The following is a 57,671-nucleotide window of genomic DNA, read 5'->3' as shown; positions in this document are numbered from 1 at the left end:
GTGGAGTAATTCGGACGAGATATATCAATCATCATTCTGAATGATGCGACAGGCTGTTCATCGGCTCCGCTTTTCACGCGTTCGTCCCGAAGCAGATACGGAACCACACCGGTAAGCCCGGCGGCGGCTTTCTCGGCGTTACTGAATCCTGCGACCGGTTTGCCGTCGATTATCAGGTTGCCTCGGCCGCCAGAGCGCGGTTCTCTCATCGGTATCACCCAATTTGAAATCCTCATCAAGGGTAAGAATCGAGATTTCCATATTCCTTTTCCAATGCGCGCGTTCGCTCGGGCACAACTCCAGGGCTATATCGTCAACAGTTTGCCAGCAACCTTATGCAATGAGGTCAGGCAATGTCTCTGCCAGATAACGATCTTCAGGCAGCTTGCGCCATTTGCGCTCTTTGGGCCCAAGGAAATTCCTTCACGGGGAGATGGATCAGGGCGGATATCGCGCCAACACCTACGCCAACCCACCATACGATGGTGTAGTCGTTATAGATGTCGTACATGGACCCTCCGAGCCAAACACCCAGAAAACCACCCAGTTGATGGGAGAAAAAGACCAGGCCGTAAAGCGTGCCCATGTACTTCAAGCCGTAGATATGTGCCACCAGGCCGGATGTCAGCGGAACGGTCGCCAGCCACAATGAGCCCATGGCAACCGAGAATAGAACGACTGTCTCCGGTGTAATGGGCGTGATAATGAACGCGGCTGACACTAGCGTACGCAACAGGTAAATCAGGGCCAGCAGGTACTTTCGAGAAAAGCGATGCCCAAGCCAACCTGCCAACAATGTGCCCCCGATATTGAAAAAGCCGATGATAGCGATCGAGATGGCACCAAGCCCGGACGCAGAAGTCACTCCGAGTACGTACAACAGGCTATCTGGTGAGATAGGGCCGCACATCTCGGTAATAAACGCCGGGAAATGGGCGGTGATGAAAGCAAGCTGATAGCCGCAGGAAAAAAAGCCGATAAAGATGAACCAGAAAGTGGGGTCTTTCAGGGCCCGCTTGAGCACAAGGCCCATGGACTCATCACTGGCTGTAGTCTGGATTCGCTCGGGCGCACGCATCATTTGAAGCGCGAACATAGACACCAGAATGATGCCGGCAAACACCATAAACACCGATTGCCATGGCATCTTGCTGAGCAACATCTGTGCAACGGGTGGCCCTACGATCTGGCCAGCAGAACCTGCCGCGGTGGCAATCCCCAGCGCCATCGACCGGTGTTTCTCAGGCGCCGCACGACCAACCACCGCGAGAATGACACCGAACCCCGTTCCGGCAATCCCAAAACCTACAAGCACTTCGAGAAGTTGATGCTGTCCCGGCGTGACTGCGAATGCGGACAGTACCAGCCCCAGCGCATAAACGAGTCCCCCGGCAAAGATCGCCTTTCTGTCGCCAAATCGCTCTGCCAGTGCGCCAAAAATGGGTTGCCCGATACCCCAGAACAGGTTCTGGATAGCAATCGCCAGAGAAAAAGATTCCCGTGGCCAGGCAAACTCTAGAGCGATGGGTAACTGAAAGAGACCAAAGGAAGCCCTTACCGCAAAGCTCACCAGAATAATGATACAGCCGGCAATAAGGACGGGACTAATCAGGGAGTCTTGCGCTTTGCTGGTTGTTGCTGTCTGCATTGAGAGCCTTTTCGCGAGACCGTGGCGACCGATAGTATCAGGGAATGAAAGACCGCGTTTGATCGCAGGTTGCTCATACTAGCACTAGATCTTTCCGGCATCGTAATGCTGACCGTAGAAAAGTTCCTCCAAAACTTTGGTTTGAAAATAAGTGAATGTTCATTTATTTTTGGACTACAGTACTGATGCGTTGAGCAAGCGAATGCGGCAAAGAGACGAGTCGAAACGAATAGCCTTCCTGGAGGCTACCGTGAGGGAAGTAGCAGATCACGGTTTTTCAGCAACCTCGGTTGGCAAGATAGCCAAGGCTGCGGGTTTGTCACCAGCCACGCTGTACATCTATTACGAAGATAAAGAACAGCTTTTATTGGCGACATTTTATTACGTCAGCGATCAGGTCATTGATGCGGCGCTGGACAGTTTTTCTCGCGGGAAAGATCTGCGTGAAGGACTGCGACGCCAGTGGCACACACTGTTCCGGATCGGCCTTGAGCGTCCGGAGCTATTCCGCTACCACGAGACGTTCACGCATTCTGCCTGGATGACTCCCGAGATCCTGGCACGAAACGAAAGCCGAGCCGCAAATCTTTTGAATGCAGTTGATCAGGGAAAGCAATCCGGGCTGATCAAACCGGTACCTTTTCCACTTCTCGAAACGTTTATGTTCCGCCCGATTTACCACCTCGTACAACGATGCCTGCAAGGGTCGTTCGAAGGTACCGATGAGCATATCGAATTAGCGTTTGATATGGCTTGGGATGCGGTTGCCGATCGTCGGAATACCTGATTTTTTTCTGGAGAGTGACGCGTTATGAAATTCAAGATGGTCAGTACCGCCATGCCCTTGAGAGGCCTACAAGCGCTTGCAATGCTTTCGAGCCTCCTGGTGATGGGATGTTCGGCGGAGGCGCCCCCTCTGACACAGCAAACCGTCTACCCGGTAAAGCTCATGACGCTGGAGCAGGCGCAGTCAGGCACGCTCAATCAGTATCCGGGCAGAGTCTCGGCGTCTGACCATTCAGAACTCTCTTTCAGAGTGGGAGGAGAGCTGAAAGAGCTGGCCGTTAAAGCAGGCGACACTGTGGAAAAAGGGGAGGTCGTTGCCCGCCTGGACGATCGGGACGCAAGAACCCGCCTGGAAAACGCCCGGTCAAACTTCAATCTGGCAAAGGCCACCTTCGAGCGAATGCGAATATCGTTGGAGCGCCAGGCCATCAGTCAGGCCCGTTTCGATGAGGCCGAGGCCGAGTACCTCTCTGCCAGAGCGCAACTGGCCAGCGCGGAGGACCAACTTTCCTATACCGTTCTCAAAGCGCCATTTGGTGGCGTCATTTCGCGGGTGCCGGTGGATGTCTTTCAGGTTGTATCAGCGCAGCAGGCCATTGCCGAACTGCAACGGCCCGGCTCTATCGACGTCTCGTTCCAGATGCCTGAACAACAGGTCCGCCGCCTTCAGCCACAGAGATCCAGGAACGTTCGCGCCAATGGCAACACTATCGCCTGGGTACAGTTTCCCGAGCTTCCCGATAAACGCTACGCCGCGAGCTACAAAGAGCATGACAGCAATGCCTCTCAGGGGTCGCTCAGTTATGAGGTTACCGTAACGCTCCCTGAACCCGAGGACATCACAGTGCTTTCGGGGATGAGCGCGACCGTTCTGCTTGATTACGGCACATTGGCTGGAGAGAGCGCCCCGTCGTGGCTGATACCAACCGCGGCGCTTGTAACACCTGACGCAGAACCCGGCACTAGCGTGGTTTGGCGATACGTGGCTGCTGCCGATGGTGAGAATGGCGATAACACGGGCAGCGTCGAGCCGGTGGATGTCGAGCCGGGTAAGAAAATGAACGATGGCGTGCTTGTTCGGGGAGAACTCAGCCCGGGCGACAGAATCGTGGTTGCCGGCGCTCACCGGATGAAGAGGGATCGTTCGGTCCGTCCGTGGGAAAAAGAGGGCGGGCTCTGAGATGGTCGATTATTTTCTTGATCGGAAGTCCATCAGCTGGATGGTCACGCTGTTGCTTGGGGTTGGGGGCATTTTCGCGTTTCTGGGGCTTGGCCAGCTTGAATTCCCGGAGTTCACGTTACGTTCCGCTTTGGTGACCACCCAATATCCCGGAGCAACGCCTCTTGAAGTCGAGGAGGAGGTTACGCTGCCTCTGGAAAAAGCGATCCAGCAGATGCCGGGCATCGATGACATTACTTCGGTCAACTCGGACGGCTTGTCGCAGATTACTGTCCAGCTCAAGAAGACGGTCAGAGAAGGGGAGTTAGACCAGTATTGGGATATCCTTCGGCGAAAAATTAATGATGCTCAGCCTGGCCTGCCACCAGGAGTGAACACGTCCATCGTGAACGATGACTTTGGCGATGTCTTCGGCCTGCTGCTCACGTTGCGTGGCGACGGCTACTCGCTGACAGATCTTGGTGACCATGCGGATCTCATTCAGCGAGAACTGCGATTACTGGAGGGCGTCGCAAAAGTCAGTATCGGTGGCCGTGTCGACGAGCAGATGATCGTGTCCCTGGACCGTGACCGTATGCGTGCTCTTGGCATCTCGCCAGACTATCTGGCAAACCTTCTGAATGCGCAGAATACGGTGGGCAACGCGGGCCACCTGCGCAGTGAGGGACTGTCGTTATCAGTACAGCCAACCGGTCAGCTTGATTCCGTTCAGGCACTTGAGCAGCTGGCAGTCGGAAGCGCTGATTCGGGTATTATCCGGCTCAGCGATCTGGCCGAAGTTCGCAGGGTGACCAATGACTCACCCGCCTTGCTCTACCACTCTGACGGATTGCCTGCATTGACCATCGGGGTGTCGTTTGCAGAGGGCACCAACGTTGTTGATGTAGGTGAGCGTCTCAACGAGGCTCTTGAACGCCTTGAAACACAGCAACCCGTCGGCATGACACTGACCACAGTGTATAACCAGCCCGAAGTGGTCGAGGAGGCAGTATCCGCTTTCCTCATGAATCTGGCCCAGGCGGTGGGCATTGTCATCATCGTGCTTTTGCTGTTCATGGGGCTGCGAAGTGGCCTGCTCATGGGGCTGATACTCCTGATTACCATCATGGGTACATTCGTGTTTATGGCAATACACGGTATTCAGCTCCAGAAGATTTCATTGGGTGCGCTGATCATTGCGCTGGGGATGCTGGTCGATAATGCCATCGTCGTCACCGAGGGCATGATGATTGGCCTTTCCAAGGGCAAGTCCAAAAGGCAGGCAGCCAAAGAAGTAGTCTCGCAGAATCGGTTCCCGCTTCTCGGCGCTACCGTGATTGCCATAACGGCGTTTGCTCCTATCGGCCTTTCACCAGACACTACCGGTGAATTCATCGGCTCCCTGTTCTGGGTTCTGTGCTACTCGCTTTTCCTGAGCTGGCTGACGGCACTGACACTCACCCCGTTTTTCTTTGACAGGTTCTATCCCGACAAGCTCGAGAATGCCGGGCAGTCATCCGATAACGACCCATACAAGGGCATTGTCTTTGTCGTCTTCCGCCGCCTGCTGACCTACGCGATTCATTATCGCTTCGTGACATTAACACTTGCCGTCGCGCTCCTGGCAGGGGTTCTTTCGTTCTCGGGGCAGGTTAAGAATGCTTTCTTCCCGAATTCCAGCACGCCACTCTTTTTTGTTGATTTGTGGTTGCCCGAGGGCACCGACATCTTGCATACCGAAGAGACCGTGAAGCGGCTGGAATCGCTCGTGAATAATATGGACCAGGTTGTCCAGGTGACCAGTGTCACCGGCGGCGGGGCCCAACGTTTTACGTTGACGTATTCACCGGAGCAGCGATACGCCAGTTTTGGCCAGTTGATCGTAGAGACCCGGGACAAGGCGTCGAGAGAGGCCCGTATGGAGGAAGTCATAGAGCAACTGCGTACTGACTTCCCGAACGTGCATTACAAAGTGCAGGCTTTGCAGGTGGGGCCTTCAGCCAAAGCCAGTCTGGAAGCTCGTATCTTTGGAGAAGATCCCGAAGAACTCCGGAAAATCGGTGCGCGCGTGCAGACAATTTTTGAAAATGAACCTCTGGCCGACAGCGTGCGCTTGTCCTGGGGTAATCGGGAAGCCGTGATCGTACCGGAGTTCCTCGAAGAACAGGCCCGGCGCCTTGGCGTATCTCGCGAATCACTGCACCAGGCGTTGTTGCTGAATAATCAGGGGCAGCAGGTTGGAGTGTACCGTGAGGGGAGCGACCTCATTCCGATCATTATGCGGTCAAGAGAGGAGCAGCGTTTTGATATCGAAAACCTTACCTCGATCAATATCTGGAGTGAAGAGCAGGGCCGCTATGTCAGCGCAGGCAACGTTATCAATGCCATCAATACGGAACTGCGGGACCCGCTGATAAAGCGCAGAAACAGGGAGCGGATGTTGGCGGTTTATGCCGAACCCATGCCTTTATCAGGGGAGACAGCGGCGAGTGTGCTGAAGAGGATCCGCCCGCAGGTCGACGCGCTGGAGCTTCCCAACGGCTACTCGATTGAGTGGGGTGGAGAGTACGAGACCTCAACCGAAGCAAAGACTTCGCTTTTCTCCTCGCTGCCTCTTGGACTGCTCGGCATGTTCATTATCTCGATGCTGTTGTTCGGCAGCTTCCGACAGGCTCTCGCGATCTGGATAATTGTTCCTCTCATGATGATTGGAATCATTGGTGGACTGGTATTGCTCGGCGCACCCTTTACGTTCATGGCGCTGCTCGGGACTCTGAGTCTGATCGGCATGGTACTCAAGAATGCCATTGTGCTGGTTGAAGAAATCAACATTCAGGTAGAGCAGCAGGATGATGCGTTCACTGCGGTGGTTGAGGCCGCGGTAAGCCGGGTACGGCCTGTGCTTATGGCGGCCGTAACCACCATGTTAGGGATGATTCCTCTGTTCAGCGATGCCTTCTTCGCGAGCATGGCGGTGGTTATCGTGTTCGGTTTGGGTGTTGCAACCATATTGACGTTAGTGGTGCTGCCAGTGGTGTACTGCGCGTTAATGAGAATTTCTTATCATCAATAACGCACCCGCTGTGTGTCAGTCGTCTTTTTTTCCTCCGGACAAGCGATCCGGAGGAAAAAAACCGCCGGCAATCATTGCATTCATCAGCTCGCCTACTTTTTCACGCAGGTCATCCGAGATATCAAGACACGATTTTATCGCAAGACCGCGGCCAGCAACGCACCACCGGCGAACCAGATCGCCATCGTTTGAGGCGCGATCGCCCGTCATTTTGACTCGATATTCCTCGTCTCCGCGTTTGAACGTCCAGAGGTCAAATGGGATGTCCTGCAACTGATAGAACAGCCCGTTGTGGTTCTCAAGGTCATCAGGATGAATGGGGCGACCATGACGCGACAGGTAATCAGGAGATGCGCAAAGCAGGCGCGGCACATCGCAAATTTTGAAGCCATACAGGTTGGTGTCACTGGGCGCGCCGTAGCGAAGCGCCATGTCGACCGAATCCCGGTAATACCGGAACCATGATCGACGAAATGAACCCAAGGAACGGTTCGCGCCAGTGAGGAATTCCAAAGTGCTGACCTATAAATTAACCACCAATATCCACGCACCTATACCCGCAAGAGTGAGGCCACCGAAGATCTCCGCACGATGACCAAGCAGGGTGCCAATCGTTCTTCCCAGCAGTACGCCAATCGTTACCATGACCGTGGTCGCTGCTCCTATCAAGCCAGCAGCAATCCAGATGTTCACATTAATGAACGCAAGGCCAACACCCACAGCGAGGGCATCGATACTAGTGCCGATCGCGGTCAGGCACACTTTTAGTGGAGAGTGACGAGTAGGTTTTTCGGCACCTTCAGAGCCGGGTTTCAAGCCTTCGTGGATCATGTGCGCGCCTAAACCCACGAGCAGGAAGAACGCTATCCAATGGGCCCAAGCTTCAACGTAACTGGAAGCCGTTCGGCCAATCAGCCAGCCTATAAGTGGCGTGATTGCTTCGATTGTTCCGAAAATCAGGCCCATACGCAGGGCATCAAAGAATCGCGGATTTCTGAGGGTCGCTCCTTTACCAATCGCGGCGGCAAAGGCATCAGTAGACATGGCAAATGCGAGTAACAGAAGGGCTACAGGGTTCATCACTTCACTCCGGTCGGGCTTGTTGAGTCCACGATATAGCCACACGCCCGACCAAAGGCATGAGTATATCGATGGTCTCGCCAACCGAAGTGGTGTCCGCACCATGGCATGTGGCCAAGTATGTTGATGCGAACTCTTCCGAGGAACGGAAGCAGGCTACTCCCCAAAGAGAGCTAAATCTTACCAGCGTCCGCTTCCCATCACAACTGCTCATAAACACCATTTAACATAATATACATTATGCGCAGTGGCGGGTTGTCAGGAACGCTATACTTTCGAAAACCAGAGGTGGAGAATCCCCATCTTATTCTGGCCAATCCATACTTCCAAAAAGAGCTCCTAACAACGTGCGCCACTTTATTGTTCTCGTAATCGTGCTTCTGACGGGATGTGCCTCTACCGAAAACGTACCACCAACAGGCACCGATTTCGCGCTGGATGAATGTCCGCCGTTTTGGAATTGTGTTTCCACATCGTCCACCACAAATTATCACGCCATCGAACCTATTCAACTCGCAGAGCCGTTGGGCGAATCAACTTGGGCTGCCATTAAAGCAGAAGCTCTCAAGTTACCAGGTGCTTCATTAAACGAGGCTCGATACGGTTATTTGAATATCACCTGCTACAGCGATGGCCTGGGTTTCCCGGATTACCTGGAACTGTTGATCGATGCCGATAAGCAGCGGTTGAGCGTGCGATCGCAGTCCTGGCTCGGGCTTTACGATATGGGCGTGAACCGGCAAAGGGTTGAACGATTGCGCCGTGAGCTTGTTGAGCGTGGGATTGCGGTCGATTAACCGCAAGTGAGGTGCTGGCGAGCACAGGCGTAGGTACCCGCAGTCAAAATTGCTCGTGCGGAGAGACTACGCTAAAAGCCCTCCGGACGGGCGTCTTTTAGATGTCCAATATTTAGGTGTATTGGACATTTATAGAATCTATTCATAAAAAAGCTCCAATGGCTTTAATCGATAGTATCTCGCTTCGATATCATCCGTTTGTTCAGCGTATGGCTGCGTCATCACATCCTGCAATTCTCGAAGCAACGTGTAGTCTCCCGCAGCCGCCTGCTGATACCAGGGCCGCCGAACGGTCTCGGTTTTAGATACGTACAGACTTAGCGACCTTGAGGTTGGTACGCCAAGCGCGTGCATGTGCTCTTGGGCCAGGAACTCTCTAACGCTTGAGCGCAGAACGGCCCGGCCATCGCCGCCTCGGCAATAGGGTGTGCGCCCTCCCCCTTTGAGCTGCATTTCCCAGCGCTGCCCGTTGGTGACTGCCTCCAAGACGGAAATGGCGCGACCGTCGCCATAACCATTCCCGGTCTGAAACGGGCAATTCCGGTAAAATTCATTGCCGTAGATCGACAGCGCGTAGCCACAGGCCCATCCGACATTACGCAGTGGCTCCTGAACCTGTGAAAGATCCCCTGAGAACATCCGTATAAATTCGTCCGACTGCGCCAGACTGTCCACTAACCCAAGTTCTTGAAAAAGCTCTTTGCCGTGAGCGAAGCTGCAGAATCGCGTCTTCAGTCCTAGAATTTGATTTAAATATATTTTCTAACTGTCTTTTATTGTTGCGTAATTTTCTGAATAATGGAGTTTAAAGCTTCCGACTTCCTATTGCTTCCACACGAATTCAACCAGGTTCCAGATGCGATCATTTTCAGGCCACCCGCTTTTCGATACTGCCGAAAATCTGGAAGATCAGGGGGATTTCCATCGTCACCCTTCTATACCCGAGTTTTTTAAATCCCTGAGAGTGTCCGAGGAATTGGTGCGTGCAGACTATGAAATCACCCGCCAATTCCTGCTGAAATATTCGGATGTGTCAGGCACCTTCGTTCGCTTCCGCTCCGAGGTGCAGCGCTTCCTGAATTATCTTTGGGTTACTTCAAAACGTAGCTTGGCACAAACCGATTCCGACGTGGTGACGGCGTACTTCAAAGCCCTGACCATGCCGCCAAAAAGCTGGATCAGCACGGGAATCTACTCCGCGTTCCAGGATCGCCAGGGGCTACGGTTACCCAACTCGCAGTGGCGTCCTTTTGCGGTGCGTTCCAACCAGACAACGTCTGGCGAAGTCGCAAAATACGCAATTACGCAGGCCTCGCTTAATGCCAGCAAGACGGCCCTGCAAACCTTTTTCAAGTATCTGCTGATACAAGACTATATCCATAAAAACCCGATGATCGGCATGAGAAAGCGCGATCAGAAGGTGCAGACCATCAACGACGTGGATAACGAAACCGATGTGCGAAGGCTGTCGGATATGCAGTGGGCCTATCTGCTGGAATCACTGTTATTAGCAGCCGATGAGAATAAAAAATACGAACGCCATTTGTTCGTGGTGGTCACCATGAAATCTTTATTTTTACGGGTAAGCGAGCTGGCACCTAGGCAAAGACAAAATGGCTCCATACGAACGCCGGTATTTGGCGACTTCAAGCGCAAGTTCGTTCAAGGCGAAGAATACTGGGCTTACTATGTGTTCAGTAAGGGTGATAAAGACCGGACCATCACCCTGCCCGATGAATATCTGCCATTCTTACAGCGCTGGCGAGAACACCTTGGTTGTTTGACCGCGATGCCTGTTCAGGGCGACAGCCACCCTATTCTACCCTCCGCCAAAGGCGGCGCTTTGAGCAAGCGCCAGATTCAGCGAGTGTATGAGCAAGCGATTATGTTAGCGGTGGAAAGATTGGATGCCGAAGGCCGCACCGAAGAAGCGCGTCAGCTCGAAAGCATTCGCACCGAAACCCATTATCTCCGCCATACAGGCGCCAGCCAGGCTATCGAGGCGGGTGCCGACATTCGGCATATCAGCGAAGAGCTTGGGCACGCCAGCGCCGCCTTCACCGAATCGGTTTACGTCAATTCGGATCAGGCGATGCGGCGTTTTGCAGGGCGTAAACGGCGGGTTTAGCGTAGATTGGGCGTGTTATATGACATTTTAACCAAAATTTACGTCGTCACTCCGGCAACGGAATGAACTCTTCCTCATCTCCGACTACTTTCGGGAAGTTCTGAGCTTTCCAGTTCGCCTTTGCTTGCTCGATGCGCTCCTTGCTCGTCGAAACAAAGTTCCATTCGATATATCGACGGCCTACATTTTCGCCACCAACAATCGCAATGCGGGAATCGCGCTTTGCCATTAGCTCGGTGCCTTTTTCATCTGTGAATACGGCCATGGAGTACTCGTGAATGTTTACGTCTTTAACGGCTATTTCCCCTTCAGCCACGTAAACAGCGCGCTCTTCAGCATCCGGCACCACAATGCTCTGGCCTGGTAGCTCCCCACGGAATCCCGGTGCAGTATCTCGCCCTCAAAAAGGTAAGTTACCGTTGCGAGATTGATGTGCGGGTGAGGCCGAACATTAATCCCTTCGCCAGCCGGAAACTCCACCGGACCCATGTGATCGAAGAAAATCCACGGCCCGACCATGCGGCGTTTAATCGTGGGCAGCACGCGGCGCACCTTGAAGCCTCCAAGATCCTTTTCCCGGGTTTCAATCAACAGATCAATATTCTGGCACCCCTCCGGCCTTTCACACTCTTGGTCAAATACTTCTTTTCTTTGCGTGCTCATTCATTTCCCCCTGTGACGGCATTTGATTCTGGAGTGATTATGCCCAGCGTTTGGTTAACCGAATCGCGAATTTCCCTGTAACGATCTGGATTGTGTGCGAGAACATCAAGGTTATCCTCCGGGAACAGCTCCAACTTCTTTCTGCTAGCATGCTCATCGTTGCCCAGAGAGGGAAACAAACGCTCTAAGCAGCGTAACATAACCTCTGGCGACACCGAGGCACCAGGCGAAGCACCAAGCAGCGTTGAGTAAGTTCTATCCGTGGAAACAATGATTTCTGTCCCCATTTGCAAAGCACCGTCTTTAATAATCTGAACCCGCTGGCCTGCTTCGACGGGGGCCCAGTCGAATTTGTCACCGAGCCCGGGCGCAAATTTCTCCAGCTCAGCGAACATACTTTTCTTGCCTTTGAAGCTCTCGGAAACCAGATATTTTACTAGCGGGAAATGCTCAAGAGTGACGTTCAAGAGCCCGGGAATATCGTGCAGCCTGAGAGACGTGAGGTAATCGAAGAAGCCTCGGCCTTTCTCTAGCACGGGTTTAAAGGAAGCAAACGGACCAAACAAGAGGTAGTGTTGGTTATCTACCATGCGTAAATCCAGATGCGGTACCGACATGGGCGGCGCCCCCACCTCAGCCTTGCCGTACGTTTTAGCGCGATATTGCTCGGCTTGTTCTGCGGTAATGGGTGCTTGCAAGAACCGACCACCTACCGGGAAACCAGTGAACCGGCTCCGGAACGGCATCAAGCTTTTCTTGAGAATCGGGAAGGCGCCGCCGCCCGCTCCCACGAACAGCACATCCGCCTTATGTTGAATTGGCCCCGCGTCATTCTGCGCTTCTATTAACCATTGCCCAGCCGGGCTTCTATGCACCCGCCTTACATGGGTGCCAAACTCAATTTGAACGCCCAACTCACGTACCGCGTAGGCCGCCATTTGTTCGGTCAAAGCACCGAAGTTAACGTCAGTGCCGGTTTCGATGGCCGTCGCGGCCATTTTCTCATCCCGTGAGCGCCCTTCCATAGTGAAAGGAATCCAGCTTTTAATTTCATCGAAGTCTTCAGAGTACTTCATGTGCTCGAAGAAATGATGGGCCGACATCTCTTTAAAGCGCAGCCTCAACATATTGATCGACGGTTCTGAAACAATGGTGCAGTGCTTGGTGGGATTGATGAAGGAGGTTGGGTCTTCGATTGCTCCTTTGCGAACGAGGTAAGCCCAGAACTGTTTGGCGACGTTGAACTGAGCATGAATCTTTAGTGCTTTCTCAACCGAAATAACCTCTTCATCGACCGGCGTGTAATTCAGCTCGCAGTTAGCTTCATGCCCGGTCCCCGCGTTGTTGAAGGCCCACGAATTGCCTGCTCCGGGGCCGTCTAGCCTTTCAAGAATAGTCACTTCGAGACTGGGAACCATCTCTTTTGCCAGCACCGCAAGGGTGGTCCCCATAATGCCGGCACCGATGATGATCAGGTTCATAAATTCCACTCGCTACAGGTGAGTTTACACGACTGTTTTTTTCAGCCCTCTCCCTCAAAAGTAGCACGGAACCTGTCGCCCTGCCGGCGCACAAACCTGCACCAGCAGAAGCGTGAACTTATTGCGATCGACGACGCTCCGCATCACGCCGGGCGTCTTCCAGGAACGAATCCACAGTCTCTCCGGGTAGCAACAACTGTTTCTCGATCATCTGATCGCGCCATTCTGACTCCTCGAAAATGCAGCGGTATTCGCTCGGGAACTGGGCGTAAAGCTGCTTGAAATGATCACGAGCTTTTGCTTTGTTGGGTGACTTTCTGCGGGATTCCAGCACCGCCATGTTATACAGCGCTCCTGCGCGAACCTGATCAGACAATGATTGATCCTTATAGATCGTATCCAATCGCTCAATCACCTCTTTTATACCCGTTAACCGGTGTTCTTTGATGATCTTGATTGCAGGTTCCATAATCCGGTCTTCGCCATGCTGACAGGGCGAATTCGCATGATCTTGCTGGTATTGATCGACAGCCCGCTCCACATCATGCTTATACTTCTGATCCTGTTTCTGCTCATAGACGTATCCAGTACCCACAGTGGTAGCGATGGTGCCCGGCATACACCCGGCGAGCATGAACGTACAAGCGGCGGCAAGCGCGGCTTTCAGGTGTGACAGAGGAATTCTCATTATTTCATTCCCGAGAAATTTTTAATTGAAATTACATTCTGTTACACCCGACATTATCGATATTCAAGTGCAAGTACCGTGCGCTCGGTAGAAAAACTTACAAATAATGAGGAGATTTACATGGCGAACACTCGCGCCTACGCGGCCCAATCCGCAGATTCCGGCTTGGCACCTTACACATTTGAGCGCCGCTCTCTTCGTGACGATGACATTGCTATCGAGATTGACTACTGCGGCGTGTGCCACAGCGATATTCACGTTGTTGAGAATGACTGGGGTGGTTCGCAATATCCCGTGGTACCGGGCCATGAAATAATTGGCCGCGTTACCGCAACAGGTTCCGCCGTCACCGCGTACAAACCCGGTGATCTGGTCGGCGTTGGCTGCATGGTGGATAGCTGCCGAACCTGTTCTGCTTGCGATTCCGGGCTTGAGCAGTATTGCGACGAAGGCATGACCGCAACCTACGGCGGCATTGACCGTCACGACGGTTCCGTCACAATGGGCGGCTATTCCGACAACATTATTGTGAGTGAACGGTTTGTGGTTAGGGTGCCGGAAAACCTCGACCCGGCCAGTGCGGCGCCGATATTGTGTGCCGGCATTACCACCTATTCCCCGCTCAAGCATTTCAACGTTGGCAAAGGCCACAAGGTGGGCGTTCTCGGTATGGGCGGGCTAGGCCACATGGGCGTTAAATTTGCCAAAGCGCTCGGCGCTGAAGTCACCCTATTTACCCGCTCCGAAAGCAAAGTCGCAGAGGCCAAAAAGCAAGGCGCCGATCGCGTGGTGGTTTCAACCGATCGCAATCAGATGAAAGCTGTATCGAATTCTTTCGACTTTCTGTTGGACACCATTCCGGTCGCTCATGACCTCAACCCATACCTGAAATGTTTGAAGCACGATGGTACCCACATTCTGGTTGGGCTCCTGTCTGCGATTGAACCCGCTGTGAACGCGGGACTGTTGTTGCTAAAACGCCGTGTGATTGCCGGATCGCTGATTGGTGGGATGCCGGAAACTCAGGAGGTTCTGGACTTTTGTGCAGAGCACAACATTACCTGCGACGTAGAAATGCTGGATATCCGGAACATTAACGATGCCTACGTACGCATGAAGAAAGGTGACGTTAAGTACCGCTTTGTGATCGATATGAAAAGCCTGAAACAGGGCTGAGACGAACCGCTAATAACGATTCCGGTGGCGCAAGGTTAGCATGAGGTCATTAATGATCGCATTTGACCTTGGACGCCACCCATGACTTACGCACGTATCGCCGGAACCGGTTCTTACTTGCCGGACAACGTTGTCACCAATCTCGACCTGGAAAAGAAGGTAGATACTTCCGACCAGTGGATTCGCGAACGTACCGGCATCGAGCAACGCTACATTGCCCTGCCCGGCCAAACGACCGTCGATTTGGCTGAGCAGGCTGCTTTGCGTGCGATTGAAGCAGCGGGTATTGATGTATCGGAAATCGATCTGATCGTCTTTTCCACCACTACCCCCGATAAAGTCTTTCCCAGCTGCGCCTGTATTCTTCAGGCACGACTGGGCATCAACGGCTGTCCGGCCTTCGACATTCAAGCGGTCTGTAGCGGGTTTGTGTATGCGTTGGCGACGGCAGAAAAATTTATACGGTCTGGTAGCAGCAAAAAAGCACTGGTGATTGGCGCCGAGGTGTTTTCCCGCATCCTGAACTGGGAAGACCGAACCACCTGCGTACTGTTCGGTGATGGCGCGGGTGCGGTGGTACTCGAAGCCAGTGAAGAAACGGGCATTCTATCGACCCACCTGCACGCCGATGGCCGCTACGAAACCTTGTTGCATGTGCCTTGTGGTGTTGCGAACGACTTCGACGCGGTGAAAGCCGGTCAGGCATTTGTCGAAATGAAAGGCAACGAGGTATTCAAGATGGCCGTGAACACACTCGGCAGGATTGTTGACGAAACTCTTGAGGCCAATCAAATGCAGAAGTCAGACGTCGACTGGCTGGTGCCGCATCAAGCCAACCTGCGAATTATTTCCGCCACGGCCAAAAAGCTGAACATGTCGATGGATCAGGTGGTGGTGACGGTTAATCGCCATGGCAACACGTCCGCCGCCTCGATCCCTCTGGCGCTGGATGAAGCCGTGCGTGATGGGCGCATCAAACGAGGAGAGGTTGTGCTTCTGGAGGCCTTTGGAGGCGGCTTTACGTGGGGTTCTGCACTACTTCGCTTTTAAACTTGATATACTAAATAGTAATTTGAATAGTCTCTTAAAGTCTTTTTAGTTCTTAGCAAGCTTTGTTAAATTGCTTTTCAGATTAATTTAATAGGTTCTGGGGAGCTTTTTATGAAAACCTTTTTAAAAGGCATCGCACTTGGCGCTGCCCTACTTTCCGCTCAGCCCGCTTTTTCCGCTGACCGAGAGCTTCTCAACACCTCGTACGACATAGCCCGCGAGCTGTTCGCCGCTTACAACGTCGAATTTCAGAAACACTGGAAAGAAAAGACAGGCGAAACCGTTGAGATCAAGCAATCTCATGCCGGTTCTTCCAAACAGGCTCAAGCCATTATTCAGGGCCTGAAAGCCGATGTTGCTACCTTTAACCAAGTCACGGACATCGACATCCTGCACACACGTGGGCGTTTGATCCCTGAAAACTGGGCGGAGCGCCTGCCGAACAACAGTTCGCCTTACTACTCCACCATGGCGTTTCTGGTGCGCAAAGGTAACCCGAAGAACATCGAAAACTGGGACGACCTGATTCGCGAAGACGTTTCGCTGGTAATGCCGAACCCGAAAACGTCGGGCAATGGCCGCTACACCTATCTTGCAGCCTTAGGTTTTGCTCAGGAGCAGTTCGGCGACGATCAAGACAAGATTGATGACTTCCTCGCGTCTTTGCTGGGCCAGGTCCGTGTCTTTGACAGCGGCGGCCGTGGCGCCACCACCACGTTCGTTGAGCGTGGTATCGGTGACGCATTGCTGACCTTCGAATCCGAAGTGTTGAACATTGCGGATCGTCTGGAAGGCGAATACGAAGTCGTCACCCCGAAAGTCAGCTTTCTGGCGGAATTCCCGGTCACCTGGATTGACGATTACACCAAGCAAAACGGTACCGAAGCACTGGCTAAAGAGTACCTGAGCCATCTGTATTCCGAAGACTCTCAGCGTTTGCTGGCCAGCTTCAACTACCGGGTTCAGAATGAAACGGTTTTGAAAGAGAACGCCGACCGTTTTCGTGACCTTAAGCTGAAGTCTATCGACGAGATTGCCGGCGGCTGGGAGAAGGCTATGAAAGCCCACTTCGCCAGCGGCGGTAAGCTCGACCAGCTCCAACGTCGGCGGTAAGAGCCTCTAATGTCTGCATCTGCTCAAACAAGCGTCGCCTCTGTGCGGCGCTTTTCCGGTCGTAGCAAACGGGTCCTGCCCGGGTTCGGGTTAAGTCTCGGTATCTCGCTGTTTTTCGTCAGCTTGGTGCTCCTTCTGCCGTTAACCGGATTGGTGGTCGAAACGTCTGGTATGACTTGGGACCAGTTCGTGTTCACCATCACCGACCCGCGCGTAATCGAATCCTACAAAGTGACCGCGTGGACCGCGTTGGCTGCTTCGTTGTTTAACGGTGTGTTCGGGCTGCTGCTTGCCTGGGTTTTGGTACGCTACGAATTCCCCGGAAAGCGGTTGATTGATGCCGTTGTGGATCTCCCCTTCGCGTTACCGACGGCGGTTGCGGGCATTACTCTTGCCACATTGTTTGCGCAAAACGGTTGGTACGGCCAGTGGTTAGATAAACTGGGAATCGAGGTGGCTTTTACCCCCATCGGCATCGTTGTGGCGATGGCGTTTACCAGCATTCCCTTTGTCGTGCGCACGGTGCAGCCGGTGCTCGAAGAGCTATCTCCGGCGGACGAAGAAGCGGCAGTGAGCATGGGTGCTTCGGATGGCCGCGTCTTCCGTAAAGTTATTTTTCCTTCGTTGTGGCCAGCATTGGTCACGGGTGTGGCCTTGTCGTTCACTCGAAGCCTCGGCGAATTTGGTGCGATCATTTTCATTGCCGGCAACACCCCTTACGTCAGTGAAGTAACCAGCCTGATGATCTTTATTCGCCTGCAGGAATACGACTACGCAGCCGCCAGTGCCATCGCGTCCATGGTGCTGCTGGTGTCCTTGATTTTGTTGTTTGCGATCAACCTTTGGCAAAGCCGTTACTTACGCCGATTGGAGGGACGATAGATGTCGCTCCATAAAAACAGGGTTGGTGATCAGCCATGGGTCCGCCGAACGCTCATCGGCCTAGCTATGGCTTTAACTGTAATTTTTCTGGTGATACCCGTCGTGGTGATCTTCACCCAGGCACTCTGTGCCGGTTGGAGCACCTTTGCCGGTAACATTATGGACGAATACACCTTGCATGCGATTGGGCTAACGCTTTTCGTTGCACTGCTGACCGTCCCGTTGAATCTGATCTTTGGTACGGCACTGGCGTGGTCGGTCACCCGTTTCAAATTCCCTGGTCGCAAGTTGCTGATCACCTTGATCGACATTCCATTCGCAGTATCACCCGTGGTAGCGGGCCTGCTCTACTTGTTGCTTTACGGTCGAAATGGCTGGCTCGGCGGGTGGCTCAGTACTCACGACATTCAATTGATGTTTGCATGGCCCGGCATTGTGATGGTGACGGTATTTGTGACCTGCCCGTTCGTCGCACGGGAGTTGATCCCTCTCATGCAACAGCAAGGCAGCGAAGAAGAGGAAGCCGGCGTGGTGTTAGGAGCCTCTGGCTGGCGCATTTTCCGGAAGATCACGCTGCCAAACATCAAATGGGCGTTAATCTATGGCGTGATCCTGACCAACGCGCGCGCGGTCGGTGAATTCGGTGCGGTTTCGGTGGTTTCAGGTAACGTTCGCGGCCAAACCAACACCTTGCCCTTGCACGTTGAGCTGCTATATCAGGATTACAACATCGTCGGGGCATTCGCCAGCGCCTCGCTACTTGCAGCCATAGCCATTCTTACGCTGGTCGCCAAAGCGTTTGTCGAGTGGCGACAGGCCAAATCCGAACTTTCCGCGCCGGAAACCAGAGGTGTCTGACATGAGCATCACTATCCAGAACATCAACAAAAATTTCGGGAAATTCCAGGCGCTTAACGATGTGTCTCTGGATATCCCGGAAGGGAAGTTAACCGCCCTGCTCGGCCCTTCCGGCTCCGGCAAAACCACCTTGTTACGGATTATTGCCGGATTGGAATCGTCCGATGCCGGCAAGATCTTGTTCAGTGGCGAAGATGTCAGCGATTTACACGTACGGGATCGCAACATCGGGTTCGTGTTTCAGCATTACGCCTTGTTCCGCCATCTCACGGTCGCTCAGAACATTGCTTTCGGGTTGGAATCCCTTCCACGCAAAGAGCGCCCGTCTAAACAGGAAATAGCTCAGCGCGTTGAGAAACTGCTGGAAATGATTCAGTTGCCGCAACTGGCCGACCGCTATCCTTCCCAGCTGTCGGGTGGCCAAAAGCAACGGGTGGCACTGGCACGCGCTCTGGCGACCCAGCCTCGCATTTTACTGTTGGATGAGCCTTTTGGGGCGCTAGACGCGAAAGTGCGCAAGGACCTGCGCCGCTGGTTGCGTGCGTTGCACGATGAATACCACTTCACCAGTATTTTCGTGACCCACGATCAGGAAGAAGCGTTGGAGTTGTCTGATCAAGTCGTTGTGATGAGCCAAGGTAAAGTGGAGCAAGTGAACAGTCCGGCGCAATTGTACGCTCGCCCCGACAGCCGCTTCGTGTTTGATTTCCTGGGGCATGTGAATGTCTTATCGGGTGTGGTTAAAAGCCAGAAGTTGGTTCAAGGCGACGCTTGGGTGTCATTGCCCGGCACCAAAGGTGATCAAGAAGCTCAGTTATACCTTCGCCCTCATGAGGTTCAGCTGTCTCGCGACCCGAGTACCCATGCCCGGCTGCCGTTACGGATCCAGTCCATCAGCCTGATTGGTTCAGAAGTTCGTTTGGAACTAACCCCGGAGGGTTGGGAAAGTCAGGAGCTGTGGGAAACCGGCATGAGCCACGCCGAGTTTGCCCAACAGAACCCCACACGCGGGGAGCTATGGTATGCGGTACCTAATGTAGGTCATTTATTTGAAGCAGATAGCCACCAGCCCCGCTCAGTGGATTGGGATTTTCAAAACGCCGCTAACGCCAGCAGTATGTAAGCGACTGGTTACATAGCACTGTTCGCCGGAAAGCCCCGACACTTTAAGACAAGTTCGGGGCTTTTTGTTATTTGAATTGAACGCTATAGTCTGAAAACAAAATAACAATCAGGCAGTAACCATGAAACGGCGTACCCCGCATTCACTTTCGGTCATTATTATTGGCACGGGCTTTGGTGGCATTGGCATGGCCATCCAGCTCAAAAAAGCCGGCTATACCGACTTTACCTTGCTAGAAAAAGCACCCAAAGCCGGAGGCACCTGGCGCGACAACACATACCCTGGTGCTGCGTGTGATGTGCAATCCCATCTTTATTCCTATTCTTTCGAGCCAAAGCACGACTGGACCCGAAAGTTTGCGCCTCAAGCTGAAATTGAAGGCTACATAGAGCACTGCATTACCAAATACGGATTGCAGCCGCACATTCAGTTCGAGCAAGCGGTAACCGCGGCCAGCTTTAACGAGGCGACGAATTCATGGGTGGTTACAACAGAATCTGGTGACACCTACACAGCTAACGTGCTGATCACCGCCACCGGTCAGCTGAACCGGCCGGCGATGCCCGCGATTCCCGGTATCGAACAGTTTAAAGGCCATATATTCCACTCGGCCACGTGGGATCATCAGGTTGATTTAACCAACAAACAGGTGGCCGTGGTTGGCACTGGGGCCAGCGCTATTCAGTTTGTTCCCGAGATCGTGCCGAAAGTCGCTAAACTGGATTTGTACCAGCGTTCAGCCGCTTGGGTTGTTCCCAAATCCGACCGGCCGTTTACCCGGTTGGAGCAAAGCTTATTTCAAAGAATGCCGCTTTGGGATCGTGCGTACCGAGCTCTGATTTACGTGAAAAATGAATCCCGAGCCTTGGCTTTTACTCGATTCAGTAAATTTCTGGCGCTTGTTGCCCGCCAAGCTGTTAACGAGGCTGAGGCCAAGGTGTCAGATCCCTCTAAGCGGGAACGTATCATTCCGGATTACCAGATTGGCTGTAAGCGCATTCTTATTTCGAATGACTGGTATCCGGCGATCAACCAACCCCATCTTGATCTGATTACCGACGGCATAGCCCGGATTGATGAGACGGGCATCGTTACCACAGACGGTACACACCGTCCGGCGGATGCGATTCTGTTCGCAACCGGGTTTCGGGCGAGTGAATACTTGTCCCCTATCACCATCACAGGTCGCGATGGAGCACTGCTGAACGATGCATGGTCGGATGGCGCAAAAGCGTTTAAAGGCATAACCGTAAACGGATTTCCGAACCTGTTTATGCTGTATGGTCCGAACACCAACTTGGCCCACAACTCGATTCTCTATATGCTCGAATCTCAATTCAGGTACGTCATCAGTGCACTGGGTGCGCTGGCAAAGTACCAGAATGCAGCGATGGATGTGCGGAAAGATCGCCAAACCCGATATTGTTCGGTGGTTCAGAAGGGGTTGGATGGCACCGTCTGGGACTCAGGTTGTCAGTCCTGGTATTTAGACGAACACGGGCGAAATACCGCCCTTTGGCCCGGTTTTACGTTCAGTTATCGATTTGCCACCCGCTCCGTCGATACGGCTGATTACAGGTTTATCACTCCGGATTCCGGCAACTGATTTAAGGTTTATGATGAAGTTTCGCATTGATACCTTCACCTTGCTTCTGCTGGGCGCGATCGTTTTAGCGTCTTTTTTGCCGGTAACCGGTGGAGCTGCTGATGCTCTCGCAACCCTAGGCACCTGGGCGGTAGCACTACTGTTTTTTCTTCATGGTGCGGCGCTTTCGCGCCAGCAAATAATTGATGGCGCGACCCATTGGCGCTTGCACATCCTGATCACTTCACTGACTTTCGTTTTCTTCCCGTTAGTGGTTATGCCGATTAACGGCCTAAGCAACATAGTCCCAGAATGGATGCCGAAAGACCTGGGCCTCGGCTTTCTTTATTTGGGTGTGTTGCCATCCGCTGTATCGTCTTCTATCGCCTATACCGCGATGGCCAAAGGTAACGTGCCGGCCGCCATATGCAGTGCGGCAGCATCTAATGTGTTCGGCATGATGCTCACGCCTTTCCTGTTGCTTTTGCTGGTATCGACATCGGGCGATGGGAATTTTTCCGTGGCAGAAGCTCTAAAAGATATCGTGCTACAGCTTCTATTGCCGTTTGCTGTTGGTCACGCTATGAGGCCTTGGCTAGGCGGATTTCTTGGTCGCAACGAATCGCTTATGTCCCGTTACGACCAGTGCGTAATCTGGATTATTGTTTACTCCGCATTTTCTCATTCGGTAGTGAGCGGTCTATGGCAGAACCTTCCGGTTCAGGCCATCGTGTTGGCGGTTATCTTGTGCATCGCGTTACTGGGCTTGTTTATGTTGGCGGCGACCTTGATGGTCAGGAAATTCGGGTTCAGCTTAGAGGATGAAGCCGCGGTGGTGTTCTGCGGCTCAAAGAAGAGTTTGGCGTCTGGGTTGCCTATGGCTAAAGTGCTCTTTTCCGGGCACCCGGGCTTCGGGATGATCGTACTGCCGATCATGTGTTACAACCAGATTCAGGTTATCGTAGGCGCCATATTGGCGCAGAAGTACCGGGTAAAAATCGAACAGGCCTCAGCTACCCACGCCCATGCCACCGAAAATCATGGTTAAAATCACTAACCCGATGATCCAACCGATAACCGCTGGCCAAAAGTTGGCGGTTTGAGACAGCGGTTCTACTTCGTCCCGATGATCATTCTCTTCAAATTCAGGTGATTGCTGTTCTTGTTCAGTAATAGCCTCGTGAACGGTGAACCACTCAAACCACTCTCCCAAAAACCGGGCTACTGGCTGCGGGAAGGAGCCGTTTTCCGCCATGGGGCGAATCCAGGACTCCAACTGTTGGCCAATTTCGCGACGCAGAGGTAACTGATCCGCAGGTGGCTCGCAAAGTATGGCTTTCCAGATACCGACATCTTGCTGACGACCTGAATCATTCATCAGAGCGTTAATCTGAATAACGACCTCGCGCACGATTTGGGATTCGTTTGCGTCTAACTGATGATCGCCTTTGGGGCTGGCCTCAGGAGCTTCAGCCGCAGCCGGTATGACCATGGGGTCGCCCCCTGCAGCCTCTCGGTAGGCTTCGTCCAGTTTGCGAGCCTCTTCGCTTGACGCAAATTTCATCTGGCGCTCATAAGCCTGACGGATTTCCTCTCGATCACTCGTCGGCTCAATACCCAGAATCTCCCAACAGCTCATACAACAATTACTCCGAATATGTCGCCTCTGTAAACTTTCTAGAGACAAATGGTTTTGGTTCTCCTAGGATTGGAGAATAAATGCAACTATCTATGCACGCTGACCTCCAATTATAGAACGACTACTATGCCTGAGACGAATTGCCTGTACCGCTTTTTAACTACCAAGAGATTCGCGAGGCATGTGGGATGGTCAATTTTGATCAGCGGCGTAGGGGTCACAGTACCTATATCTGCAGCCGCCGAGCAACCACCCTTTGCGGGTGAGCTGCACGGGTTTGACAACGAGATACCTCAGGTTCTGACGACTACCCGTCTCAGGCAGCCAAAAACACGGGTGCCGGGTAGCACAACCGTTATTGAAGGCGAGCAAATCCGAAACCTCGGCATTATGAATCTCTATGAGGTGTTTCGGTTGGTGCCGGGAATGACCGTTAACTTTGTGGGGAGTCATCAACCTGTGGCTACCTATCACGGCACGGTTCATTATGAGCAACGACGCATGCAAGTATTGATTGATGGCCGAACGGCGCACCGAGCCACACTCTCGGACATGGATTGGGAAACCATGCCAGTGCCGCTAGAGCTGATCGAGCGCATAGAAGTGGCCAGAGGCCCGAATTCGGCCGCCTACGGCATCAACGCCTTCCTCGGAACCATCAACATCATCACGCGTGACCCGGCAGACACAGCCGGCGTGGAAACACGGGTCGCACGAGGCTCGCGGAACCATATCCGCACCTTCGCGTCGGTCGGTGGTGCCGGAAACGCCGTAGATTGGAGGCTTTCTTTCGAAAAGCGCAAATTCGGCGGATTCGACTATCAGGTGGATAGCGGTGAGAAAGCATCGTTTAACGACGGCCACAACATCCATGCATTTGGGTACGACTGGCGCTTCAAGTTCAATAGGAACACGAACATTGAGGTAAAAGCGGGGGTCACCGATGGAGTCAAGCAGCAGGACAAAGGTAAAAGCGGTGAACTGGAGCTCCTTGAACACCCAAATATTGATGTTCGGGATTATTATATTCAAAGCCAGTTCAACCACAGCACCTCCGAGCACCATTTCTTTCATATCCTGGCAAGTGTGTCGAACTTCAAACGCCGGAATCGGTATGACATAGAACTCGGTGAGTCAGCGATTAATTGTTTGCGTAATCCCAACGGCCCGTCCCTCTATTTTCGGACTGAGGATCCTAAAAATGGCAGCCGACTGGAGCCTTGTCAGGTTCCGGTGCCCGGGGGAACACCACTACGTGCAAGCGTGAACGAAGACTACGAAGACACAAGACTGGAATTGGAGATCCAAGATACCCTGCTCTTCAACGAAGATCTGAAACTGGTGTCCGGTGCAGGCTTTCGAAAAAACGTTCTTCGATCTGAAACCTATTTTAATGGTCGCGAGCACAGTTATCAGTCACGATACTTCGGTAATCTGGAGTACACGCCCTGGTCCTGGATGACCGTCAACGTGGGTGGCAACTGGGAGCATTCCAGTACCACCGGCGAAGGGTATTTTTCGCCGCGGGTTGCAACCAATTTTGTCTTTGATAACCACCACGCGATTCGGGTCGTGTTCTCGCAAGCGGTACGAACACCCGACACCTTCGAACAAAGCCCCGACACAGGGTTTACGCTCCGCCACGTAACCCCTGCGATTTATTCTGATCTCGAAGGACGCCGGATCACGGTTTTTGATGCCGCCCAAGAGCCCCACGCTTTAACGTTAGGCCGGGATCTTGAAGAGGAGCGTATAACATCCCATGAGATCAGCTATTTTGGCCAGTTCCGGTTACCGTCAGCCCTATTGTCGTTAGAGGTTCGTGCCTTTAAAGATCAAATGCGGGATATGACCAGCGGTGTTATTCAGCTGGCCAAGTGGACGCTGGGCAACAATGTTGATGTTGACCAACAAGGTTTCGAGGTGGAAGCAACGCTCGACTATCCGAATACTGCACTGAGAGCGACTTATGCCTATCTTGATCAGGATTCGCGCTACATAGGGCCGCCGATTCTCGACGCTGACGGCAAGGTGAACGCCCAACAGCATGAGTACCAGAAAGGCCTGCTGTCGCGGATGTCTACCCGCCACTCGGGGAGCTTTTCGATCGTACAGGAATTCCCTTTTGACCTGAAAGCATCGTCAGCATTCTACTGGGCCGACGAGTTTCTGCGTACCGAAAACCAATTTGAACGCGTGGATGTTCGCTTGGCTAAACAGTTTGTCCGAACGGATTATACCGCTGAAATTGCGGTTACAATGCAGCACTACCTGAACCGGGAACCTGAACTTAGCTCAGACAACAATATTGAAGACCACAACCAGTTCTTCATGGAAGCAGGCGTTAGGTTTTGAACGAGAGATTGCTTCTGAATTTAGTGGCCATCTGTTGCCTTTTGGCCGTGTGGCCTCTAAGCAGCCATGCGCAAACAGATCACCGCGGTGCTAAGCCGGTGGCGGTCATTGGTTCGGGCAAACCAGAACTGGACGCCTATTTCATCGGCTTGATTGAAGATCGAGCAGGGCCGAATGTGGCGCTCAATCTGCTTCCCCCTGACGCCGATCTGGCCACATTACCCCACGAACCAGTGATAGCTATTGGCCCCAAGGCGTTCGACCGCTTGTACCGTGCCAAACCAAATGCAGCCATACTAGGCACCCTGATTGAGTCTCAGTTTCTCGAAAAGTACCCCCACGAAACCTCGGGCAAGATAAGCGTTGTACTCTACGATGTCCCTTTTTTGCGCCAAGCACTCACAGGCAAAGCAATTCTACCTCACGCGACCAAAGTGGCGGTGCTAGCCAGCCCTCAAAACCGATCTCGATATGCTTCGTTGTTAGACGGTCTTAGTGAACACGGCATGGAAGGCCAAGTGTTTATCGTCAACACGCAAGAACAATTAATTCCCACCCTCATTCGTGCGTTGAACTATGGCGACTTGCTATTAGGCACGCCGGATCATGACATTTATCACCCACGGAACATCAAACACATTCTGCTTACGGCTTACCGGCGCAATAAAATATTGATTGGACCTAGCCAGGCCTACGTAAAAGCGGGATCAATTGCGTCCAGCTACCCAACCTATTCTTCGATGGCGGACAAAACCGCTGAATTTCTGAATTATTATCAGGAAAACGGCGATTTTCCGCCGGCAAGTTATCCGGAAACCTTCAGCGTTGAGGTCAACCGACAGGTGGCGCGATCCCTCAATATTCCCTTGAGTCAGCCCGAACTTATTTCAAAGAGGGTTGATGAACTCCTCCTGAATCCGTCGCAGGTTGAGCTCGATGATTAAGTTTCGAAATAGGCCCGCCTTTCTGTCACTTTCCCGCCGCTTGTTATTGCTCGGTCTTCTCCCAGCCGTTTTAATGTTTACCGTGCTTGTCGCTTTTTTTACGTCGGTCCGGTTGGACGATGCCCGGAGTACAATGGCCCAAAGCAGCCAGTTATTGGCCGACAACCTCGCCCCGGTTCTTGAATATGCGATTGTTTCTGGTAACAGTTTTGCACTTGAGCAAGTTCTCGATAATGCCCTCGAGCACAGTGATGCCCATTGGGTAAGAGTGATGGACGTTGTCGGTGAGGAAATAGGATTTGCCAGTGCGGAAGAACAGGAAATCGATCTCAACGCCCCTCACTATCAGGTGTACGAGTCTGAGATTTTTCAGGAACCATTGATGCTCGGAGACCACAGCGGAATTGAGTGGTTTCAATCCGGATGGGAGTCCGGCACAGGCATTCTACGCATTGGAAGCGTTCAGGTCGGCGTGAGAACTGATGCATTGGACCTGCAACTTCAAAATATTTGGTGGTCTTCCATGGTGGTTGGCGGTGGTACGCTGGTACTTGCTATCGTGTTGGTTCAGTTGTTCCTGGGTAACATTCTTCGTCCGATGCATAGTCTCGGTAGCCAGGTCGGCAATCTCATGCGCGGCGACTATCGTCGCGAAGCCATTAAATCGAGGGGGGTTGCGGCTGAAATCGTGAATCTGCAACTGCAACTCAATGAACTGGCTTTACGCTTACAAGACTTGAAAACAACCCGTGACGAAACCCTTGCCTTATCAGAATCCGAGCGAAATAAAGCCGAGCACGCAAACCGGACAAAATCCGAGTTTCTAGCCAACATGCGACAGGAACTCAACACCCCGCTAACGGGCGCAATCGGTATGATCAAGCACATCGAACAAGATTCTCTTTCTCCTGACCAGAGGGATTATCTCACTACCGCAAAAAAATCACTTAACGATTTGCTAACGGTTGTATCCGACATGCTGGACTATGCCCACTTGGATAGCGGGACCAACGCATTGGATGCTAAACCGTTTGAGCTCAGGGAGTTGATCTCGAACTGCATCGCCTCATACCGCCATGCTGCAGAACAACAAGAGCTAACACTTGAATCGCACTGTTTGGGAGACTGGCCGGAACAGGCAACAGTCATAGGTGACGCGCCAAGTGTCAGGCAGGTGTTGAGCGGACTGCTCGACAATTCTCTTGAGATGACCAGTAACGGGTTTATCACAGTACGGACCACCTGGATAAACATTGATAGAGATCGTGTTTTAATCTCCTGCACCGTGCGTGACTCAAGCTCTAGCAGCGCCAATACCATTCACAATCCGCACGCACACTCTCGATTCGGCGGTCGGGGTTTTAACCTGTCGATGGTTCAGAGGTTGGTTGAACTCATGGGCGGGCACGTTCATATTGAGCTAGATATGGGTCAGGGTACCTCGTTCCGTTTCGAGATACCCTTTGATTTACCCGTTACCGAACAGGCGAACGCATAGTCACAAACTCTTCCGCCGAGGTTGGGTGAATGCCCAGCGTGGCGTCAAACTGCGCTTTTGTTGCTCCCGCTTTAATCGCAACGGCTAAGCCTTGGGTGATTTCCCCTGCGTCAGGCCCAACCATGTGCGCCCCAAGCACCTTATCGGTTTGGTCATCAACAACGAGTTTCATCAGGCAGCGTTCATCACGGCCGCTCAAGGTGTATTTCATCGGGCGGAATTCGGAACGGTAAATACGTAAACGATGGCCGGCAGCACTCGCTTCCTCTTCAGTTAAGCCCACAGTGCCAATGTTGGGTTGGCAAAACACTGCGGTTGGAATGGCACTGTAATCCATGTCGCCCTGCCCGTCGCCGAACAGGCGGCGAGTAAGCACCATGGCTTGAGCCAACGCAACCGGTGTAAGTTGCGGGGTACCAATTACATCACCAAGTGCTGAAATTGACGGAACACATGTGCGGAAATGCTCGTCGACCGTAATGTGCCCCGACCCATTAAGCTCAACTCCAAGCTTCTCAAGCCCTAAGCCATCAACAAGAGCGCGACGGCCGGTTGCGGCCATGACTAAACCTGTCTGAAGACTACTGCCATCGCTTAAATTCACTTTGTAGAGCGCGTCGTCGGGTTCGACCGAATCGATTGTTACATTAAAGCGTAAATCTACGCCTTTTTTACGCATTTCCTGCTCGGTGAATCGGCGAATATCGTCGTCAAAACCACGCAGGAACAATTCACCGCGATAAGCCAAGGTCGTTTCTACGCCGAGCCCGGCCAGAATCCCTGCAAACTCAACGGCTATGTAACCCCCACCCCATACCACCGCATGGCGCGGTAGCTGTGGAAGGTAAAACATTTCGTTTGACGTGACCAAACACTCTTTTCCGGGAATATCCGGAATTACCGGCCAGCTGCCTGTGGCGACTGTGATGTGTTTGGTGCGGTAGTGTTTATCCCCGACCGCAACCGTTTCCGGGTCAACGATGCTGGCCGTACCTTCAATAATCGTAACACCGGCATTCTCCAGCATTCGGCCGTAGATACCGTTAAGCCGCTCAATCTCAGCGTTCTTGTTGACAACCAGTGTTGGCCAATCGAAACTTACATCTTCCGATGGAATGTTCCAGCCATAACCTTGTGCGTCTTCCAATTCGTCCCTGACATGGGCGCCGTACACAAACAGTTTTTTGGGCACGCAGCCGACGTTTACGCATGTTCCGCCCAGGTAACGGGATTCAACAACCGCCACCTTCGCACCGGTTTGAGCCGACATTCTGGCCAGACGAACCCCGCCGGAACCGGCACCGATGATAATCAGATCAAAATCGTGGGAATTAGACACTCTGTCTCCTGTAAATTCTGTAGAACGCCAACAAATCAGATGGCAAGAGTAAGTCGTACGGATACCTTCCCGGGTTCGTTGCCTCTATCCATTGCGGCTTGATCGATCAGAATTCCATGTTGAGCGTGCAAACGCTCCAACCAAGCGGCTACGTCCGCATACGGGACATTTTCCATCCATACTCGGATGGCATCGTTGCCCGAAGGTTCAAAACGTTGCAGCGAAAGACCCGCTTCGCTGGACGATCGTGTCACCAGCGCCATCAGGGCACGACCGTCTTCGGGCCGGTCGGCCACATTGGCCCCCGAATTACTGGCACCAGCACTACCAAGCCTCTGTATGGTGCTTTCGTTGGCTTGCATCCAGGCCAGTAACTCGCCGGCATTCTCGCGACTGGCCTCTGCGCTGCTGCGATAATCGGAAACCGGACGCCAGATCGCAAAATACAACACGGCAATCGCCAAAGCTATAAGCAGAACTGTCAAAGCCTGGCGATCCCGTTGAGGTAATTGATCGTATCGGGCTATCAGTTTTTCAATGGCGGGCTGATCTTTAAGGCGCTGAAACATCGTTTACCCTCCTGAAACCGTTAAACGACCACGGGCACCGCTCGATTCGTTAACCACCGAGCCGATCTGCGCCTGCAAGCCCTGATCCGACAAACCGTTGCGCAAGCGACTAAGACGGTCGTAACTGTCGGCCCGTACATCGACGACCAATTCACCCCGAGTACGGCTGTAGTTGATCGAATTAAACGTCACCGAACCACCTCCAGCCACACGGCCATACTGGTCGCCGGTGAACTTCATCAGCGTGATGAAATCAACATCCGCCCCCTGAGAGCCCGCTACCCGCAACTGGCCTTCAATAACTCGGCGAACATTTCCGGCGTGGGTACGGCGGTCTGTGGGAAAGGCTTGCCGGTAAATAGCCATCGCCTGAGATTTCAGCTCATCGGCTTGTTGTTTGTGATACACCCCCAACCCGATGTCTAGCCCAAGCTGAATCACAAACCAAAGTGAAGCAACCGCAATCAACGGCCTCCAGGGCTTTAGCGGGCTGGAACCCGAAACTTTGACGGAAAAAGCGCCCTGACACAGATTAACCGGTTGGCATAAATGCTGGTGGTGGGACCACGCCAGAAATTCGAGTACCGAAAACTCTAAAGGTTTCTGCTGAACGTTCACGCGGCCCGTGGAACCGGCTAGCTCATTCACCAGTGGTTGCTGGCGTTCCAATTCCGTTTCCATGCCATACAGTTGTACGGGAATTTCCGCGACTACTTCTTCAGTTGAAGGTGCTGCCATGGTCATCGCAAACAACGGAAGGTTATCGGCCTGCATCCTTAACCACTCACCCCGTTGGCTCTGCATGAGCACGAAGTCATCATCAAGGCACATCATCCAGCCTGAGTCCGGAGCGGGCAACAACGAAGCATCTGGGTAAATAGCGTCAAGCCGCACCTGATCCCAACCCGTGAACAGGCTCTTCCAACGTTCCATTTGGGCAAAATCGATCGCAGCAACCAGATAGCCTTCGTCGGAATGCTTTCCGAGCGCCAAATGAACTGTCTCGATGTCCTGCGCAATCTGTTCTTCAACCGCATACGGCAAAGCTTGCTGCACGAACCGACTTTGTTTCGCGGGAATGTCGGCCATGCAAAACGCAGCTTCGTCACCCGGGATCAGACCAATGAGCAACACATTATCCAGCGCATTCTGCGCTAACGTCTGTTCGATCACACTTTTGGGGTCAGCACTGCCCCTCGCCTGCGCATCGCCACTGGCGTCGTGCAGCACCCAGCTATAAAGCTGGGCATCGGGGCTCTGCTCCGGGTCGGCAAATGGCGACAATGGCCGCACATAGAGACGATATGACATGGTTATCCTTCTGAGAAAGTGTAAGGTTCCTTGGAGATCCTGTTCTTTTGTCCGGTATCCCTGTGAACCGTTCGGACCTCACCTTCCGGATTACGAAACACCGTGCTGACCATATTTACGACACGATTATCGTAGGTAATCCGTGATACAACTTCAAAAAACCGGGTTTGCAGCGTTAACCCGTTTTGCTTTAAGCCCAAGCCCGAGAATTCCGGTAAGGCCAGAAAATCCTGAAGATTCTCGAACCGCTCTTCTTCCCTTGTTGCAATGATGGCTTCGGCCTGGGCTTCGTTCAGTTCACTGTGCAGAGACATCAGCACCGGTGCGGTGGCGCTGTTAACGTTAATACCAATGCCACTGACCGGCAACGCGGCAACGTGAGGGCGAAGCGCAACATAGATTTCTTCGGTCATGCCTTCAATCAATCTTAGTTCAGTAACCGAGACAAATGGCTGGTTTGCAGCTCTGAAACCCGGTTCAGCCATTAAATACTGACCATCTTCAGCCCCGTAGGCGCTTACCGTTTGATCGTCGGAATCAATCCAGTCTATCAGGGCATCAACGTTCAGCCCGTTAATGCCCAATGCAATCAAAAGCCGTGCGAGCCGATCTTTGGTGAGAGGGTCCACTTCCCCATTGGGTGCGATCAAATCGTTTAAATTGATTCGACCGCCAAGGTCATCAATCTGGACTTCAACCACACCGTTTTCATCAAGGGGCAGCACGGCTGCGTGCATCGCCCAGAACTCGTCCGGGCTGTCCACCATATTGCCGTCTTCTTTGTCTTCTTCGTAATCGCGAATCAGAATGCGTTTGGCAAACTCCTCTGCGCCCAACGCAATGCTATGCCCTTGCTGTTGCGCCAGATAATGCCCGGCTTTATAAATCCGTAAGCTTTGTTGCTTGGTCATACCGGTAGCCAGCAAAACCACCAGAGCCATGGCTAAAAGCACCATTATCAGTGCGACACCTGACTGTCGGTGCCGGCTTAAGCGCCGGATCGAATTCATGTGCCACCTCCGGCGGCGCCTTCTTGCGCGTTCTCCTCAGCATCTTCGGAAGCGGCTTCTTGCTGCTGATTCACCACAGATTGAGCCTGATCCTGCGAGAAATCCGGTAGCGTAAACAACCGAACAACTTCGCCGAACCGCTCGTGCTCAAGGGTAACTTCCAAGCCTATGGGCAGCGGTGTAACAGGTCTTTGACCGGGAGCGACGGCTGCCATGGTTTGATCGGTCGGCCAAGTGTCGTGCCATTTGCCGTCTTCATCCAAAAAGCGAATGTCGAACGTATTAACGTCTTCCAGCAACAGAACGTCTCGACTGTCTTCGTCCTGGCCTTGATCGACCACGGGCCAATACCTGCGCCTAAGTTCTGTTCCGGTGTATTCCCAGCCTGCCCGTTGTAAGCCGCTTCGGCGTAATCCCAAGGGGTTGCGCCAACCCTGCCGGGTAAGAAGCAGTTCGAATGCATCGTCTCTGGCGGTTAATGCTGGCTTGAAGTCTCCATACACATCCCTGGCCGAGCGGTTAACCACTTGAGTGATGTCTCTTTCCAGCAACAGCATGGTTTTCTGCAGTCCATCAAACTGCTCAGCCAATGCATTGACTCTGTCTCTGGAATTCACCACGCTGCTGACCACCTGCCACACCCCTAAACCAATGACTGCTGTAATGGTCACGGCGATCAGCATCTCCATCAGGGTGAAGCCCGATTGCGCTCGCACAAACCCGTTCGGCTGCATCATTTCTCCCCCAGAAAGGCAGACAACGAATGCACCGGATAAGGATCATTTTTTTGATCGGGGTATTTGGCAACGGTCACCTCTACCCGTCGCATAGTCGGCTCAGCGGTGCCTTGCACAACCGTAGTGACTTGCCAGCGGTAAGTGCCAAATTCTGTGTCGGTGGAGTTTTCTGATGTGCTCGGTAACGTTTCCTGAAGACGCAGTTCGTTAATGCGATTTTCAGCAATCCAGCCGGCGAGTGTTTTATCCCTCACCCGCTCAAAACTGGAGATGTATTGGCTCCCGACTTCCGCGGCCGCAGTCGCAATGAGGCTGAACACCAGCAGCGCAACAAGCACTTCCAGTAGAGTGAAGCCTTTTTGCAGCCTTACCATTCTTCGTCCTCGGAGCCGGGTTGGCGCCACTCCAGCGGAGACACGCCATCTGATGCCAGAGAATGCATCAACTCGGTGTCGTTTCCGATGGTAAACTCAATTTCGAAAGGCGTGCTTTCTCCGCTGGAGAAAAACACAATGGTGGGGCGAAGCTTGTCCTCCGCTGATGTGAGCCGTGGGGCATCACTTTCAACAAATTGGGTAAGGGTCATCCAATCAGGCAGAGACCGCCGGTGGAAAAGCCGCTCTCCGGAGGGTTTCCACTCACCGGATTCATCCTGGAATGCGACGAACTGATAGCCATCGTCTTCCAGCAGTAAACCCAGTTCCAGGTTGTTAAGGACGGCTTGCTCCGATGCGGTTTGCATAAGCAGGTAGAGTTCGCGCACCTGGCTTTCGAGCTCCCGCTGCTGGGAGTTGCCGCCCATGCTAAAAACGGCAAGCGATGCCAGCAGCCCAACGATAATCAGGACAACCAGTATTTCGATCAGCGTAAAGCCGGAATGGGCTGCCCTGCGGTTCACAGTCAATTACTGCTCGGTATTCCAAACGCTGATGTCGGCGGCATCGCCATCACCGCCTTCCTGGCCGTCAGAGCCGTAAGAATACAGATCGTAGGGACCTTCAGTTCCGGGGCTAACGTACTGGTATTCATTATTCCAGGGGTCTTCAGGAACAGATTTCAGGTAACCGTCAGGGTTCCAGTTCTTGGGCTCGGGGCTGCCGCTCGGCTTGCGCACCAGTGCTTCGAGTCCTTGCTGGGTGGATGGGTAATGACTGTTATCAAGACGATACAAATCCAGTGCGTTGGCAATGTTGCTTAATTGGGTTTCGGCAACGGTTACTTTCGCCTGATCACTCCGCCCCATAATGTTGGGCGCCACAATAGCGACCAAAAGGCCCAGTATGACCATCACGACCATGATCTCGATCAGCGTGAAGCCTTTTGCTGTGGTTGGTTTGCGGTTCAGTTTGTTGCTCATAATGTCACTCGTCATTTAATCGTGGTTCTTAATGTTAAATCGTTCGGAATGTCTGATAGTGAGTGGGCGCTGGTTAGCCCACCAGATTACTCATATTCAGAATCGGCAGCATGATCGCAAGGACAATAATCAATACCACCACGCCCATGATCAACAACATCATGGGTTCAAACAGGCCAACAATCGCGGCGATCTTGGATTGCAGCGTGTTTTCCTGCATTCGTGCCGTTCGCTCCAGCATGCTGTCCAGTTCACCACTGGATTCTCCGCTTGCAATCATATGCAGCATCATCGGGGGAAAATAGCCGGTTTGATCCAAAGCACGATGCAACGAACCACCCTCGCTTACCTTGCGAGCCGCTTCCCGTAATTCTTGTCGAAGAAAATCGTTCGATAATACTTCTCCAGCAATACGCATGGCCTCAACCAGAGGCACGCCACTGGTGGTCAAGATACTGAGCGTACTGGCGTACCGCGCGGTGTTCACGCCACGCACCATACCGGAAAACATCGGTAAATGAAGAAGTTGCTTATGAAACCTCAACCTAAATCTCGGTTTTGTTAAGGCAACGCGGAACCCGATGATCCCAATCACCAGAAGTATTAGAAGATAGACACCAAAACTGCCCAAAAAATCCGACACGGCCAGCATGGCCATCGTCAGCCCGGGCAGATCCTGGCCCTGCTTAAGGAACACTTCGATGATATCTGGCACCACGTAGGTCAGTAGGAAGACCACAATGGAAATAGCAACGATACTGAGAATGATCGGATAAATTGCCGCAAGCTGGATTTTCTGCCGAGCTTCCTGGCGGCTTTCGGTGTAATCCGCCAACCTATTCAGCACAAGATCCAGATGCCCTGCATGCTCACCGGCTGCAACGGTCGAACGATACAGACGCGGGAACGCTTTAGGAAACTCCCCGAAGCTATCCGCCAGCGTATAACCTTCCATCACCTTGGAGCGAATCGCAATTAACATGCCCCGAATGCGAGGTTTCGCGGTTTGTTGCGCAGTCGCGCTCAGTGCCTGCTCGATGGGAATGCCAGATTGAATTAACGTCGCCAGCTGGCGGGTTACCAACGCCAGATCCGAGGCCGACAAAGAGCCGCGGCTGCTTAGTGGATTATTTCGCGCTTGTTTTTCAACCGCCGGTTGCACCGACAAAGGCGTCAGTCCTTTCTCCCGCAATTGTTGCCGAACAGCCCTCGCTGCATCCGCTTCGACAACGCCATGCTTTTGCTTGCCCCTCGGGTCCAGCGCTTTAAACTCATATGCTGGCATGGGTTATTTGCTCCGGTGGGTAACGCGCAGTACTTCTTCCACGGTGGTCACGCCATCGAGAATTTTCTGAACGCCGTCGGCGTGAATACTGGGGCTGAGTTTCCGCGCTTCGTGCTCAAGCTCGAGCTCCCCTGCCCGCTTGTGAATCTGGGCTCCCAGGGCTTCGGTTACCTCGACAACCTCGTAGATACCCACCCGACCGCGATACCCCAACTGGTTGCAGTGTTCGCATCCTTTAGCACGGAAGATGGTGGGGGGATTGGCCGGGTCCTGCTGCAGGAACTCGCAGTGTTCTTCCGTCGGAATGTAAGGTTCGCGACATTGGTCGCACAATACGCGCACCAGGCGCTGGGCAACGATGCCCACCAAACTGGAAGAAATCAGGAAGGGCTCAATGCCCATATCCATCAAACGGGTAATCGCACCAACGGCCGTGTTGGTGTGCAAGGTGGACAGAACCAGGTGGCCGGTCAAACTCGCCTGCACTGCAATTTCCGCGGTTTCCAAATCCCGGATCTCACCAATCATCACCACATCAGGGTCTTGGCGAAGAATGGCCCGCAAGCCCCGGGCAAACGTCATATCAACCTTCTGGTTTACCTGGGTTTGGCCAATGCCCGGCAAGTTGTACTCGATGGGGTCTTCAACCGTGAGAATATTTCGGCTGCGGTCGTTAATTTCCTGCAAGCCCGCATACAGCGACGTGGACTTACCCGAGCCGGTAGGCCCGGTGACCAATAGAATTCCGTAAGGGCGATGTATCAGCTTGCGCAGCGTTTTCAGGTCGTTTTCGCCCATACCTAAAGACTCAAGGCGAATGGCTCCAGCTTGCTTGTCGAGTAATCGCAACACCACTCGCTCGCCGCTTGAGGAAGGCATAGTCGACACTCGAATATCCACCTCTCTGCCGGCAACCCGCAATGCAATTCGGCCGTCCTGCGGAATTCGTTTCTCGGCAATATCGAGCTTGGCCATAACCTTAATGCGCGACACCAGCAACGGTGCCAGCGCGCGCTTGGGCTGAACGACTTCACGCAGCACGCCATCAATGCGGAAACGAACGACCAGCTGTTTCTCGTAGGTTTCGATGTGAACGTCCGAGGCGCTGGTTTTAACCGCTTCGGTCAAAATCGCGTTGATCAAACGAATGATTGGAGCGTCGTCTTCCTGTTCCAGAAGGTCTTCCGTTTCCGGCACAGAATCGGCCAGCGAGGCCAGGTCCATGTCATCACCGATACCCTCGACCATTTGCATCGCTTCAGCGGAATCGTTCTGGTAGGCAGCATTAAGGGCTTCGTCGAATCGGCTGGGCTCGATAGTCGAAAAGCGGGCACGCCCACCGCTCACCCGATTGGCCTCGGCAAGCGCGGTGTGGGAAGCGCCAGGCCGAACAAGAATCACCGGCTCACCTTGTTCGTTCCGGGTAAGGATTACGCCGTTACGCTTGGCAAAGGTGAACGGGAGTCTGCCCAGCGGCGAATCTTGCGGCTGAATTTCGGTTTCGGTGATCAACTTTCCCTCGTTAAATCCGTCTGTTCACTGGTTTTTGTTATAGGGCCAGTGTTACCCCAACCTGTCATATTGTCAGCATTCAAAAAGGCTACCACAGGAATGGGAACCACTAAACAACTCTGTACACTATACTGCCACTAATTAAGTTCAGTCTGATAACCTGTGGGCTTTTTAAAGTTCACGCCAATCGTGTTCAGGAATGCTGATGCTAGCCACACCGAAACAGATCTCACTTATTCTCACTATTGCTGTTGCGCTGGCCATGGTTGGCATTACCGCTTTGCAGGGCTATCAATTCTGGCAGTCCGAGCAACAGGCATCGATACCTGAGCCAAGCCAGGCAATCGACTCTGCCAACAAGTCGAAAGACAACGTTCCGCAGGTGGATTTGGCCAGCCTTGCCATGTTCGGGAGCCCGTCCGACAGCGCCGAATCACCGAGCGAAAACACCGAAAATCTGCCAGAAACCAATCTAAGACTCTTCCTAAGGGGCGTTTTGGCTGCCGACGGAGAATTTCCGGGCAGCGCATTGATCGAAGATGATAAGGGTAATACCGAAGCCTATCTGGTTGGCAAGCCACTTCCCGGCAATGCAACCCTTCGAACCGTGTTTCCGAACCGGGTGATCATTGAACGCCAAGGCAAGCTTGAAAACCTGTACTTCCCCGAGAACGAAAAAACTACGGGTGTGTTCATGGCTGGCACCGAACCAAACCAACGAACCACGTCACCGCCCACCCAACGGCAAGCACAAACGCAACAAAACTCACCTGACCCACAATCAACCAGCCAGCAACAACGGCGTGAAGAAATCCGAAAACGCCTTGAGCAATTACGTCAACGGCTCCGGAATAATAACTGAGGCTCACCATGGAAACGGCCGCCCTCTTTCGCCCCCGCCGTTCCCTCATCCTGCCTTTACTGTTAGCAGTGGCCTTCGCGAGTGCGCTAGAGCTCAGCGACCAGCTGATGAACTACGTACTCAAGGATTTTGGACAAGAAGCCCACCAACGTCTGGAAAACTGGCAACGACTGCACGCTCTTGCATCCAATGCGCCCGTGGATCGTCAGCTTAAACTGGTAAACTCATTCTTCAACAGGGTTCGGTTCATCAGTGATATTCGGCATTGGGGCGAAGAAGACTATTGGGCAACCCCCATAGAACTACTCACAACGAACGGCGGCGACTGCGAAGATTTTTCGATCGCCAAGTATCTGACCTTACGTGCCATGGGCGTGCCTGATGAGCAGCTTCGAATCGTCTACGTTAAAGCCTTGGAGTTGAATCAAGCGCACATGGTGCTTGCGTGGTACGAAACGCCGAGCTCGGATCCTTTAGTACTCGATAATCTTATAAATGAGATGAAGCCTGCGAGCCAACGCACTGATTTAGAACCCGTTTACAGCTTTAATGGCGACGGCCTTTGGCTCAATAAAGAATCCGGAAACAGATCCCGAATTGGCGACGCCAAAAAACTCGAACGCTGGCAAGATCTGAACGAACGACTGAACAGTGCTTTAGCCCCCTGAACCATCTTTTTACGCCATCTGTCGCAAAATGACAGTCCCCTTTTACGCCATCTGTCGCAAAATGACAGTCCCCTTGTCGCACACCGACACACACATTTACCCACCACTCTATAGAATGCCGCTAACTTACAAATAATGGAGTAGGCATACATGCGACGCTGGAACGGTTGGGGTGATGATAAATTTAACCTGGATATCCCGGAGGGTGGTCAGGATTTTCTGGCTGAACGTATCGGGCAGGCCAGCGCACTGAGCGATTGCACGCTGGAAGAAGTGTGCGCCAAAGTTCCTGATTCCCGCCTACCGTCTGTGGATGGTTTGAGCGATCTTATTGATACCAGTGCCGAAACCCGAGTACGTCATGCCCGCGGCCAAAGCCTGCCGGATTGGCTGGCAATGCGCAGCGGAGAAATTGGCCTTTTCCCGGATGGCGTCGCCCTGCCCAGCACTAACTCCGAGGTGCAGAAACTGCTCAAGTATGTTCAAGAGCACGATGTTCACCTGATTCCCTACGGAGGCGGCACCAGCGTGGCCGGACACATCAACCCCGTTGACCAGGGCAAGCCTGTGCTTACGGTCAGCCTCGCCAATATGAACCACCTGATTGACCTAGATCGCGAAAGCCAGTTGGCCACTTTCGGTGCAGGAACCCCGGGCCCGCTGGTTGAATCGCAACTTCGCGCACACGGATACACGTTGGGGCATTTCCCACAGTCTTTCGAGCTATCCACGATTGGAGGCTGGGTTGCTTCCCGCTCCAGTGGCCAACAGTCACTGCGTTACGGCCGCATCGAGCAGCTATTCGCGGGTGGTCGCATTGAAACACTTCAGGGAACACTGGAAATTCCGACCATTCCTGCCTCGAGCGCTGGCCCCGATATTCGTGAAATGATATTGGGTTCGGAAGGCCGCCTCGGTTTGATAACCGAAGTAAAAGCCCGTGTTACTCGTTTGCCGGAACACGAGCGCTTCCATGTTGTGTTCTTTCCGAATTGGGACAAAGCCCGGACAGCGGCACGAGCGTTAGTTCAGAACCGCATTCAGCTGTCCATGCTGCGTCTTAGCAACGCCATTGAAACCGAAACCCAGCTTGCGTTGGCCGGGCACCCGGGCCTGATCAGCCTTTTGGAGAAGTTCTTGTCACTTCGTGGCGCAGACGACGGCAAATGCATGATGACCTTTGGTGTGACCGGCTCCAAAGATCAGGCTTCGGCAAGTCTGAAGCAGGCCCGCAAGGTGTGTAAGGAACACGACGGCGTGTACACCGGTACCAAACTGGGCTCTAAGTGGGCTGAAAAGCGCTTTACCATGCCGTACCTTCGCGAAGCGCTCTGGCAGATGGGCTACGCCGTGGATACGCTGGAAACAGCAACGGATTGGGACAACGTTGATAGCTTGTTGGAAAAGATGGAAACCAGCTTGCGTACCGGCCTTGAGGATAAGCAAGAGAAGTGTCACGTCTTTACCCACCTGTCTCATTTTTACAGCCAGGGCTGTTCAATCTACACCACTTACGTGTTCCGGGTTGCCGACACCTACGCCGAGACCCTTGAGCGCTGGAAGCACCTAAAAAACACCACGTCTGAAATCATCGTTCGTAACGGCGGCACCATCAGCCACCAGCACGGCGTTGGTAAAGACCACGCGCCCTTCATGCCAGTAGAGAAAGGTGAGCTGGGAATGCAAGCTATCCGGGCACTGACGACCAGCTTCGACCCGGATAAACGCCTGAACCCGACCACGCTACTGGATTGATGGGAAGATGGCTAAGACGCGGCAGGAAGTTCTGACAGAACTGAGTAGCAACGCTCGATTTGATGTGGTCATCGTCGGCGGCGGTATTACCGGAGCAGGTGCTGCCCGGGAGGCTGCAGGCAGCGGCTTACGTACGCTTTTGGTAGAGCAGAAAGACTTTGCCTGGGGGACCTCTAGTCGATCCTCAAAAATGGTACATGGCGGCCTTCGCTACCTTGGCAGCGGCCACATCGGGCTAACCCGTCAAGCAGTGCGCGAACGCCAGCGCATGATGGAAGAAGCGCCCGGGCTGGTTGAGCCCCTGCCATTCCTGATGCCTCATTTCAAAGGCAAATTTCCGGGGCCACGCATTTTTCAGGTTCTGCTGGCTGTGTATGACAAGCTTGCGGGTGTTCAAACACGAGAAAAATTTACTCCCGGCGAAACCCTCCAATGGGTACCAGGGCTCACCCAGAGCAACCTCATTGCGACCAGCCGCTTTACCGATGCCCTAACCGACGACGCGCGTTTGGTGCAACGCTTGATCTCCGAGGCGCAAGCCGATGGCGCGACATGCCTGAATTATGTAGCGGCGTCAGCGATTACGCGCGATGGAAATGGCGATGTCAGCGGCATCGAGGTAACGCCAGAAGGCGAAAATGCCATTCATATCCGCACCAAACGTGTGATCAATGCAACGGGCGCGTGGGCCGACAGGCTTCAGAAGCAGGGCCCCCATGACGCGCCGCTGCATATACGGCCATTGCGAGGCAGTCATCTGGTGCTGCCCTGGCAACGGCTTCCGGTAACCTGCGCCGTATCACTTCTTCACCCGGAAGACGGGCGCCCGGTTTTTGCCTTCCCTTGGCGTGGCACCACCGTTTTGGGCACCACCGATCTCGACCACAGAGCCGATCTGAATCTCGAGCCCAGCATCACCCCAGAGGAAGTGAGTTATCTGTTAGAGGTATCCTCCAAGCTCTTCCCAGCCTCGTCGGTTAAAGCTCAAGACGTTCTATCAAGCTGGGCGGGTGTACGCCCCGTCGTCACCAGTGGCGAAGGCAAATCCCCTTCCAAAGAAAACCGCGAGCATGCCCTTCGAAGCGACAAAGGCTTGGTCAGCGTTGCGGGTGGAAAGCTCACAACCTTCCGGCAAATTGCCCGCGAATCTTTGGTGGCGGTTTTTGACGGCGATGATTCCGTCTTAAGAGACGAGCGCGCCTTAGTGTTTTCTGCCTCAGCTGAAACCCCCTCGATCACCCTGTCCAACAAGCTGATGCTTAAACGGCTTAAGGGCTATTACGGGAGACATCTGTCTACCCTGCTGGCGGGGAAATCGCACGACTATGTGGCCGGCACAACCACCTTGTGGGCCGAATTAGAATGGGCCTGCAGTCAGGAGCAAGTTATCCATCTGGACGACTTATTGCTTCGCCGAACCCGGCTGGGTTTGGTGTTGCCGAATGGCGCTGAAGCGCTTTTGCCCGAGCTTCGCGACCTGTGTCTCTCCCTCCTTGGCTGGAGCGAGGCCCAATGGCAAGCCGAAGTTGCACGCTACCTGACGCTGTATCGTCAGTCATACAGCTTACCCGCTATTGGAGGTGCATGAGATGGCTGACGATTCACTGATACTCGCCATCGACAACGGCACTCAAAGCGTTCGGGCACTGCTGTTCGATAAACACGGCAATCTGGTCGGCAAAGGCAAGCAAGAGATAGAGCCCTATTTCTCCGAACAGCCCGGCTGGGCGGAGCAGCATCCCGAATACTTTTGGCAGAACTTGGGTTTAGCATGTCAGGCCCTTTGGCGTACCACCGACGCAAAGCCCGAGCAGGTTCTGGGCGTTACCGTCACGACCCAACGCGGCACCGTTATCAATTTGGATAAACAAGGTAAGCCGCTCCGCCCGGCTATTATCTGGCTGGACCAACGCCACGCCAACGTAGACGGCCCTGTGAAAGGTCTTTGGGGTGCCGTGTTCAAGCTGATCGGAGCCGAAGAGCCCATCAAACGGTTTCGGGAGAAAACACAAGCCAACTGGATCATTCAAAACCAACCCGACGTTTGGGAACAAACCCACAAATACCTGCTGCTTTCAGGGTATTTGAATTATCGACTCACGGGTGAGTACCGAGATTCCACCGGCAGTCAGGTCGGCTATTTGCCGTTTGATTACAAAAGACACCGCTGGGCGGGCCGGCACGATTTCAAATGGCAAATCACACCGATTAAACGGAGCATGCTGCCGGACTTGGTCGAACCCGGCGAAAAGCTAGGCGAACTGTTACCGGAAGCTGCACAACACATGGGTTTGCCGGTTGGATTGCCCGTCATCGCTGCTGCTTCTGACAAAGCCTGCGAAATTCTCGGGTCGGGTGGTTTGTCGCCAGACACGGCCTGCATGAGCTATGGCACCACCGCGACGATCAACACCACCAACCGAAAATACGTTGAACCTACCCGTTTAATGCCACCCTACCCGTCAGCCCTACCGGGCCATTACTCTTCCGAAGTCATGATTTACCGAGGCTTTTGGATGGTGAGTTGGTTCAAGCAGGAATTTGGTTTGCGTGAACAACGCATCGCCGAGCAAAAAGGCATCGAGGCCGAAGCCCTGTTTGACGAACTGGTCAATTCAGTCCCGCCCGGTTCCATGGGGTTGATGCTGCAACCTTACTGGAGCCCTGGCGTGCGCCAGCCCGGGCCTGAAGCAAAAGGCTCCATCATTGGTTTTGGCGATGTGCATACGCGCGCCCATATTTACCGAGCCATCCTTGAAGGCTTGGCCTACGCGCTGAGGGAAGGCAAAGAACGGTTGGAGAAGCGCAACGGGAAAACCATTAAACGACTGCGGGTTGCGGGGGGGGGGTCTCAAAGTGATGCGGCTATGCAGCTAACGGCAGACATCTTCGGACTTCCCGCCGAGCGGCCACACACGTACGAAACATCCGGCTTAGGGGCAGCGATTGATGCCTCGGTAGGTTTGGGCCTGCACCCGGATTTCAAAACCGCCGTAAACGACATGACGCGAGTGGGTGAGGTTTTCGCTCCGTCCCCCGAAGCGTCTAAGCTGTACGAGAAGCTGTACTCGGAGGTCTATTTGGAAATGTACGACCGCTTACAGCCGTTATATCGCAAAATCCGCAAGATCACCGGGTACCCCAAATAACGTGCCCGTGATGATCCGCACCGCTATGGGTTATTGCCTAGCAAAAAACACTTTGCAAACTCATTCAGTAAGAGTACAGTGACGGTCGTTGGAAAGATTTAGCAAAGCATTCATCAATAAGACGTATCCTGTTGTCATCAGTAGTGCATCGTCCTGTTTTTGATCACGCGAGTTTTTTGTTTCCGCACACCCCGCTGATCGAACGCCACAAAGGCGATTAGACAGCCATTAAAATGATTGAGTTCAGGATTATAGATATGTCTACTGTTACCGGTACTGTTAAGTTTTTCAACGAATCCAAAGGTTTTGGCTTTATTACTCGCGAAGGCGGCCCTGACGTTTTCGTTCACTACAGCGCCATCCAAGGCGGCGGATTCAAGACTCTGGCAGAAGGCCAGCAGGTTGAGTTCACCGTAACTCAGGGCCAGAAAGGTCCTCAGGCGGAAAACGTAGTAGGCCTGTAATTTACAGCCCACTAGCGTTTTAAAAAAGGCAGCTTCGGCTGCCTTTTTGCGTATTTGGCTGCAATTTCTTCTCCCCTGCCGCTGCACATCTCTCCTCAATTGTTAAACTGCTTTATAACGGACACAATCCGACAAGCGTAATCACAACAGAAACCATCGGATAGCATAAACGCATGAAAATACCCAAGCGATTACAGCCCCTTGTCGATGACGGCATGGTGGACGAAGTGCTGTATCAGTTAATGAGCGGGAAAGAAGCTCAAGTGTTCGTGGTACGTTGTGGTGATAGCGTGCGGTGCGCGAAAGTATACAAAGAGGCCAAAAAACGCAGTTTCAAACAAGCCGTTCAATATCAGGAGGGGCGCAAAGTACGAAACAGCCGTCGCGCCCGAGCGATGAGTAAGAAAACCCGTTACGGCCAAAAAGAACAGGAAGATGCGTGGTTGAACGCCGAAGTTGATGCCCTTTACCGTCTTGCCCAAGCCGGGGTGCGTGTACCGGAGCCTTTCGGATTCGTTGACGGTGTACTTCTGATGGAAATGATCTCTGATGAAGACGGCAAAGCCGCTCCACGATTAGACGATGTGGTACTAACACCAGAGCAAGCTAAGGTTTACCATAGCTTGGTTATTTCGGATGTCGTTCGTATGTTGTGTGCCGGTTTGATCCACGGTGATCTGTCAGAGTTTAACGTTCTTGTAGACGCAAAAGGCCCGGTCATTATCGATCTGCCGCAGGCAGTGAACGCCTCAGGAAACAATAATGCCGAACAAATGCTGGAACGCGACATCGACAACATGCGACGGTATTTCGGACGCTTTGCTCCCGAATTATTGAACACAGACTATGGTAAAGAAATCTGGGCGCTTTATGAGGCAGGTGATCTCTACCCGGATACCGAACTTACGGGATGCTTTGAGCACAACACCCAAAGTGCGGATGTGGATGAGCTGATTGAAATCATCGAATCCGCCAAGGAAGAAGAACGGGATCGCCAGGAACGCCTGCAAGCGGCGGAAGCCGGTACTGATTAAAGGAACATTATGTTTTTAGACCGCTTTTACTCTATCGAGAATGAACGCATTATTATCACAGCGCGTCAGGCGAGCCTCTTTGCCAAGGAAATAGCCGAAGACTTTAACCCAATCCACGACGTGGATGCGCGCCGCTTTTGCGTACCGGGTGACCTGTTGTTTGCGATTGTGTTATCACGTTTCGGGCTGTCCAGCTCCATGACGTTCAAATTCCAGAACCTGCTTGGCGCAGAAGTGCCGCTCGAGTTTCGGGAACGGGAAGACGGCACGATAGATGCGTGCGACGATGCGGGTAAAATCTATATTGAAGTGAGCCGCAGCGGCGAACACACCCGTGACGAGAAAACCATCGAAGAATTCATTCGATGCTACGTCTCGACCTCCGGCAAAAACTTCCCTCACACGCTCAAGCCGCTGATGGAATCTCACGGCGTAATGTTCAACCCTGACCGCCCTATGGTGATGTATCAGAGTATGAGCCTGACACTTGAGCAGCTTGATGCCTCTAACCCGGATCTGGAGCTAAGCGGCACAAAGCTGGAGGCCGCCGGGAAACGAGGCAACGTCACGCTGGATTACAGACTGTTGTCAGAAGGCCAGCCCGTTGGCGAGGTTTCCAAACACATTATGCTTGGTGGCCTTCGGGAATACTGCCCGGATGCTATGGAACAGGTCATCGAAGAGTTTTATCGCTTAAAAGCTAAGGGTACTGGCGCTTAATCGCTTACTTCTTATGAAGTTATCCCGCATAGTGAGTAATCAAAACGGCGTTAGCCGCAAACGCGCTAACGCCTTGATTGCTACCGGTCGTGTTTCGGTGAATGGCAAGGTGTGCAGGAACCCGCAGCATGACGTTAGCGAGTTTTGTGGCGTCACCGCAGACGGAGATGTGATTCAACAGGCCCGGCCTTCGTTGTATCTCATGCTCAACAAACCTGTAGGCTATTTGAGCGCCACCTTTGACGATACCCATCCGACCGTACTCGAATTGTTTCCGCCCGACCTTAAGCATGACCTTCATATTGGTGGTCGCCTTGATCGTGCCAGCACCGGGCTATTGATACTGACGAACGACGGCAACTGGTCGCGCCGCCTGACGGAGCCCGAAATCAAAATCCCGAAGGTTTATCTGGTGACCACCGAGCAGCCAATCGCCGAAGAGACTCACCGTCGATTTTCCGAAGGCATCTGGTTCGAATACGAACAGCTGACCACGTCGCCTGCTCAGATTGAAGTGCTTCAAGAGCGAGAAGCTCGAGTAACGATTTACGAAGGTCGCTACCATCAAGTAAAACGCATGTTTCACGCCGTTGGTAACAGAGTTACTTCACTGCATCGAGAACGCATGGGCGAGATACGACTCAACGAGGAATTATCTCCCGGTCAATACCGAACACTCACCGCCGCCGAAATTGCCTCTGTCTGAAGCCTGCCATTGCCCCAGTGAACGTTCAAAGCCGCTCGAAAGTGTGCAAACAAACATCCACAGTCAACGACAAAGATTCCAACGCAGCCGCCCTTGCCCTACCCTCTTGACTCGCCCGGTAGAGGTGGGGCGTCATCGCGAGTAAGTCTGCAATCGCCTCGGCGCCCGCAAGATGTAACGGGAATCGAACATCTTCACTCGCTGTGCGGCGAAAACCTTGGGGTGCGCTGGCAACCTTCTTGGATTCGGCTCGTACCTCCGGATAGATAATCTCTCTGAGCTCGCGTAAATGATCCTGCCCGGCATCGACCTGAATCAGCAGCCCACCCGAACGAAGTACCCGGGCAAACTCTGAATAGACCGGAAAACCGAACAAGCACAGCACTCTGTCTAAGGTATCGGTCCCGACCGGCAAGTTTGCATTACTGCCCACCACCCAGTTAGCGCGCCGATCTTGCTTAGCGCCCGATAACACAGCCCATTTAGAAATATCGAGGCCCAGCTCGGACCATTCGATATCGTCACTGCTCTGCCCAAGCTGGCGGAGGTAATAGCCCTCACCGCAACCCGCATCCAGGCAACTCATGGTTGTCTGGTTAGCGGTGTCCGCCAAGGCCGCCTTTGTGACCGCATCAGCAATCGGCTGGTAGAAACCAGCCTCAAGGAATCGCTGGCGCGCGGCAACCATCGCCTTACTGTCACCCGGATCTTTGGAACGCTTTTTCTGTACGGGAAGCAAATGGACATAGCCTTGTCGAGCGACATCGAACGAGTGTCCATTTTTACACCGCCAGCTCTTTTCCTCTCGACAAAGGGGCATGCTGTCTAACGGGCACGCCAGGTGTTCGAAGGGCACAACACTCATGAATGATTCCCGAATCGAAGATGATGTTTAACGTTGGCTGTCACTGTCAGGCAATGGGTGTTCGTGCACATAAATCTGGTTTTTACCCTTGCGTTTGGCTTCGTACATGGCTTTATCCGCACTCTGCATCAGCCCTTCAAATGTTAAGCCAGCACCCCGTGCTATGGTAATACCAATGCTAACGCCCACACGTGCAACACCCAATGGCAACACCACGGGCTGAGACACGGCCGCAAGAATTTTCTCTGCCACCACCGTTGCGTTTTCCGTAGACGACACATCTGGCAGTAAGACGATAAATTCGTCACCCCCCATTCGAACTACGGTATCTGTTTCACGAACATTGCGTTCCAAGCGTTCGGCGATTTCTTTGAGCAATATGTCGCCGGCATCATGACCGTAGGTATCGTTAACTTGTTTAAAATGGTCAAGATCCAAAAACATCAGCCCGAGATGTCGCGCATGGCGCCCTGATAGCGCAACAGCCAGTTGCATACGGTCCTCCAAAACACGACGATTTGGGAGTCCTGTCAGGCTGTCCTGGAAAGCCAGGCTGTGAATGGCTTCCTGGTACTCTTTGATCTCTGAAAAATCCTGAAACGAGATCACCACACCTTCATCACCGGTATCGCTGGTAAGGGGGGCGGCATTCAGGATCACAGGTATCGTAGAGTTGTCTTTTCGCCGAAACTGTTCGTCTTTACTTCGATAAAGCTGGCGCGTTTTCATAACCTCCATGACGGAACAATTCGGATCATCTTGTTCGTGAACGTGAAAGACTTCATGACCTTGCTTATCAACAAGATCGTGCGCATCCCACCCTAAAATGCGCTCAGCTTCCGGGTTCATGTACGTCAACACGCCATTTTTATTCATCACGATTAGACCGTCACCCAAAACACTGGAGATTTTCCAGAAGCGCTTCGACTGCCGTTCGTTTTCAAGCCGAAGCTCTCGTCGTTTGTGGATCAGGAATTGGGTATAAAAGGAAATAATTAGAGTAAGGAACACGCCAATAATGTAGAAGCTTATCACCCATGAATGGTTCAAAAGGGTAGCAGATGGCAGTGCGGAACTTGGTATGAACGAAACGGCCTTCCAGGTGTATTGCTCGGCAGAGACGCCACCATTTAATGGTTTCAACGGATGGACCGTTTCGTAAACAAAGAGCCCTTTGTCTGTTTCGATCCAGCCATGCTCATCTGACAGAATTCGTTCAAGAGCATCGGGGTAATTAAGGGCGAATATCGATGGAAGACCAAACATAAAACCCCACTCGTCATTCTCGTCCGGCCCGGCAATGACATGCCCCTCTTTATTCAAGAGAAATGCGGGATAAGAGCCCGCCATTCCTGTATCAAAGGTGTTCAACAACGCCTCACCTTCCATGTTCAGAACAACCATCCCTTGATTGCCGGTTGCCTCATCGACAACCCGTGTTCCGAAACGAATCATGGGTTTAAACGGTACCTCGACCTGCCCTGCTTCGACATTCAGATCCAACGGCGAGACGTAAACATCCCCCACTGAAAGGGTGGCCGTTTCGATGGCATAGTACCGTTCACCTTTAAACTGCATGGCGGTATCTTGTCTAATCAAAACGCGTTGATGGGTCTTTTCAGCCCGGACAACCTCCATGCCGTCATGGTCGAGGAAACGCAACTGGCTGTAGTTGCTCTTCTTTTCGAGCTGAACTCGGAAAACCGATTGAAGTGCCTCTTTCCACTCTTCGGTGCGCCCACGGTTAAAACGAACCGCCGCGGGCATACTCGCGATGGAGAGAAGGTCATTCACGGTGTACTCGAAAACCTGCTCAAGCAAACCCACTGTCATTCTGGTTTTAGCTTGCTCCGCCACCTTTAATTCGTCAGTTTGCAGCGTGGCCTGATATTGAAGCGCGCCGTAAACCAACAATGTAAACACGAGTACGCAAGCCAACCCTGTAACCAGTGCTGCTATTACGAATCCTTTTTCCTTTAACAAGGCACTATTCATGCGCAATCGTAAAACCTAATCGTGCGGGGATGATTAAATAATAATTATGGGGTATAACTCGTGAGCCTGCATAAATTGCCACTCACAATCGTGGCAGTGTCGTTCCCTCCGGCACCCTCACCTCGAATCCGGATTTCACGCTGGTTGTTTGTCCCGCAGCGACTTCGCGATCCCAGACCAACACACCCTTCTTATCTTCATAGTTGCGCTGAACAGGTTCGCTGACTTCCAACGGTTTGACGGTTAAAACGTCTTGCTCTGACACTGGAACGCGATCGAACAGTTTGATCTTGACCGGTTTGTCGTGATGATTGGTGATATCAAACCGGTTTTGGCGACGTTGCACGTTCTCGCTTCTCCAAATGCCCTCTTCGCCGGTTTTTTCGAGTTCGTTGACGACTTTCACGGAGACCGCCTGATCGGCACCAAAGCCTAAGGCAATGTCTTCGCCGGGAGAAAGCTCACCAAGATGCCACTGGCCGACACTTTGGCCATCCCTGTACAGAGTGGTTTGCCCTGCCGGTATCGGCACGTCCCCATTGAATACGCCTTTGGCATGAATGTATCCGGTTGGGTCCATCACCGGTGCAGACCACACCGCTACCTCAACAGGCAGAATGTGATCCGCCACTCTGAAGCGTTGTCCGGAGGCATCACTTGGAATCTGAACCGGTTCAGGCAGCCGATAGCTCTGGGTAAACGTGCTGGCTCGCTCAACAACGGCGGAATCGGCCATCAACGAACCAGACCGCATTTCGGCCATCGGCGCATGCGCCTTGGACTGGAATCGCTCAGGCTGACCGGGAGTTACCACCCATGGGTTAACGGGTGGCATGGACGTTCCCTTTCGCGCATTTGCCGTTGCTAGCTGAACCTGAACATCGTCCCAATCGGTACCCGTTGTTTGCTGGACAACCGCCATATGCTCCAGCGTAAGTTCACCACCGGAACCCGCTTCAGTGTCCAAACGCGCATTGTATTCGCTGCGCCAGCGAGCCTCAGATGTCTGGAACCGAAGTTTTATCTGTCCCGAACCACTGTTCGGTGCCCGATAATACACTTTAACGTTCTTGGTTGCTTTGGCGTTTTGGGTAGTTTGGGAAAGCTCGCGCGTAAGCCGATCTTTCAACGCCAGATCTTCTTTCATGCTTTCCCGGATTTGACGTATTTCCGCCAGCGCGGACTGCGTTGTTTCTTTCAGGGCGGCGGCCAGTTCACCTAATTGAGAAGCGGTTACTTCATTGGGTGACTCAGCGGCATGGTTCATCAGAGTGACTTGTTGTTTCCAGGCGCTAATGAGATCTTCCTGCTCCTGTATACGCAGATTTACTTCAGACAACGCCTTTCGTATCCGGCGGGTTTCTTCGGCCACGAACTCTTCACGCTCGGCCCGGCTCACCTGTATCTGTTGCAGCGTCGCCCCCGGAACCCCTTCAAGCATCACCTGCAACGACTGATCTTGCAGGCTCAGTGGAAGGCCTGTTAACTCAATCACGCCTGTTCCCGCACCAAGCTGCTTCGACTCTTTCCACGTTAGCTCAGCATGAGACGGGTACAAAGTAGCCGAAGTAATCTTTGCAAATGCCGCCATCGGAGTCGCCGAGAGGGATATCACTAGTGGCAGCAAGCTCAGTTTGTTCATGTGGTATTCCTTGTGTTCGCAGACAATTGAATCAGGCGTCAACTGTCACCATGAAGAGAGCGCGTTACGCGCCGTTGATAGGATACATTGCTGGAAAGGATAGCAGAATGAGTCTTCTAACGAGGTTAAATAACAGGATTCCGGATTACAAATATACAACCTTTCAGATACTTAACGACAGAACCATATTTGAGGTATACGTTTCTAGGGCGCTAATTCCGCAATAGCCCCCAGCGACAACAAGAGGCTGAATCACACGTTCAGCGGAACACGTGCCAGACCACCAAAAGCCGGGACCCATTTACGTTCTATAAGAATCAATGCTACTCGAATATGTTTCGATTATGGGGCACATCAAAATCAAGCGACGGGCCCACCGGCACCACTCCCGTCGGGTTTATCGTTGCGTGACTGCGATAGTAGTGATCCTTGATATGCTGCATATCTACTGTTTCAGCCACGCCCGGCCACTGATATAGCTCCCGGATGTAATCCGTAAGATTGGGGTAATCTGCAATCTGTTTCAGATTACATTTGAAATGACCGTGATACACGGCATCAAACCGAACCAACGTGGTAAACAAACGCCAGTCAGCTTCGGTGATGGTGCTACCGACCAGATAGCGCTGAGTCGATAACCGCTGCTCCAGAGCATCCAAAGCTTCAAACAACGGGTACACAGCCTGTTCGTAGGCTTCTTGGGTTGTTGCGAAGCCTGCTTTATAGACACCGTTATTTACCTGATCGTACACCTCAGCGTTAATACTATCGATTTCTGCCCGCAGTTCTTCCGGGAAGTAATCCCCCGGCTTTGCGCCAATGCCATCGAACGCAGTATTCAGCATCCGGATAATATCAGCCGACTCGTTGCTGACCAGGCGATTCTGATATTTGTCCCACAATACGGGAACGGTTACCCGGCCCGTGTATTCAGGGTCATCCGCTGTGTAAATCTGGTGCAGGTACTGCGCCTGATGAATTGGGTCTTGCACCACTCCTTCATCCGGATTGAAAGTCCAACCATGCTCACGCATCAACGGGTTAACGACAGACACGGATATCATATCTTCCAGACCCTTCAGTCTGCGAAAAATCAGTGTCCGGTGAGCCCAGGGACAGGCCAATGATACATACAGGTGATAGCGGCCTGATTCGGCTTTGAACCCGGCTTCACCGGTAGGCCCGGCACCGCCGTCGGCGGTTACCCAATTACGAAATTGCGACTCACTTCGGGCAAATCGACCGTTATTCGATTTGGTGTCGTACCACTGATCTACCCACTTACCTTCTACAAGCAGTCCCATGTTTTGCCTCCTGATAATGTGAAAAACTGGGCCGGGATGCGCAGAGCCAAACCCGAAGGGCTATTGTCAGTTTCCAGAATACGCTGAATCAGCGTCTTGCTCATAAGGAATACTACATAAAAGTTCAATTCCTTTGTTCGATTGAATTAATATAATTACTGCCAACTAAAGAAAATAGCGGAACGTTTTGAAACGTATCATCAGGAAAACTGAACTATGATTTCCCCGATCACACTGGATGCGCTACTGACGTTAGACGCCATCGAACGCAGACAAAGTTTTGCGGCCGCAGCCGAGGAGCTATTCCGGGTACCCTCTGCCATCTCGTACACGGTCAACAAACTGGAAGAAGATCTCGGCGTCCCTCTCTTCGATCGAAGCCGGCGTAAAGCGGAACTAACCCCGGTCGGGCGGCTGGTTGTAGAACAAGGCCGGCAAATTCTTAAAGCAACCGACGAATTAACGGCCATGGCCAGACGGGCCGCTGACGGCTGGGAAGTGGAACTGAGAATTGCGATAGACAGCGTTCTGGACTGCGCTCCTTTCTACAAACTCATTGAAGAATTCCAGCATATTCAGCCCAAAACCGAGATCATCCTTACCGAAGAGGTTCTTGGAGGCAGTTGGGATGCTCTAAGTGACGACCGATGTGACTTGGTCATCGGCGCGCCGGGCGCGCCGCCATCCACGGGCTTTTCCATTCATTCGCTGGGCAATGTAGGTTTTGATTTCGCAGTGTCGGCCGGGCACCCTCTGACTAAACTACCCCAACCCATTCCGGCCAGCGCGATTCAAGACTACCCCACCGTCATTGTTGCCGACAGTTCACGGCATTTACCTGCGCGCTCGTCGGGTTTGCTTGATGGCCGAAGCCGGATCATCGTTCCGACCATCGAGCATAAGATCGATGCCCAGTGCAAAGGGCTTGGGGTTGGCTATTTACCGCACCATCGTATTCTTCAGGAACTGGCCGATGGCCGACTGGAGATTCTGGCTCTGGACACACCTCGCCCACCGTCTGAGATTTCAGTGGCCTGGCCTCGCGGCAACACCGGGAAAGGCTTGAAATGGTTTGTCGATCGTCTGAAACAAATGCAGTTTGATCCAGCACACGGAGTTATCACTAAACAAAAGGCAGATTAATATCTGCCAAAGCCCTGCAAGCTCTTCATTTTAAACTACACTTGTTGTTCAGATCCCGTCGCCACTCACCGGCCTGCTGCGTGCCATAGCACGTCATCAGGCCCAGACAGGAGAACAGCGGTGTTTAAAAAAATCCTTGGAGGCCTGCTCGCGTTTGGCGTTCTAGTCTTGGCTATTTTCCTTTTAATTGCCTGGGAATCATCTATAGAGCCGGTTAGTGCTTCCAATTCTGACGCATTCAGCAAAGAACAAATCAATCGCGGCGAAGTGCTGGCAGGCTTGGGCAACTGCGAAACCTGTCATACGACCGACCCAAACAAACCTCTAGCTGGCGGGCGGGCAATGCCCACACCGTTCGGCACCCTCTATTCCACCAATATTACGCCTGACCCGAAAACCGGGATTGGCCAATGGTCAGAAGAAGCGTTTGCCAGAGCCATGCGGGAAGGCGTGGCGCGGTCGGGCTCGCATCTGTTTCCTGCTTTTCCCTATACCCATTTCACCAAAATGTCGGATGACGACATCTCCGATTTATACGCCTACATAATGTCCCAGCCAGCCATTCAGGCGGAGCCGCCTGAAAATACGCTGGAATTCCCCTTTAACATTCGCTTGTTGTTGGCAGGCTGGAAATTGTTGTTTTTTGACGAAGGCCGTTACGAAACCGATACCAGCAAAAGCGATGTGTGGAACCGCGGTGCTTATATCGCGGAAGGCGCGGGTCATTGCAGCGCCTGCCACACACCTCGCAATGCTTTAGGTGCTGAAGACGCTGGGAAGGCATGGGATGGTGCCATCATCAATAATTGGTACGCGCCTGCTTTGAATGCCAGCAACCCCACGCCATCAAGCTGGACCGAAACGGAGGCCTATGAATACCTCCGCAATGGCGGTTCCCGTTTCCACGGCGTGGCTGTCGGCTCCATGGCCGATGTCGTCCATGACGGATTAAAGCAAGCGCCGGATAACGATCTCCGGTCACTCGCCGTCTGGCTAAGTGATCTCGCTCAAGCTTCCGATGAGCAACAAGCCAGCAAACGCTCGGCCAACGCGATCCGTGCTGTTCACAACACCCAAAACCCTTCTGTCATGATGGACGAAGGAGAGCGCCTGTTCACCTACGCCTGCGCCGCCTGTCATTACAACGAAGCTGATAGCCCTAGCGCGCTGCGACCCGACATGGCGTTGAATAGCGCCATTAGTGCACCCACACCGATCAATTTGATTCGTGTCACGCTGAACGGAGTATCCCTGAAAGAAGGGTTGCCGGAGGCAATGATGCCTGGTTTCAGTCAGGCCCTGAGTGACCGCCAAATCACGAGCCTGCTGACGTACCTGAGGGCTACCCACACTGACCAGCCCGCGTGGGAAAACTTAGAGCAACACGTCCGCGATCAGCGTCCACAAACTCAGGCACAGTGAGATAGAAACGGAGCAAGCACGATGGCAACAGAATTCGAACTCAACGGCCAGGCTGTGACGGTTGATATTGAAAGCGACACTCCCCTGCTCTGGGCCCTACGGGACGACCTTGATTTGACCGGCACCAAATACGGATGCGGTATTGGCATGTGTGGCGCCTGCACCGTGTTGGTCAATGGCCGTGCGATTCGGTCCTGCATAACGCCCGTGGAAGCGGTATCGGGCGCATCGATCACCACCATTGAAGGACTGCACCCAGAGGGAAACCACCCACTGCAAAAGGCATGGGTTGAAACCCAGACACCCCAATGCGGGTACTGCCAAAGCGGCCAAATCATGCAGGCGGCTGCGATGTTAAAGGACTTCCCTGACCCGACCGACGACCAGATTAACCACGCCATGGGCGGGAACCTGTGTCGATGCATGGCCTATGTACGTATTCGCAAAGCGATAAAAATGGCCGCCGAAGAAATGAACGCCCGCGACAACACCGCACAGGAAACAGGAGCGGCAGCCGATGAGTAAGTTCTATCGTTATCTCAACCAACCTGAAGGTGCCAACACAAAACCTAACCAAGATTCCGATGAAGGCGTACGGGTTAGCCGACGCGGTTTTCTGATTGGTGCTGCGGGTGCGGGGTTTACGCTGGCATTTTTCCGTGCAGGCCTGAGTTTTGCGCAACCCGAAGAGGTGGTTAACGAAGGCACCTTCGAGCCCACCATCTGGTATCACATTGAGCCAGACGGACGCATAGTGGTGAACATTGCCGAGGCCGAAATGGGCCAGCATGTGGGCACCGCCCTTGCCCGTATCGTCGCCGATGAACTGGAAGCGGACTGGTCCATGGTAGAGCTCAATCATGTGGACAGCGATCCAAAATGGGGCCTGATGGTGACCGGTGGCAGTTGGTCGGTGTGGGAAAACTTCACGCCGCTCAGTCAGGCAGGTGCTGCCGGACGCAAAGCCCTCATCGAAGAAGGCGCACGTTTGCTAGACGTGAGACCGGATCAGTGCGAAGCACGCAACAGCCAGGTTATAGCCGGCGACCAATCGATCAGTTACGGGGCCATCGTTAGCCGCGGCGACCTCACCCGAACATACACCGCAGACGACCTTAAGCAGATGCCGATCAAACCGGCAACCCAGCGGCGTCTGATTGGCCGTGAATCCCGGGCCCTGGATATACCCGATAAAACCGACGGTGCCAGCCGTTACGGCCTGGACGCAAAAGTAGAAGGAATGGTTTATGGTCGCCCGCTTATTCCACCCACCCGTTATGGCGCAACCATTAACAGCATTGATGATAGTGACGCCAAATCAGTAAAAGGCTATCAACAAACCATCGTACTGGATGATCCAACAGATACGGTACCCGGCTGGGCCGTGGTGATTGCCGATTCGTTTCACGCCGCGAACAAAGCCGCGGCGAAAGTGAAGGTCGATTGGGCCGCTGGAGATACCGCCGATGTCAGCGAGCAAGACATTCTCGACCATGGTGTGAACCTGATCGAGTCTCTGGACAAAGGCTCCATCATGTTCCCAGACGATGGCGTAGACGAAGCCTTCAACAGCGCTGCTGATGTCTTTGAGCAGGACTACATCACTCACACGGTTCTTCACGTCCAAATGGAACCGGTGAATGCACTGGCTTATGAAAAAGACGGCGTTTGGGAGATTCATACCGGCAATCAATGGCAATCCTTGATTATCCCGGTACTCGCAAAGGCGCTAGGCGTAAAGGAAGACAAGGTAGTTATGCGCACCTATATGTTGGGCGGCGGCTTTGGTCGCCGCCTGAACGGGGACTATGCAGTACCCGCAGCTCTCGCTTCGCAAAAACTGGGTAAACCCGTAAAGTTGGTGTTTACCCGAGAAGATGATACGCGCTTTGACTCTCCTCGCTCCGCCTCTTATCAGCGCATGCGAATGGCGTTCGATCAAAACAGCAAGCCCACGGGCATGGAGCATCACGCCACCGCAGGTTGGCCTACCGAAGTGATGGCCCCCTTCTTTATGCCCAAAGGGGCAAACGATGAACCGTATGATCCTTTCTCCATTCAGGGGGCTGCACATTGGTATTCCGTGGGTCCTCACCGCGTGCGCGCCATTTCCAACGACCTTGCCAATGCAACCTTCCGTCCGGGCTGGCTAAGGTCAGTCGGATCTGGATGGGTTAATTTCGCCCTGGAATCCTTTATGGACGAAGCCGCTCGCCATGCTAAGAAAGACCCCATCGAATTCCGGCTGGAACTGCTCAAAGCCGAGGGTAAAAACGCCGGTGAAGCACCTAACTCGGTCGGCGGGGCGTCTCGCCAAGCTAACGTTTTGCGGCGTGTTCGCGAACTTTCTGGCTGGGGGCAAGATCTCCCCGAAGATACGGGCTTAGGCGTCGCCACGTCTTACGGCCAAGAGCGCAATATGCCTACATGGACGGCCTGCGTAGCCAGAGTCCACGTGAACCGCGATACCGGTCACGTGAAACTTGAAAAGCTGACACTGGTAACCGATGCAGGCACGGTCGTTCACCCCGATGGTGCCCGGGCACAAGTTGAAGGCGCGGCATTATGGGGCGCAAGCATGGCGCTCCACGAAGGAACCCGGTATGAGAAAGGTGAGCCCGTTGACAGAAATCTGGACACCTACACACCGATGCGAATCAGAGATATACCCGAGATGGAGCTTGAGTTTGTCGAAAGCACCGAAGTCCCCGTCGGCTTGGGTGAGCCAGCAACAACGGTAACAGGCCCTGCAATCGCCAATGCAATCCACTCGGCGATTGGTGTACGAATTCGAGAAATTCCGATTACACCCACAGCCGTACTTAACGCATTACAAACTTAAAATCGGCCCTTGAAACGATACACTCATAATGCCAATAGCATTTAAACGGATAAGGTTGCTCTGTGCTTGTGTATTCGCCCTATGCGTCGGCAAACTAAGGTCGGAAGGATTTTGCAGAAAAATATGATACTCAACAAATTAAAAAACCCCAGCCTCTTTCGAAGCTGGGGTTTTCGGTATTAGGCGTCTGACGATGACCTACTCTCACATGGGCAAGTGCCACACTACCATCGGCGCAGGCTTGTTTCACTTCT

The 57,671-nt window shown here is 53.1% G+C and carries 51 protein-coding genes, 1 pseudogene and 1 riboswitch; of the genes and pseudogenes, 29 read left to right on the top strand and 23 right to left on the bottom strand.

Annotated elements, in window-relative coordinates; all coding sequences use genetic code 11:
* Positions 1–376 precede the first annotated feature (376 nt).
* Entirely contained in the window at positions 377–1,648 is a 1,272-nt protein-coding gene (locus tag MWU64_RS14130) for an MFS transporter (RefSeq protein ID WP_247065025.1), read from the bottom strand.
* Positions 1,649–1,898: 250 nt separating this feature from the next.
* Here MWU64_RS14130 and MWU64_RS14125 point away from each other — a divergent pair, with 250 nt between their 5' ends.
* Genes MWU64_RS14125 through MWU64_RS14115 form a run of 3 tightly spaced genes read left to right on the top strand, consistent with a single transcriptional unit; the run spans position 1,899 to position 6,666 of the window.
* Positions 1,899–2,435, top strand: a complete 537-nt coding sequence (locus MWU64_RS14125; RefSeq protein ID WP_247065024.1) for a TetR/AcrR family transcriptional regulator — start codon at positions 1,899–1,901, stop codon at positions 2,433–2,435.
* Between the two features lie 24 nt (positions 2,436–2,459).
* Positions 2,460–3,614 (top strand): efflux RND transporter periplasmic adaptor subunit, encoded by a 1,155-nt coding sequence (locus MWU64_RS14120; protein ID WP_247065023.1) that lies wholly within the window; start codon positions 2,460–2,462, stop codon positions 3,612–3,614.
* A gap of 1 nt (position 3,615) precedes the next feature.
* On the top strand, positions 3,616–6,666 hold the full coding sequence (locus MWU64_RS14115; protein ID WP_247065022.1) for an efflux RND transporter permease subunit: 3,051 nt from the start codon (positions 3,616–3,618) through the stop codon (positions 6,664–6,666).
* A gap of 15 nt (positions 6,667–6,681) precedes the next feature.
* On the opposite strand, the gene MWU64_RS14110 is transcribed toward MWU64_RS14115, so the two are convergent.
* The gene (locus tag MWU64_RS14110; protein ID WP_247065021.1) at positions 6,682–7,098 is read right to left on the bottom strand and encodes a LysR substrate-binding domain-containing protein; all 417 of its coding nucleotides are present in this window, start codon (positions 7,096–7,098) and stop codon (positions 6,682–6,684) included.
* A gap of 90 nt (positions 7,099–7,188) precedes the next feature.
* Entirely contained in the window at positions 7,189–7,746 is a 558-nt protein-coding gene (locus MWU64_RS14105) for a manganese efflux pump MntP family protein (RefSeq protein WP_247065020.1), read from the bottom strand.
* 38 nt (positions 7,747–7,784) lie between these two features.
* Positions 7,785–7,923, bottom strand: a riboswitch (yybP-ykoY riboswitch).
* 170 nt (positions 7,924–8,093) lie between these two features.
* On the opposite strand from MWU64_RS14105, the gene MWU64_RS14100 reads away from it, so the two are divergent.
* Positions 8,094–8,543, top strand: a complete 450-nt coding sequence (locus MWU64_RS14100; RefSeq protein ID WP_247065019.1) for a DUF1499 domain-containing protein — start codon at positions 8,094–8,096, stop codon at positions 8,541–8,543.
* A 273-nt stretch (positions 8,544–8,816) separates the two neighbouring features.
* Here the strand turns inward: MWU64_RS14100 and MWU64_RS14095 are convergent.
* A pseudogene (locus tag MWU64_RS14095) lies at positions 8,817–9,254 on the bottom strand (protein adenylyltransferase SelO family protein); the annotation flags it as partial.
* 145 nt (positions 9,255–9,399) lie between these two features.
* Between MWU64_RS14095 and MWU64_RS14090 the strand changes: the two are divergent.
* The gene (locus MWU64_RS14090) at positions 9,400–10,671 is read left to right on the top strand and encodes a tyrosine-type recombinase/integrase (protein WP_247065018.1); all 1,272 of its coding nucleotides are present in this window, start codon (positions 9,400–9,402) and stop codon (positions 10,669–10,671) included.
* Between the two features lie 46 nt (positions 10,672–10,717).
* Here MWU64_RS14090 and MWU64_RS14085 read toward each other — a convergent pair whose 3' ends face one another.
* From MWU64_RS14085 to MWU64_RS14070, 4 genes are all read right to left on the bottom strand, one after another.
* Positions 10,718–10,987, bottom strand: coding sequence for a pirin-like C-terminal cupin domain-containing protein (locus tag MWU64_RS14085; RefSeq protein WP_247065017.1), 270 nt, complete (start codon positions 10,985–10,987; stop codon positions 10,718–10,720).
* Positions 10,969–11,334: a pirin family protein gene (locus tag MWU64_RS14080; protein ID WP_247065016.1), complete on the bottom strand. Its 366-nt coding sequence runs from the start codon at positions 11,332–11,334 to the stop codon at positions 10,969–10,971. The genes MWU64_RS14085 and MWU64_RS14080 overlap by 19 nt, the downstream gene beginning before the upstream one ends.
* On the bottom strand, positions 11,331–12,815 hold the full coding sequence (locus tag MWU64_RS14075; protein WP_247065015.1) for a malate:quinone oxidoreductase: 1,485 nt from the start codon (positions 12,813–12,815) through the stop codon (positions 11,331–11,333). Before MWU64_RS14075 ends, MWU64_RS14080 begins: the two co-directional genes overlap by 4 nt.
* Positions 12,816–12,933: 118 nt before the next feature.
* Positions 12,934–13,503 carry a hypothetical protein gene (locus MWU64_RS14070; protein ID WP_247065014.1) on the bottom strand — a complete coding sequence of 190 codons (570 nt, stop codon included), beginning with the start codon at positions 13,501–13,503 and terminating at the stop codon, positions 12,934–12,936.
* A 120-nt stretch (positions 13,504–13,623) separates the two neighbouring features.
* Here MWU64_RS14070 and MWU64_RS14065 point away from each other — a divergent pair, with 120 nt between their 5' ends.
* From MWU64_RS14065 to MWU64_RS14030, 8 genes are all read left to right on the top strand, one after another.
* Entirely contained in the window at positions 13,624–14,679 is a 1,056-nt protein-coding gene (locus MWU64_RS14065; protein WP_247065013.1) for an NAD(P)-dependent alcohol dehydrogenase, read from the top strand.
* 81 nt (positions 14,680–14,760) lie between these two features.
* Positions 14,761–15,729: a beta-ketoacyl-ACP synthase III gene (locus MWU64_RS14060; RefSeq protein ID WP_247065012.1), complete on the top strand. Its 969-nt coding sequence runs from the start codon at positions 14,761–14,763 to the stop codon at positions 15,727–15,729.
* A 111-nt stretch (positions 15,730–15,840) separates the two neighbouring features.
* Entirely contained in the window at positions 15,841–16,842 is a 1,002-nt protein-coding gene (gene cysP / locus MWU64_RS14055) for a thiosulfate ABC transporter substrate-binding protein CysP (RefSeq protein WP_247065011.1), read from the top strand.
* A 9-nt stretch (positions 16,843–16,851) separates the two neighbouring features.
* Entirely contained in the window at positions 16,852–17,724 is an 873-nt protein-coding gene (cysT, locus tag MWU64_RS14050; protein ID WP_247065010.1) for a sulfate/thiosulfate ABC transporter permease CysT, read from the top strand.
* Entirely contained in the window at positions 17,725–18,582 is an 858-nt protein-coding gene (cysW, locus tag MWU64_RS14045; protein ID WP_247065009.1) for a sulfate ABC transporter permease subunit CysW, read from the top strand.
* Position 18,583: 1 nt separating this feature from the next.
* A complete protein-coding gene (gene cysA / locus MWU64_RS14040) occupies positions 18,584–19,705 on the top strand; it encodes a sulfate ABC transporter ATP-binding protein (protein WP_247065008.1) in 1,122 nt (373 codons plus the stop codon).
* Positions 19,706–19,826: 121 nt separating this feature from the next.
* Positions 19,827–21,311, top strand: a complete 1,485-nt coding sequence (locus MWU64_RS14035) for an NAD(P)/FAD-dependent oxidoreductase (protein WP_247065007.1) — start codon at positions 19,827–19,829, stop codon at positions 21,309–21,311.
* Between the two features lie 13 nt (positions 21,312–21,324).
* A complete protein-coding gene (locus MWU64_RS14030; RefSeq protein ID WP_247065006.1) occupies positions 21,325–22,338 on the top strand; it encodes a bile acid:sodium symporter family protein in 1,014 nt (337 codons plus the stop codon).
* Here the strand turns inward: MWU64_RS14030 and MWU64_RS14025 are convergent.
* Positions 22,300–22,929 carry a J domain-containing protein gene (locus MWU64_RS14025; protein ID WP_247065005.1) on the bottom strand — a complete coding sequence of 210 codons (630 nt, stop codon included), beginning with the start codon at positions 22,927–22,929 and terminating at the stop codon, positions 22,300–22,302. The genes MWU64_RS14030 and MWU64_RS14025 overlap by 39 nt on opposite strands.
* A gap of 183 nt (positions 22,930–23,112) precedes the next feature.
* On the opposite strand from MWU64_RS14025, the gene MWU64_RS14020 reads away from it, so the two are divergent.
* From MWU64_RS14020 to MWU64_RS14010, 3 genes are read left to right on the top strand one after another with little or no spacing between them, the layout of a single operon-like run.
* Positions 23,113–25,284 (top strand): TonB-dependent receptor, encoded by a 2,172-nt coding sequence (locus MWU64_RS14020; RefSeq protein WP_247065004.1) that lies wholly within the window; start codon positions 23,113–23,115, stop codon positions 25,282–25,284.
* Entirely contained in the window at positions 25,281–26,228 is a 948-nt protein-coding gene (locus MWU64_RS14015; RefSeq protein ID WP_247065003.1) for an ABC transporter substrate-binding protein, read from the top strand. Before MWU64_RS14020 ends, MWU64_RS14015 begins: the two co-directional genes overlap by 4 nt.
* Positions 26,221–27,726, top strand: coding sequence for a histidine kinase dimerization/phospho-acceptor domain-containing protein (locus MWU64_RS14010; protein WP_247065002.1), 1,506 nt, complete (start codon positions 26,221–26,223; stop codon positions 27,724–27,726). Before MWU64_RS14015 ends, MWU64_RS14010 begins: the two co-directional genes overlap by 8 nt.
* On the opposite strand, the gene gorA is transcribed toward MWU64_RS14010, so the two are convergent.
* The 10 genes from gorA to gspE all read right to left on the bottom strand — a co-directional run bounded on the left by gorA (position 27,704) and on the right by gspE (position 36,846).
* On the bottom strand, positions 27,704–29,065 hold the full coding sequence (gene gorA, locus MWU64_RS14005) for a glutathione-disulfide reductase (protein WP_247065001.1): 1,362 nt from the start codon (positions 29,063–29,065) through the stop codon (positions 27,704–27,706). The genes MWU64_RS14010 and gorA overlap by 23 nt on opposite strands.
* A gap of 35 nt (positions 29,066–29,100) precedes the next feature.
* Positions 29,101–29,634 (bottom strand): type II secretion system protein M, encoded by a 534-nt coding sequence (locus tag MWU64_RS14000; RefSeq protein ID WP_247065000.1) that lies wholly within the window; start codon positions 29,632–29,634, stop codon positions 29,101–29,103.
* Positions 29,635–29,637: 3 nt separating this feature from the next.
* Positions 29,638–30,945, bottom strand: coding sequence for a type II secretion system protein GspL (gene gspL, locus MWU64_RS13995; RefSeq protein WP_247064999.1), 1,308 nt, complete (start codon positions 30,943–30,945; stop codon positions 29,638–29,640).
* Positions 30,946–30,947: 2 nt separating this feature from the next.
* Complete coding sequence (gspK, locus tag MWU64_RS13990) at positions 30,948–31,955, bottom strand: type II secretion system minor pseudopilin GspK (protein ID WP_247064998.1); 1,008 nt, start codon at positions 31,953–31,955, stop codon at positions 30,948–30,950.
* Complete coding sequence (gene gspJ, locus MWU64_RS13985) at positions 31,952–32,692, bottom strand: type II secretion system minor pseudopilin GspJ (RefSeq protein ID WP_247064997.1); 741 nt, start codon at positions 32,690–32,692, stop codon at positions 31,952–31,954. Before gspJ ends, gspK begins: the two co-directional genes overlap by 4 nt.
* Positions 32,689–33,066, bottom strand: a complete 378-nt coding sequence (gene gspI / locus MWU64_RS13980; protein WP_247064996.1) for a type II secretion system minor pseudopilin GspI — start codon at positions 33,064–33,066, stop codon at positions 32,689–32,691. Before gspI ends, gspJ begins: the two co-directional genes overlap by 4 nt.
* Entirely contained in the window at positions 33,060–33,590 is a 531-nt protein-coding gene (gspH, locus tag MWU64_RS13975) for a type II secretion system minor pseudopilin GspH (protein WP_247064995.1), read from the bottom strand. The genes gspI and gspH overlap by 7 nt, the downstream gene beginning before the upstream one ends.
* Before the next feature lie 6 nt (positions 33,591–33,596).
* Positions 33,597–34,049 (bottom strand): type II secretion system major pseudopilin GspG, encoded by a 453-nt coding sequence (gene gspG, locus MWU64_RS13970; RefSeq protein ID WP_247064994.1) that lies wholly within the window; start codon positions 34,047–34,049, stop codon positions 33,597–33,599.
* A 73-nt stretch (positions 34,050–34,122) separates the two neighbouring features.
* Entirely contained in the window at positions 34,123–35,334 is a 1,212-nt protein-coding gene (gene gspF / locus MWU64_RS13965) for a type II secretion system inner membrane protein GspF (protein ID WP_247064993.1), read from the bottom strand.
* A gap of 3 nt (positions 35,335–35,337) precedes the next feature.
* Positions 35,338–36,846 (bottom strand): type II secretion system ATPase GspE, encoded by a 1,509-nt coding sequence (gene gspE, locus MWU64_RS13960; protein ID WP_281496390.1) that lies wholly within the window; start codon positions 36,844–36,846, stop codon positions 35,338–35,340.
* A gap of 205 nt (positions 36,847–37,051) precedes the next feature.
* On the opposite strand from gspE, the gene MWU64_RS13955 reads away from it, so the two are divergent.
* The 9 genes from MWU64_RS13955 to MWU64_RS13915 all read left to right on the top strand — a co-directional run bounded on the left by MWU64_RS13955 (position 37,052) and on the right by MWU64_RS13915 (position 46,204).
* Positions 37,052–37,708 (top strand): type II secretion system protein N, encoded by a 657-nt coding sequence (locus MWU64_RS13955; protein WP_247064992.1) that lies wholly within the window; start codon positions 37,052–37,054, stop codon positions 37,706–37,708.
* An 8-nt stretch (positions 37,709–37,716) separates the two neighbouring features.
* A complete protein-coding gene (locus MWU64_RS13950) occupies positions 37,717–38,376 on the top strand; it encodes a transglutaminase-like cysteine peptidase (RefSeq protein ID WP_247064991.1) in 660 nt (219 codons plus the stop codon).
* A 150-nt stretch (positions 38,377–38,526) separates the two neighbouring features.
* Complete coding sequence (locus MWU64_RS13945; RefSeq protein ID WP_247064990.1) at positions 38,527–40,131, top strand: FAD-binding oxidoreductase; 1,605 nt, start codon at positions 38,527–38,529, stop codon at positions 40,129–40,131.
* A gap of 7 nt (positions 40,132–40,138) precedes the next feature.
* Positions 40,139–41,719, top strand: coding sequence for a glycerol-3-phosphate dehydrogenase/oxidase (locus MWU64_RS13940; protein WP_247064989.1), 1,581 nt, complete (start codon positions 40,139–40,141; stop codon positions 41,717–41,719).
* 1 nt (position 41,720) lies between these two features.
* Positions 41,721–43,280 carry an FGGY-family carbohydrate kinase gene (locus tag MWU64_RS13935; protein ID WP_247064988.1) on the top strand — a complete coding sequence of 520 codons (1,560 nt, stop codon included), beginning with the start codon at positions 41,721–41,723 and terminating at the stop codon, positions 43,278–43,280.
* A gap of 257 nt (positions 43,281–43,537) precedes the next feature.
* Entirely contained in the window at positions 43,538–43,744 is a 207-nt protein-coding gene (locus MWU64_RS13930) for a cold-shock protein (RefSeq protein ID WP_011784828.1), read from the top strand.
* Between the two features lie 173 nt (positions 43,745–43,917).
* A complete protein-coding gene (locus tag MWU64_RS13925) occupies positions 43,918–44,778 on the top strand; it encodes a PA4780 family RIO1-like protein kinase (protein ID WP_247064987.1) in 861 nt (286 codons plus the stop codon).
* A gap of 9 nt (positions 44,779–44,787) precedes the next feature.
* Entirely contained in the window at positions 44,788–45,498 is a 711-nt protein-coding gene (locus MWU64_RS13920; protein WP_247064986.1) for a DUF3581 family protein, read from the top strand.
* A 13-nt stretch (positions 45,499–45,511) separates the two neighbouring features.
* Positions 45,512–46,204 (top strand): pseudouridine synthase, encoded by a 693-nt coding sequence (locus MWU64_RS13915; RefSeq protein WP_247064985.1) that lies wholly within the window; start codon positions 45,512–45,514, stop codon positions 46,202–46,204.
* 25 nt (positions 46,205–46,229) lie between these two features.
* On the opposite strand, the gene MWU64_RS13910 is transcribed toward MWU64_RS13915, so the two are convergent.
* The 4 genes from MWU64_RS13910 to MWU64_RS13895 form a co-directional block, all read right to left on the bottom strand.
* A complete protein-coding gene (locus tag MWU64_RS13910) occupies positions 46,230–47,069 on the bottom strand; it encodes a putative RNA methyltransferase (RefSeq protein WP_247064984.1) in 840 nt (279 codons plus the stop codon).
* A gap of 27 nt (positions 47,070–47,096) precedes the next feature.
* Entirely contained in the window at positions 47,097–49,064 is a 1,968-nt protein-coding gene (locus tag MWU64_RS13905; RefSeq protein ID WP_247064983.1) for a diguanylate cyclase, read from the bottom strand.
* Positions 49,065–49,146: 82 nt separating this feature from the next.
* The gene (locus tag MWU64_RS13900) at positions 49,147–50,706 is read right to left on the bottom strand and encodes a DUF4139 domain-containing protein (protein ID WP_247064982.1); all 1,560 of its coding nucleotides are present in this window, start codon (positions 50,704–50,706) and stop codon (positions 49,147–49,149) included.
* Positions 50,707–51,029: 323 nt separating this feature from the next.
* Positions 51,030–52,010: a glutathione S-transferase family protein gene (locus MWU64_RS13895; protein ID WP_247064981.1), complete on the bottom strand. Its 981-nt coding sequence runs from the start codon at positions 52,008–52,010 to the stop codon at positions 51,030–51,032.
* A 216-nt stretch (positions 52,011–52,226) separates the two neighbouring features.
* On the opposite strand from MWU64_RS13895, the gene MWU64_RS13890 reads away from it, so the two are divergent.
* The 4 genes from MWU64_RS13890 to MWU64_RS13875 all read left to right on the top strand — a co-directional run bounded on the left by MWU64_RS13890 (position 52,227) and on the right by MWU64_RS13875 (position 57,417).
* Positions 52,227–53,153: a LysR substrate-binding domain-containing protein gene (locus MWU64_RS13890; RefSeq protein WP_247064980.1), complete on the top strand. Its 927-nt coding sequence runs from the start codon at positions 52,227–52,229 to the stop codon at positions 53,151–53,153.
* 120 nt (positions 53,154–53,273) lie between these two features.
* The gene (locus tag MWU64_RS13885; protein WP_247064979.1) at positions 53,274–54,575 is read left to right on the top strand and encodes a cytochrome c; all 1,302 of its coding nucleotides are present in this window, start codon (positions 53,274–53,276) and stop codon (positions 54,573–54,575) included.
* Between the two features lie 21 nt (positions 54,576–54,596).
* The gene (locus tag MWU64_RS13880) at positions 54,597–55,100 is read left to right on the top strand and encodes a (2Fe-2S)-binding protein (RefSeq protein ID WP_247064978.1); all 504 of its coding nucleotides are present in this window, start codon (positions 54,597–54,599) and stop codon (positions 55,098–55,100) included.
* The gene (locus MWU64_RS13875; protein ID WP_247064977.1) at positions 55,093–57,417 is read left to right on the top strand and encodes a molybdopterin cofactor-binding domain-containing protein; all 2,325 of its coding nucleotides are present in this window, start codon (positions 55,093–55,095) and stop codon (positions 57,415–57,417) included. Before MWU64_RS13880 ends, MWU64_RS13875 begins: the two co-directional genes overlap by 8 nt.
* Positions 57,418–57,671: the final 254 nt, after the last annotated feature.

It is taken from the genome of Marinobacter sp. S0848L (genome assembly GCF_023016065.1).
Lineage (GTDB): Bacteria > Pseudomonadota > Gammaproteobacteria > Pseudomonadales > Oleiphilaceae > Marinobacter.
This window is presented reverse-complemented; position numbering and strand designations above follow the sequence as displayed.

What these genes read in the sequence shown, in the direction of transcription:
- MWU64_RS14130 (WP_247065025.1), bottom strand. Translation starts at nt 1,648, where the DNA reads ATGCAGACAGCAACAACCAGCAAAGCGCAAGACTCCCTGATTAGTCCC.
- MWU64_RS14120 (WP_247065023.1), top strand. Translation starts at nt 2,460, where the DNA reads ATGAAATTCAAGATGGTCAGTACCGCCATGCCCTTGAGAGGCCTACAA.
- MWU64_RS14115 (WP_247065022.1), top strand. Translation starts at nt 3,616, where the DNA reads ATGGTCGATTATTTTCTTGATCGGAAGTCCATCAGCTGGATGGTCACG.
- MWU64_RS14110 (WP_247065021.1), bottom strand. Translation starts at nt 7,098, where the DNA reads ATGGCGCTTCGCTACGGCGCGCCCAGTGACACCAACCTGTATGGCTTC.
- MWU64_RS14105 (WP_247065020.1), bottom strand. Translation starts at nt 7,746, where the DNA reads ATGAACCCTGTAGCCCTTCTGTTACTCGCATTTGCCATGTCTACTGAT.
- MWU64_RS14090 (WP_247065018.1), top strand. Translation starts at nt 9,400, where the DNA reads ATGCGATCATTTTCAGGCCACCCGCTTTTCGATACTGCCGAAAATCTG.
- MWU64_RS14080 (WP_247065016.1), bottom strand. Translation starts at nt 11,334, where the DNA reads ATGAGCACGCAAAGAAAAGAAGTATTTGACCAAGAGTGTGAAAGGCCG.
- MWU64_RS14075 (WP_247065015.1), bottom strand. Translation starts at nt 12,815, where the DNA reads ATGAACCTGATCATCATCGGTGCCGGCATTATGGGGACCACCCTTGCG.
- MWU64_RS14070 (WP_247065014.1), bottom strand. Translation starts at nt 13,503, where the DNA reads ATGAGAATTCCTCTGTCACACCTGAAAGCCGCGCTTGCCGCCGCTTGT.
- MWU64_RS14065 (WP_247065013.1), top strand. Translation starts at nt 13,624, where the DNA reads ATGGCGAACACTCGCGCCTACGCGGCCCAATCCGCAGATTCCGGCTTG.
- MWU64_RS14060 (WP_247065012.1), top strand. Translation starts at nt 14,761, where the DNA reads ATGACTTACGCACGTATCGCCGGAACCGGTTCTTACTTGCCGGACAAC.
- cysP (WP_247065011.1), top strand. Translation starts at nt 15,841, where the DNA reads ATGAAAACCTTTTTAAAAGGCATCGCACTTGGCGCTGCCCTACTTTCC.
- cysT (WP_247065010.1), top strand. Translation starts at nt 16,852, where the DNA reads ATGTCTGCATCTGCTCAAACAAGCGTCGCCTCTGTGCGGCGCTTTTCC.
- cysW (WP_247065009.1), top strand. Translation starts at nt 17,725, where the DNA reads ATGTCGCTCCATAAAAACAGGGTTGGTGATCAGCCATGGGTCCGCCGA.
- cysA (WP_247065008.1), top strand. Translation starts at nt 18,584, where the DNA reads ATGAGCATCACTATCCAGAACATCAACAAAAATTTCGGGAAATTCCAG.
- MWU64_RS14035 (WP_247065007.1), top strand. Translation starts at nt 19,827, where the DNA reads ATGAAACGGCGTACCCCGCATTCACTTTCGGTCATTATTATTGGCACG.
- MWU64_RS14030 (WP_247065006.1), top strand. Translation starts at nt 21,325, where the DNA reads ATGAAGTTTCGCATTGATACCTTCACCTTGCTTCTGCTGGGCGCGATC.
- MWU64_RS14025 (WP_247065005.1), bottom strand. Translation starts at nt 22,929, where the DNA reads ATGAGCTGTTGGGAGATTCTGGGTATTGAGCCGACGAGTGATCGAGAG.
- MWU64_RS14010 (WP_247065002.1), top strand. Translation starts at nt 26,221, where the DNA reads ATGATTAAGTTTCGAAATAGGCCCGCCTTTCTGTCACTTTCCCGCCGC.
- MWU64_RS14000 (WP_247065000.1), bottom strand. Translation starts at nt 29,634, where the DNA reads ATGTTTCAGCGCCTTAAAGATCAGCCCGCCATTGAAAAACTGATAGCC.
- gspL (WP_247064999.1), bottom strand. Translation starts at nt 30,945, where the DNA reads ATGTCATATCGTCTCTATGTGCGGCCATTGTCGCCATTTGCCGACCCG.
- gspK (WP_247064998.1), bottom strand. Translation starts at nt 31,955, where the DNA reads ATGAATTCGATCCGGCGCTTAAGCCGGCACCGACAGTCAGGTGTCGCA.
- gspJ (WP_247064997.1), bottom strand. Translation starts at nt 32,692, where the DNA reads ATGATGCAGCCGAACGGGTTTGTGCGAGCGCAATCGGGCTTCACCCTG.
- gspI (WP_247064996.1), bottom strand. Translation starts at nt 33,066, where the DNA reads ATGGTAAGGCTGCAAAAAGGCTTCACTCTACTGGAAGTGCTTGTTGCG.
- gspG (WP_247064994.1), bottom strand. Translation starts at nt 34,049, where the DNA reads ATGAGCAACAAACTGAACCGCAAACCAACCACAGCAAAAGGCTTCACG.
- gspF (WP_247064993.1), bottom strand. Translation starts at nt 35,334, where the DNA reads ATGCCAGCATATGAGTTTAAAGCGCTGGACCCGAGGGGCAAGCAAAAG.
- MWU64_RS13955 (WP_247064992.1), top strand. Translation starts at nt 37,052, where the DNA reads ATGCTAGCCACACCGAAACAGATCTCACTTATTCTCACTATTGCTGTT.
- MWU64_RS13950 (WP_247064991.1), top strand. Translation starts at nt 37,717, where the DNA reads ATGGAAACGGCCGCCCTCTTTCGCCCCCGCCGTTCCCTCATCCTGCCT.
- MWU64_RS13945 (WP_247064990.1), top strand. Translation starts at nt 38,527, where the DNA reads ATGCGACGCTGGAACGGTTGGGGTGATGATAAATTTAACCTGGATATC.
- MWU64_RS13940 (WP_247064989.1), top strand. Translation starts at nt 40,139, where the DNA reads ATGGCTAAGACGCGGCAGGAAGTTCTGACAGAACTGAGTAGCAACGCT.
- MWU64_RS13935 (WP_247064988.1), top strand. Translation starts at nt 41,721, where the DNA reads ATGGCTGACGATTCACTGATACTCGCCATCGACAACGGCACTCAAAGC.
- MWU64_RS13930 (WP_011784828.1), top strand. Translation starts at nt 43,538, where the DNA reads ATGTCTACTGTTACCGGTACTGTTAAGTTTTTCAACGAATCCAAAGGT.
- MWU64_RS13925 (WP_247064987.1), top strand. Translation starts at nt 43,918, where the DNA reads ATGAAAATACCCAAGCGATTACAGCCCCTTGTCGATGACGGCATGGTG.
- MWU64_RS13920 (WP_247064986.1), top strand. Translation starts at nt 44,788, where the DNA reads ATGTTTTTAGACCGCTTTTACTCTATCGAGAATGAACGCATTATTATC.
- MWU64_RS13915 (WP_247064985.1), top strand. Translation starts at nt 45,512, where the DNA reads ATGAAGTTATCCCGCATAGTGAGTAATCAAAACGGCGTTAGCCGCAAA.
- MWU64_RS13910 (WP_247064984.1), bottom strand. Translation starts at nt 47,069, where the DNA reads ATGAGTGTTGTGCCCTTCGAACACCTGGCGTGCCCGTTAGACAGCATG.
- MWU64_RS13905 (WP_247064983.1), bottom strand. Translation starts at nt 49,064, where the DNA reads ATGAATAGTGCCTTGTTAAAGGAAAAAGGATTCGTAATAGCAGCACTG.
- MWU64_RS13900 (WP_247064982.1), bottom strand. Translation starts at nt 50,706, where the DNA reads ATGAACAAACTGAGCTTGCTGCCACTAGTGATATCCCTCTCGGCGACT.
- MWU64_RS13895 (WP_247064981.1), bottom strand. Translation starts at nt 52,010, where the DNA reads ATGGGACTGCTTGTAGAAGGTAAGTGGGTAGATCAGTGGTACGACACC.
- MWU64_RS13890 (WP_247064980.1), top strand. Translation starts at nt 52,227, where the DNA reads ATGATTTCCCCGATCACACTGGATGCGCTACTGACGTTAGACGCCATC.
- MWU64_RS13880 (WP_247064978.1), top strand. Translation starts at nt 54,597, where the DNA reads ATGGCAACAGAATTCGAACTCAACGGCCAGGCTGTGACGGTTGATATT.
- MWU64_RS13875 (WP_247064977.1), top strand. Translation starts at nt 55,093, where the DNA reads ATGAGTAAGTTCTATCGTTATCTCAACCAACCTGAAGGTGCCAACACA.